60 protein-coding genes (2 of these 60 cut by a window edge) are annotated in these 57671 nt (G+C 51.2%); 13 read left to right on the forward strand and 47 right to left on the reverse strand.

The genetic code is table 11. From position 1 onward, the window contains the following. The 11 genes from murD to KNP92_RS08620 all read right to left on the reverse strand — a co-directional run. Window positions 1-1311, reverse strand: the 5' portion of a protein-coding gene (gene murD, locus KNP92_RS08570) for a UDP-N-acetylmuramoyl-L-alanine--D-glutamate ligase (RefSeq protein WP_214839477.1). 27 nt of this gene lie to the left of the window's left edge; only the first 1311 of its 1338 coding nucleotides appear in the window; its start codon is at window positions 1309-1311; the stop codon falls past the left edge of the window. A 15-nt stretch (window positions 1312-1326) separates the two neighbouring features. After that, window positions 1327-2286 carry a phospho-N-acetylmuramoyl-pentapeptide-transferase gene (mraY, locus tag KNP92_RS08575; RefSeq protein WP_214839479.1) on the reverse strand — a complete coding sequence of 320 codons (960 nt, stop codon included), beginning with the start codon at window positions 2284-2286 and terminating at the stop codon, window positions 1327-1329. A 22-nt stretch (window positions 2287-2308) separates the two neighbouring features. Then, entirely contained in the window at window positions 2309-3613 is a 1305-nt protein-coding gene (locus KNP92_RS08580; protein WP_214839481.1) for a UDP-N-acetylmuramoyl-tripeptide--D-alanyl-D-alanine ligase, read from the reverse strand. A gap of 58 nt (window positions 3614-3671) precedes the next feature. Next, window positions 3672-5780: a penicillin-binding transpeptidase domain-containing protein gene (locus tag KNP92_RS08585; protein WP_260564149.1), complete on the reverse strand. Its 2109-nt coding sequence runs from the start codon at window positions 5778-5780 to the stop codon at window positions 3672-3674. Between the two features lie 35 nt (window positions 5781-5815). After that, window positions 5816-6181: a cell division protein FtsL gene (gene ftsL, locus KNP92_RS08590; protein WP_214839485.1), complete on the reverse strand. Its 366-nt coding sequence runs from the start codon at window positions 6179-6181 to the stop codon at window positions 5816-5818. 23 nt (window positions 6182-6204) lie between these two features. Continuing rightward, on the reverse strand, window positions 6205-7137 hold the full coding sequence (gene rsmH / locus KNP92_RS08595) for a 16S rRNA (cytosine(1402)-N(4))-methyltransferase RsmH (RefSeq protein WP_214839487.1): 933 nt from the start codon (window positions 7135-7137) through the stop codon (window positions 6205-6207). A gap of 166 nt (window positions 7138-7303) precedes the next feature. Next, on the reverse strand, window positions 7304-8815 hold the full coding sequence (gene bshC, locus KNP92_RS08600) for a bacillithiol biosynthesis cysteine-adding enzyme BshC (protein ID WP_214839489.1): 1512 nt from the start codon (window positions 8813-8815) through the stop codon (window positions 7304-7306). Window positions 8816-8884: 69 nt separating this feature from the next. Beyond that, the gene (locus KNP92_RS08605; protein WP_260564167.1) at window positions 8885-9238 is read right to left on the reverse strand and encodes a DUF3397 domain-containing protein; all 354 of its coding nucleotides are present in this window, start codon (window positions 9236-9238) and stop codon (window positions 8885-8887) included. After that, complete coding sequence (locus KNP92_RS08610; protein WP_214839493.1) at window positions 9238-10077, reverse strand: ketopantoate reductase family protein; 840 nt, start codon at window positions 10075-10077, stop codon at window positions 9238-9240. Before KNP92_RS08610 ends, KNP92_RS08605 begins: the two co-directional genes overlap by 1 nt. Window positions 10078-10179: 102 nt before the next feature. Then, window positions 10180-10353 (reverse strand): 50S ribosomal protein L32, encoded by a 174-nt coding sequence (gene rpmF / locus KNP92_RS08615; protein WP_015881300.1) that lies wholly within the window; start codon window positions 10351-10353, stop codon window positions 10180-10182. A gap of 22 nt (window positions 10354-10375) precedes the next feature. Next, window positions 10376-10903: a YceD family protein gene (locus tag KNP92_RS08620; RefSeq protein WP_214839495.1), complete on the reverse strand. Its 528-nt coding sequence runs from the start codon at window positions 10901-10903 to the stop codon at window positions 10376-10378. Between the two features lie 157 nt (window positions 10904-11060). Here KNP92_RS08620 and KNP92_RS08625 point away from each other — a divergent pair, with 157 nt between their 5' ends. Further along, window positions 11061-12188: a tRNA(Met) cytidine acetate ligase gene (locus KNP92_RS08625; RefSeq protein WP_214839497.1), complete on the forward strand. Its 1128-nt coding sequence runs from the start codon at window positions 11061-11063 to the stop codon at window positions 12186-12188. On the opposite strand, the gene KNP92_RS08630 is transcribed toward KNP92_RS08625, so the two are convergent. The 5 genes from KNP92_RS08630 to KNP92_RS08650 are packed head-to-tail and all read right to left on the reverse strand — an operon-like array spanning window position 12167 to window position 14980. Continuing rightward, a complete protein-coding gene (locus tag KNP92_RS08630; protein WP_214839500.1) occupies window positions 12167-13159 on the reverse strand; it encodes a SepM family pheromone-processing serine protease in 993 nt (330 codons plus the stop codon). The genes KNP92_RS08625 and KNP92_RS08630 overlap by 22 nt on opposite strands. Then, window positions 13156-13653 (reverse strand): pantetheine-phosphate adenylyltransferase, encoded by a 498-nt coding sequence (gene coaD / locus KNP92_RS08635; protein ID WP_034805643.1) that lies wholly within the window; start codon window positions 13651-13653, stop codon window positions 13156-13158. Before coaD ends, KNP92_RS08630 begins: the two co-directional genes overlap by 4 nt. A gap of 4 nt (window positions 13654-13657) precedes the next feature. After that, window positions 13658-14224 (reverse strand): 16S rRNA (guanine(966)-N(2))-methyltransferase RsmD, encoded by a 567-nt coding sequence (gene rsmD, locus KNP92_RS08640; RefSeq protein WP_214840290.1) that lies wholly within the window; start codon window positions 14222-14224, stop codon window positions 13658-13660. Window positions 14225-14280: 56 nt separating this feature from the next. Continuing rightward, the gene (locus KNP92_RS08645) at window positions 14281-14544 is read right to left on the reverse strand and encodes a DUF2129 domain-containing protein (RefSeq protein ID WP_260564165.1); all 264 of its coding nucleotides are present in this window, start codon (window positions 14542-14544) and stop codon (window positions 14281-14283) included. Continuing rightward, window positions 14528-14980 (reverse strand): YlbF/YmcA family competence regulator, encoded by a 453-nt coding sequence (locus tag KNP92_RS08650; protein WP_214839504.1) that lies wholly within the window; start codon window positions 14978-14980, stop codon window positions 14528-14530. The genes KNP92_RS08645 and KNP92_RS08650 overlap by 17 nt, the downstream gene beginning before the upstream one ends. Window positions 14981-15109: 129 nt before the next feature. Between KNP92_RS08650 and KNP92_RS08655 the strand changes: the two genes are divergently transcribed. Next, window positions 15110-15865 carry an ATP-grasp domain-containing protein gene (locus tag KNP92_RS08655; protein WP_214839506.1) on the forward strand — a complete coding sequence of 252 codons (756 nt, stop codon included), beginning with the start codon at window positions 15110-15112 and terminating at the stop codon, window positions 15863-15865. 101 nt (window positions 15866-15966) lie between these two features. After that, entirely contained in the window at window positions 15967-16326 is a 360-nt protein-coding gene (locus tag KNP92_RS08660; RefSeq protein WP_214839508.1) for a YugN family protein, read from the forward strand. A 106-nt stretch (window positions 16327-16432) separates the two neighbouring features. On the opposite strand, the gene KNP92_RS08665 is transcribed toward KNP92_RS08660, so the two are convergent. The 10 genes from KNP92_RS08665 to cyoE form a co-directional block, all read right to left on the reverse strand. After that, entirely contained in the window at window positions 16433-16924 is a 492-nt protein-coding gene (locus KNP92_RS08665) for a cysteine hydrolase family protein (RefSeq protein ID WP_214839510.1), read from the reverse strand. A 426-nt stretch (window positions 16925-17350) separates the two neighbouring features. Next, window positions 17351-17623 (reverse strand): hypothetical protein, encoded by a 273-nt coding sequence (locus KNP92_RS08670; protein WP_214839512.1) that lies wholly within the window; start codon window positions 17621-17623, stop codon window positions 17351-17353. A gap of 5 nt (window positions 17624-17628) precedes the next feature. Beyond that, complete coding sequence (locus KNP92_RS08675; protein WP_214839514.1) at window positions 17629-18243, reverse strand: SCO family protein; 615 nt, start codon at window positions 18241-18243, stop codon at window positions 17629-17631. 20 nt (window positions 18244-18263) lie between these two features. Then, complete coding sequence (locus tag KNP92_RS08680) at window positions 18264-18725, reverse strand: DUF420 domain-containing protein (RefSeq protein WP_214839516.1); 462 nt, start codon at window positions 18723-18725, stop codon at window positions 18264-18266. A gap of 23 nt (window positions 18726-18748) precedes the next feature. After that, entirely contained in the window at window positions 18749-19672 is a 924-nt protein-coding gene (locus KNP92_RS08685; protein ID WP_214839518.1) for a cytochrome c oxidase assembly protein, read from the reverse strand. A 136-nt stretch (window positions 19673-19808) separates the two neighbouring features. Continuing rightward, window positions 19809-20138, reverse strand: a complete 330-nt coding sequence (locus KNP92_RS08690; RefSeq protein WP_214839520.1) for a cytochrome C oxidase subunit IV family protein — start codon at window positions 20136-20138, stop codon at window positions 19809-19811. A 1-nt stretch (window position 20139) separates the two neighbouring features. Next, window positions 20140-20766, reverse strand: a complete 627-nt coding sequence (locus KNP92_RS08695; RefSeq protein ID WP_214839522.1) for a cytochrome c oxidase subunit 3 — start codon at window positions 20764-20766, stop codon at window positions 20140-20142. After that, the gene (ctaD, locus tag KNP92_RS08700; protein WP_214840292.1) at window positions 20767-22605 is read right to left on the reverse strand and encodes a cytochrome c oxidase subunit I; all 1839 of its coding nucleotides are present in this window, start codon (window positions 22603-22605) and stop codon (window positions 20767-20769) included. Between the two features lie 68 nt (window positions 22606-22673). Further along, window positions 22674-23702 carry a cytochrome c oxidase subunit II gene (coxB, locus tag KNP92_RS08705; protein WP_376778122.1) on the reverse strand — a complete coding sequence of 343 codons (1029 nt, stop codon included), beginning with the start codon at window positions 23700-23702 and terminating at the stop codon, window positions 22674-22676. 58 nt (window positions 23703-23760) lie between these two features. After that, window positions 23761-24690: a heme o synthase gene (gene cyoE / locus KNP92_RS08710; protein WP_034815000.1), complete on the reverse strand. Its 930-nt coding sequence runs from the start codon at window positions 24688-24690 to the stop codon at window positions 23761-23763. A 332-nt stretch (window positions 24691-25022) separates the two neighbouring features. Here cyoE and KNP92_RS08715 point away from each other — a divergent pair, with 332 nt between their 5' ends. Beyond that, the gene (locus tag KNP92_RS08715) at window positions 25023-25922 is read left to right on the forward strand and encodes a COX15/CtaA family protein (protein WP_211779685.1); all 900 of its coding nucleotides are present in this window, start codon (window positions 25023-25025) and stop codon (window positions 25920-25922) included. Between the two features lie 71 nt (window positions 25923-25993). Here the strand turns inward: KNP92_RS08715 and KNP92_RS08720 are convergent, their stop codons facing one another. The 4 genes from KNP92_RS08720 to KNP92_RS08735 form a co-directional block, all read right to left on the reverse strand. Beyond that, complete coding sequence (locus tag KNP92_RS08720) at window positions 25994-27349, reverse strand: cryptochrome/photolyase family protein (RefSeq protein WP_214839524.1); 1356 nt, start codon at window positions 27347-27349, stop codon at window positions 25994-25996. Window positions 27350-27401: 52 nt separating this feature from the next. After that, complete coding sequence (locus KNP92_RS08725; RefSeq protein WP_483297945.1) at window positions 27402-30842, reverse strand: pyruvate carboxylase; 3441 nt, start codon at window positions 30840-30842, stop codon at window positions 27402-27404. Window positions 30843-30870: 28 nt separating this feature from the next. Then, a complete protein-coding gene (locus tag KNP92_RS08730) occupies window positions 30871-32106 on the reverse strand; it encodes an FtsW/RodA/SpoVE family cell cycle protein (protein ID WP_034805701.1) in 1236 nt (411 codons plus the stop codon). An 87-nt stretch (window positions 32107-32193) separates the two neighbouring features. Next, window positions 32194-32472, reverse strand: a complete 279-nt coding sequence (locus tag KNP92_RS08735; protein ID WP_034805704.1) for an Fpa/YlaN family protein — start codon at window positions 32470-32472, stop codon at window positions 32194-32196. A 172-nt stretch (window positions 32473-32644) separates the two neighbouring features. Here KNP92_RS08735 and KNP92_RS08740 point away from each other — a divergent pair, with 172 nt between their 5' ends. After that, the gene (locus KNP92_RS08740; RefSeq protein ID WP_034805706.1) at window positions 32645-33112 is read left to right on the forward strand and encodes a hypothetical protein; all 468 of its coding nucleotides are present in this window, start codon (window positions 32645-32647) and stop codon (window positions 33110-33112) included. A 94-nt stretch (window positions 33113-33206) separates the two neighbouring features. Beyond that, window positions 33207-34403: a multidrug efflux MFS transporter gene (locus tag KNP92_RS08745; protein WP_214839528.1), complete on the forward strand. Its 1197-nt coding sequence runs from the start codon at window positions 33207-33209 to the stop codon at window positions 34401-34403. Window positions 34404-34430: 27 nt separating this feature from the next. Here KNP92_RS08745 and KNP92_RS08750 read toward each other — a convergent pair whose 3' ends face one another. Together KNP92_RS08750 and KNP92_RS08755 are read right to left on the reverse strand one after the other, a co-directional pair. Further along, window positions 34431-35747 carry a PhoH family protein gene (locus KNP92_RS08750; protein ID WP_214839530.1) on the reverse strand — a complete coding sequence of 439 codons (1317 nt, stop codon included), beginning with the start codon at window positions 35745-35747 and terminating at the stop codon, window positions 34431-34433. Window positions 35748-35779: 32 nt separating this feature from the next. Further along, the gene (locus KNP92_RS08755) at window positions 35780-36229 is read right to left on the reverse strand and encodes a PNPOx family protein (protein ID WP_214839532.1); all 450 of its coding nucleotides are present in this window, start codon (window positions 36227-36229) and stop codon (window positions 35780-35782) included. A 109-nt stretch (window positions 36230-36338) separates the two neighbouring features. On the opposite strand from KNP92_RS08755, the gene KNP92_RS08760 reads away from it, so the two are divergent. After that, entirely contained in the window at window positions 36339-36539 is a 201-nt protein-coding gene (locus KNP92_RS08760; RefSeq protein ID WP_024369989.1) for a YlaI family protein, read from the forward strand. 39 nt (window positions 36540-36578) lie between these two features. On the opposite strand, the gene KNP92_RS08765 is transcribed toward KNP92_RS08760, so the two are convergent. Continuing rightward, window positions 36579-36923, reverse strand: coding sequence for a YlaH-like family protein (locus KNP92_RS08765; protein WP_214839534.1), 345 nt, complete (start codon window positions 36921-36923; stop codon window positions 36579-36581). 85 nt (window positions 36924-37008) lie between these two features. Further along, the gene (typA, locus tag KNP92_RS08770; RefSeq protein WP_034807539.1) at window positions 37009-38853 is read right to left on the reverse strand and encodes a translational GTPase TypA; all 1845 of its coding nucleotides are present in this window, start codon (window positions 38851-38853) and stop codon (window positions 37009-37011) included. Between the two features lie 162 nt (window positions 38854-39015). Here typA and KNP92_RS08775 point away from each other — a divergent pair, with 162 nt between their 5' ends. Continuing rightward, window positions 39016-39192 carry a DUF5325 family protein gene (locus tag KNP92_RS08775; protein WP_214839536.1) on the forward strand — a complete coding sequence of 59 codons (177 nt, stop codon included), beginning with the start codon at window positions 39016-39018 and terminating at the stop codon, window positions 39190-39192. Window positions 39193-39231: 39 nt separating this feature from the next. Here the strand turns inward: KNP92_RS08775 and KNP92_RS08780 are convergent, their stop codons facing one another. The 3 genes from KNP92_RS08780 to KNP92_RS08790 form a co-directional block, all read right to left on the reverse strand. After that, window positions 39232-40485 carry an inositol monophosphatase family protein gene (locus KNP92_RS08780; RefSeq protein ID WP_214840294.1) on the reverse strand — a complete coding sequence of 418 codons (1254 nt, stop codon included), beginning with the start codon at window positions 40483-40485 and terminating at the stop codon, window positions 39232-39234. Window positions 40486-40563: 78 nt separating this feature from the next. Further along, a complete protein-coding gene (locus KNP92_RS08785; protein ID WP_015881266.1) occupies window positions 40564-40752 on the reverse strand; it encodes a hypothetical protein in 189 nt (62 codons plus the stop codon). 245 nt (window positions 40753-40997) lie between these two features. Then, a complete protein-coding gene (locus tag KNP92_RS08790; RefSeq protein WP_214839538.1) occupies window positions 40998-41264 on the reverse strand; it encodes a UPF0223 family protein in 267 nt (88 codons plus the stop codon). 190 nt (window positions 41265-41454) lie between these two features. Between KNP92_RS08790 and KNP92_RS08795 the strand changes: the two genes are divergently transcribed. Further along, entirely contained in the window at window positions 41455-42936 is a 1482-nt protein-coding gene (locus KNP92_RS08795) for an aminotransferase class I/II-fold pyridoxal phosphate-dependent enzyme (protein WP_285801060.1), read from the forward strand. Between the two features lie 107 nt (window positions 42937-43043). Here KNP92_RS08795 and KNP92_RS08800 read toward each other — a convergent pair whose 3' ends face one another. Next, the gene (locus tag KNP92_RS08800; protein ID WP_214839540.1) at window positions 43044-43358 is read right to left on the reverse strand and encodes a DUF3055 domain-containing protein; all 315 of its coding nucleotides are present in this window, start codon (window positions 43356-43358) and stop codon (window positions 43044-43046) included. Window positions 43359-43437: 79 nt separating this feature from the next. Between KNP92_RS08800 and aac(6') the strand changes: the two genes are divergently transcribed. Further along, a complete protein-coding gene (gene aac(6') / locus KNP92_RS08805; RefSeq protein WP_214839541.1) occupies window positions 43438-43884 on the forward strand; it encodes an aminoglycoside 6'-N-acetyltransferase in 447 nt (148 codons plus the stop codon). Window positions 43885-43901: 17 nt separating this feature from the next. On the opposite strand, the gene lpdA is transcribed toward aac(6'), so the two are convergent. From lpdA to pdhA, 4 genes are all read right to left on the reverse strand, one after another. Then, window positions 43902-45314, reverse strand: a complete 1413-nt coding sequence (lpdA, locus tag KNP92_RS08810; protein WP_214839542.1) for a dihydrolipoyl dehydrogenase — start codon at window positions 45312-45314, stop codon at window positions 43902-43904. Window positions 45315-45318: 4 nt separating this feature from the next. Further along, the gene (locus tag KNP92_RS08815) at window positions 45319-46614 is read right to left on the reverse strand and encodes a dihydrolipoamide acetyltransferase family protein (RefSeq protein ID WP_214839543.1); all 1296 of its coding nucleotides are present in this window, start codon (window positions 46612-46614) and stop codon (window positions 45319-45321) included. Window positions 46615-46690: 76 nt separating this feature from the next. Continuing rightward, on the reverse strand, window positions 46691-47668 hold the full coding sequence (locus KNP92_RS08820; protein ID WP_034808639.1) for an alpha-ketoacid dehydrogenase subunit beta: 978 nt from the start codon (window positions 47666-47668) through the stop codon (window positions 46691-46693). 3 nt (window positions 47669-47671) lie between these two features. Further along, entirely contained in the window at window positions 47672-48757 is a 1086-nt protein-coding gene (gene pdhA / locus KNP92_RS08825; protein WP_214839544.1) for a pyruvate dehydrogenase (acetyl-transferring) E1 component subunit alpha, read from the reverse strand. A gap of 330 nt (window positions 48758-49087) precedes the next feature. Between pdhA and def the strand changes: the two genes are divergently transcribed. Then, complete coding sequence (def, locus tag KNP92_RS08830; RefSeq protein WP_214839545.1) at window positions 49088-49627, forward strand: peptide deformylase; 540 nt, start codon at window positions 49088-49090, stop codon at window positions 49625-49627. 1 nt (window position 49628) lies between these two features. Beyond that, a complete protein-coding gene (locus tag KNP92_RS08835; RefSeq protein ID WP_214840296.1) occupies window positions 49629-51254 on the forward strand; it encodes an alpha/beta hydrolase in 1626 nt (541 codons plus the stop codon). Window positions 51255-51291: 37 nt separating this feature from the next. Here KNP92_RS08835 and KNP92_RS08840 read toward each other — a convergent pair whose 3' ends face one another. Next, window positions 51292-52749, reverse strand: coding sequence for a phospholipase D family protein (locus KNP92_RS08840; protein ID WP_214839546.1), 1458 nt, complete (start codon window positions 52747-52749; stop codon window positions 51292-51294). A 62-nt stretch (window positions 52750-52811) separates the two neighbouring features. Further along, the gene (gene rnjA, locus KNP92_RS08845; protein WP_214839548.1) at window positions 52812-54479 is read right to left on the reverse strand and encodes a ribonuclease J1; all 1668 of its coding nucleotides are present in this window, start codon (window positions 54477-54479) and stop codon (window positions 52812-52814) included. A gap of 211 nt (window positions 54480-54690) precedes the next feature. On the opposite strand from rnjA, the gene KNP92_RS08850 reads away from it, so the two are divergent. Next, a complete protein-coding gene (locus tag KNP92_RS08850) occupies window positions 54691-55473 on the forward strand; it encodes a Cof-type HAD-IIB family hydrolase (RefSeq protein WP_214839550.1) in 783 nt (260 codons plus the stop codon). A gap of 29 nt (window positions 55474-55502) precedes the next feature. On the opposite strand, the gene KNP92_RS08855 is transcribed toward KNP92_RS08850, so the two are convergent. The 3 genes from KNP92_RS08855 to KNP92_RS08865 form a co-directional block, all read right to left on the reverse strand. Then, on the reverse strand, window positions 55503-56165 hold the full coding sequence (locus KNP92_RS08855) for a potassium channel family protein (protein WP_214839552.1): 663 nt from the start codon (window positions 56163-56165) through the stop codon (window positions 55503-55505). A gap of 106 nt (window positions 56166-56271) precedes the next feature. Next, window positions 56272-57303: a cytochrome d ubiquinol oxidase subunit II gene (locus KNP92_RS08860; RefSeq protein WP_214839554.1), complete on the reverse strand. Its 1032-nt coding sequence runs from the start codon at window positions 57301-57303 to the stop codon at window positions 56272-56274. A 14-nt stretch (window positions 57304-57317) separates the two neighbouring features. Continuing rightward, on the reverse strand, window positions 57318-57671 hold the 3' portion of the coding sequence (locus tag KNP92_RS08865) for a cytochrome ubiquinol oxidase subunit I (protein ID WP_214839556.1). It continues 1035 nt past the right edge of the window; only the last 354 of its 1389 coding nucleotides appear in the window; the start codon falls outside the window, past its right edge; the stop codon is at window positions 57318-57320.

The raw sequence follows: 57671 nt of genomic DNA on the forward strand, positions 1-57671 counted from the left end.
GACGAGGTCGACAAAATGGGTACCGCGTTCCTCGAACGTCTTATATTGATCCCAGCTTGCGCATGCCGGCGACAATAAGATGACATCTTCCTCTGCCGACTGTTCGAACGCGAGCGGGACGGCTTCTTCTAATGTTTCGACAGCAAAGGCTGGGAGTCCTTGGGATTCGCCGAGCGTCTTGAAACGTTCGGCCGTCTCCCCATATGCGATCACCGCTTTGACGCGCGACATCGCCGGGACGAGCGAAGACAAGTCAGCGCCTCGCTCAAGTCCGCCACAGAGCCAGACGATTGGCGAATCGAAACCGGCAAGCGCCGCTTCGGTCGCCACGTTGTTCGTTGCTTTCGAATCGTTATACACCCGGCGTCCAAGCACATGACCTACGTTCTCCGTCCGATGGGCGACGCCGCCGAACGTACGCAACACGTGCTCGATATGATCACGCGGGATGTTAAACGGTTCGATTAAAAGAAGTGCCGCTAACACGTTTTCCACGTTATGGGCCCCACCGAGCGCGAGATCGGCTACTGGAAGGACTTTGTCACCGTGCACGGTAATCCAACCATCTTGCACATAAGCATCGCCGGCGTCGTAACCGAACGTTGATGCTTGCAACGTGTCCGGCACACGCTTCATCACTTCAAGGTCGGCCCCTTTGACGACAACGCGGTCTGAAGGGGTCATGTTACGGAATAAGTTCGCTTTCGCATCGGCATACGAATCAAAGTCACCGTGGTAATCGAGATGCGCCTCAGATAGGTTTAAGAGCGCGGCTGCCTTCGGGTGGAACGTCTCAACGCCCATCAACTGAAAGCTAGATAGTTCGATGACGATAATATCATCCGGCATCGCACGTCCTGCCACCTCGATTGCAGGGAAACCGATGTTTCCTGCCACGTGTACGGGACGATCGCCACCTTGTAACAGTTCATGGACGAGCGTCGTCGTCGTCGTCTTGCCGTTCGAACCCGTGATGCCGACGAACGAGGCGTCTGTCGCCATATAGGCGAGTTCGACTTCCGTATAAATCGGGATGTCTCGTTCCATCGCCGCTTGAAGAAGCGGAATGTGGTACGGGATACCAGGGTTTTTGACGATGACGTCCGTATCATCCAATAAGTCGAGTGGATGGTCGCCAAATACCGATTTGATTCCCAATTGCTCGATTTTCGTCCGTTCTTCGCTCGACGGCTCCGTTCCTGCGTTCATTGTCACGACCGCGTCGACACCTGACAAATAGGTGGCAGCCGCGATGCCGCTACGGGCTGCGCCGAGAACGAGGACGCGCTTACCTTTCCACTGTGCTTTCATTTGTTCCACCATCCATTACATAAGAAGTAACGACAACACTGCCGTGATCAAGCTGATTCCACCGAATGTCAACACGATGCGCCATTCCGACCATCCGACCATCTCAAAATGGTGATGAATCGGGCTCATTTTAAAGATGCGCTTTCCGGTCGTCTTGAACGAGATGACTTGCAAGATAACGCTGAGCGTCTCGATGACGAAGATAATGCCGACGAAGACGAGCAACAACTCGAGCTTCAACATGAGGGCGAGGCCGGCGACCGCGCCGCCAAGTGCGAGCGATCCCGTGTCACCCATGAAGATTTTCGCTGGATATTTGTTAAAGACAAGAAAGCCGAGAAGAGCCCCGACCGCGCTGAACGCGAACCAAGCAATCCCCGCTTCATCTTGTCCGAGCGCATAAATCCCGAAAAAGGCGAACGTCGGGATGGCCGAGAACGAGACGAGGCCGTCGAGGCCGTCCGTCAAGTTGACCGCATTCGAGAAACCAACGAGCCAGAAAATGACGATGGCGACATACAACCAACCCGTATCAAACGCGATCGAAGTGAACGGGATTTGAATCGTCGTATCTAATGCGCCTCCGAGTGACAAGAACCAGACGAATAAGACCGAGACGACGATTTGACCAATTAATTTCTGAAGCGACGTCAAACCGAGATTCCGTTTGTTGACGACTTTAATATAGTCGTCGAGGAAGCCGATTACACCGAACGCGAGCGTGACGAATAAAAGCGTCCCGAAGCCTGCGACCGCATCTCCGAAAATGAGCGAGACGATGAATCCGATGATGAGCGCGAGCAAGATGACAATCCCGCCCATCGTCGGCGTCCCCGATTTCTTTTGATGCCAATCCGGACCTTCGTCACGGATTTCTTGGCCGAACTTCAATTGCCGTAGCGCAGGAATCGCACGTGGCATAACGACCAACACGGTCAATAATGAACTGATCAAGACGATTAAACTAATTAACATGTTCGTACCTCACTACTCTCTATTATTGAACTAGACGCTCGAGCGCCAGTCCTCGCGATGCCTTTAACAATATCACAGTCTGTGGTCGTTGATAACTGCTAAGGAGCGGTTTCGCTTCTTCGACCGTCCCGACGTGTGTCACGTTTATGTTTACGGCTGAAATCCCGTCTGCAATCCATTTCGCCTTGTCCCCAATCAAGAGGACGTCCGTCACTGGGGCTGTGATCACATGACCGACCTGAACATGTTGCGCTTGTTCATCAGCACCGAGCTCATACATATCACCGAGTACGAGGACGCGGCGCGAGAAGCCAACGAGTGACTTCACCGTTTCAATCGCCGCAATCATCGAAGTCGGGCTCGCATTATAAGCATCATTGATCAAGTGCGCATCGCCAAACATTTGTTTTTCCATACGCATCGTCGTCAACTTGACCCGATCGAGGCCGCGCTGAATCATCGCATGGTCGAGCCCAAACTGACGCCCGCACGCAATCGCATATGCCGCGTTTCGGATTTGATGGGCGCCGAGCACTTTCAATTCGAACAATTCACCGTCATAACGGAAGATAGACGCATCGAACGTCGTCTCAACGACCTCAATTTTCCCGTCAGCATCGTCCGCGTAACCGACACGGAACCCTTGACCAGAAAGAAGCGGCTCATCCGCATCGACAATCAAGACACCTTCGTCTTTCAAACCGGCCTTAATCTCAAGTTTCGCTTTCGCGATGCCTTCACGACCTCCGACCTGTTCCCCGTGCGACTCACCGATATTCGTAACGAAAGCGACATCCGGTTTTGCGATGTTCGACAACAGTTCGATTTGCCCAAATCCGTTCATACCCATCTCGAGTACGGCTACCTCGGTATCACGTGGCATCCGGAGAACGGTGAGCGGTAAGCCGACGTCTGAATTGAAGTTGCCTGCCGTCTTGTGCGTCTTGAACTTCTCTTCGAGCACGACGGCGACCATGTCTTTCGTTGAGGTCTTCCCGTTCGAGCCGGTGATGGCGACGACGAGCGGGTTGATTTCTGCTAAGTAGCGCGCCGCCGCTTCTTGGAGCGCTTTTAGTGGAGACGGGACCGGGATGACGACGATTCCTTCCGGTCGTTCGCGTCCTTCTTCCCAAAACGTGACGATGGCGCCTTGCTCGATTGCTTTGTCGATAAAATCGTGTCCGTCGACGCGTGCCCCGATAATCGGGACGAATAAACCTGCGCCGTTCTCGTCACGCGAGTCGGTCGCGACTTTCCGAACTTCTCGTGTGTCTTCAATCGTCATACCGAACCAACTAGCCAATGTTTGAATCGTTACTTGTTCCATCCGTATTTCCTCCTGTGACAAAGGAAAAGAGAGCCGAGGCCCTCTTGATCCTGTTCCATTAATTCGACGGGGATTGAAGCTTCACTTTCAGCGTCGCTCCCGTTTTGACAGGCTTGTCTTTCCCGATAGATTGGGAAGTGACGAAGCCGGTCCCCTCGATTTCTAAATTCAGTTGATACAACGTCGCCAATCGCTTCACATCTCGAAGCGACCACCCAGACAAGTTCGGCATCGCGAACGTATCACCGGTCTTGAGCAATAACCGCTCTCCTGTGACGTACGATTGGCCTTCGACTGGGCTTTGCGCCGCCACACTGCCGCCACTGCCGAGAAGTACCGGGGCGAACGCAGCTTCTCGCGCGTTGTTGACCGACTCTTCACGACTGAGGTCAATGTATGATGCCGTCGTCTTCGACGTGGCTTCAATCGCCTTCTCTTGCTTCTCCGGCTCGACGCTCCGATAGCGGAGCGCCACGTCCATGACGTCTTTGAACAACGGGGCCATGATTCGTGGGCCCGTCGTCGAGGAGTCACTGTTCGGCCGGTCGACGGCAATATACATAACGAGTTCCGGATTTTCCTCCGGGGCCATGCCGACGAACGAATGAATATACTGCCCGCTCAAATACTTCCCGTTCTCTGCAATCTGAGCCGTCCCTGTCTTTCCGATCACGCGATAGTTCTCAAGTGCATACAGTTGGCCGGTCCCGAGGTCGCTATTGACGACCCCATCGAGCGCTTCTCGCGTCTTTTCGGCAGCCTCAGCTGTAATCGGTTGACCGACGATTTTCGGATTCGTCGTCCGAATCGTCTCACCCGTCTCACGATTGACGACTTTTTTGATGACGTGAGGCTGTTTCATCGTCCCATCCGTCGCAATCGCTGACGTCGCCTGCAAGATTTGCATCGGTGTCACTGCCGTCGATTGTCCCCATGCGGTGATGAGCACGTTAAGCGGGCTATCGAAGTCATATTGACTATTGACCTCACCCGGTAGATCGACACCTGTCCGTTGATCGAACTTAAAGGCGTTGAAATAATCTTCATAGCGACCAAGTCCGAGCCGTTCATTCGCGAGAATCGAGAACGCGACGTTCGACGAGTGCCAGACGCCTTCTACCATAGGGATGGTACCCCATCCGGTAATGTTATAATCATTGAACGTCGTCCGCCCATACGTGTAAGAACCGGACTTGTATAGTTCGTTCGGATCGAACACGCCTTCATTGATCGCGGCAGCGAGCGTGAAAATCTTCATCGTCGACCCCGGCTCGAAACGTGACGAGACGGAGAAGTTGCTATACGACGTGATTTCACGTGTGTTCGGATCAAACGATGGCCGGTCGGACAACGCGACAATCTCCCCCGTCTTCGGGTCCATGATGATGGCTGTCGCATTTTTCGGTGCATACTCTTTATACAACTCATCCATCTTCGTATCGAGCAGTTGCTGAATCCGGTGGTCGATCGTCAACTGAACGTCGGCCCCGTCTTCTGGCTCGATTCGAAGCTGTTCATCGCTCGTGATGAGCGGACGGCCCGCTAAGTCCTTCTCGAATCGGTTTAACCCATACGACTCGCTCAAGATGTCGTTTAATGACTTCTCGATTCCGAGCTCACCGACGAGCTCGATACGCCCGTTCTGATCCATTTTTTGCGCATAGCCGATGACGCTTGATGCGAAGACCTTGTTCGGGTAATAGCGCTTCGGTTCTTCGACGAACGTGATGCCCGGAATCTCGAACGCTTCTAGCTCTTCTTTTTGCTCGACCGTCAAATCGCGTCCGGGAACACCGAACTCGATTTGCCCGCGGTCGACGTTTTGTTCAAGGCGCTTCAACACATCGGCCTCCGTCATCGGAATGACGGTCGCGAGTTCGCGTGCGGCTTCCGGGAACTCTTCCGGCATGAGCGTCTTTCCTTCGACGCGTTCGCCGCCGAGCTTCAAGACCGCTACGACGCGATACGACGGGATGTTGATCGCGATCGGCTGACCGAACCGGTCAAAGATTTCCCCACGTTCCGCTTTCAACGTGCTGACCGCTTTCCACCGTTCTTCCTCGGCGAACGCGAGCATGTTCTCACCTTTGTATGTTTGAAAGACAGACAAGTAGAAGAACCAACCGACAAAAAATAAAAAGAGCGGTGTGAAGCAAACAATCGCCACCCACGCCACTCTTTTTTTACTCTGTTGTAGAGAGTTCATCTGTCAATCACCTTGACGTTCTTTTCGTTGAACTGCATTCCGAGCTTTTCAGCTATCGCATAGATTCTCTCTGGCGAGCTTAATTGGGCGATCTCATATTTCAATTCTTCGTTTTCTTTAGCGAGCGCGTTCGTCTCTTGCGTGATTAACGCCGTATCGCGCATGATGTTGTACGCTTCGTTATGTTTCGACACCGTGATGCCACCGAACAAGACGACAGAACCAATCATGGTCGGATACAAAATAGCTTCGAACAAAGTTAACGTACGTCGTTTTGGAGCAGGTATCGGTCGTTCTTGCGGAATCGGATTTCGATTCGGTGAAATGTGAGGCTGCAGAGCCTCGCGGGCAGCTTCTGGCATCAGGTATCCCTCCTACGTACAGTCTATTTTTGTTTTTCAGCGACGCGCAGTTTCGCAGAGCGGGCGCGCCGATTGTCTTCGAGTTCCTCACCGCCGGCCGTAATCGGCTTTCGCGTGATGAGTTTAAGCTCAGGTTCAAACTCTTTCGGAATGACCGGCAACCCTGGTGGAAGCGGTGGATGCTGGCTCTTCTCTTTAAAGACTTGCTTGCAGATCCGATCTTCAAGCGAGTGGAACGTGATGACACAGATGCGACCGTTGATGGCGAGCATGTCAATCGCGTCTTGCACGGCGCGGTCGAACACGTTCAATTCATCGTTGACCGCGATTCGAATCGCTTGGAACGTCCGCTTGGCAGGATGACCGCCTTTACGTCGTGCCGGAGCTGGAATCGCGTCTTTAATCAAGTCGACGAGTTCGAACGTCGTCTCAATCGGTTTTTCAGCACGTGCCTGTTCAATCTTTCGGGCAATCTGTTTTGAGAACTTCTCTTCCCCATATGTAAAGAAGATGCGGGCAAGGTCCCCAAACGCCCATTCATTTACGACGTGATAAGCCGAAAATGGCTTCGAGCGATCCATTCGCATGTCGAGCGGCGCGTCAAAGTTATAACTAAAGCCACGTTCCGCCTCGTCCAGTTGGGGCGAGGAGACGCCGAGGTCGAATAAGACGCCGTCAACTTGTGTCACACCGCGACTGTGAAGCTCGTCTTTCAAATGGACAAAGTTGCTCTTTATAAAAGTAACCCGGTCTTCGTATGGAGCCAAACGCTCTTTCGCATGTGCGAGTGCGACGTCATCCTGGTCGAACGCGTATAGATGACCTGTCGTCAAGCGCTTCACGATCTCTTCGCTATGACCCGCGCCACCTAACGTACAGTCGACGTAAATGCCGTCTGCTTTAATGTTCAAACCTTCGATGGACTCCATTTTTAAAACCGTTTCATGCTCAAACATACAAAAACCCTCTCAACCTACAAATTTCAACTGTTTTATTACACTTACTTTATCATAAAAATGTCAAGCACCGCATTCGTTTTTAGCGAAAAGAGGAAACAAAAAGGTAACAAACGAAAAAAGATTCCCTGTTTTCAAGGGAATCTAATTTTAAACTTCCTTTTTTTCACAATTTAACTAAACATCGCTCGGTTTCAGCCGTTTCATATGCATGGAACAGACGCTTGAACACGTCAAGACCATGGCGGTTCAAAATCGGGATCATCGACCAAATCCGTTCTTGCGGTGCGTTCATCGGGATGAGCCGCGTCGACAGATGGATGCGACGATGATTCAATCGATACTGTTCACGTTTCGCCTCGGCCCGCATCTCGTCAGCAAGCCGCTCGAGCAACTGTTGCGCGCTCGTTTCAAAACGGTGACCGTGACGTCCTGCCTCTTTGCCAAGCGCTGCCGATAAAGCGCGGTAACTGTACAGCTGTTCATCGAAAGCCGCGTCGTCAAACGCATGGTCTGGGAGCGGGGTTGCCAAGTAGTCGACGAGGTCGATAGCCTCTTGGCGTAACTTCTTCTCGTCGTTCGACGACAAGAGGACCGCGCCAAGACGTGGAAGGAGAAGCGGCATCTTCCATTCGAAGACGTGGAACAACGGGCGCAACTGGAGCCAGTAGGCAATTTCGCCCGGCCCCGCGATGTAGGCGAGCGTCGGGAACAGATAGTCTTGCATGAGCGGACGCGAGACGACGTTATTCGAGAAACGTTCCGGGTGCGCGTCAAGCTCTGACAGCAAGTCCGTTTCCGTAAAGCGATGGCCGCGCTTCGTCGTGAAGACGTCCTGTTCTTTTGTCAGAAGCTCACGCGTCCCGTCATGATAGAACACATGGGCCGCGTCTCGGTTTAATTCCACTTCTGGCATCCCATTTTCGTATGCGTGCGCGAATGCGTGTTTGAGCGCATCGTGCCCAGTGATGAGTCGTTCAAACACCTCACGCCCAAGCATCCGCACTTCTTTTTGATGCGGATCGAAGAGCAGGAACTCCTGGCCGACGAAGCGCCGCATCACCTTCCCGAAAAATTGTGCGAACGAGTGCGACTTTTGCAAGACGTCCACGAGTTCTCGATAGAGTATCGGTGTATGGACCGTCTCCGTCTCGGCGAGGAGCATGTGCTGTAGCATTTGAACAAGTTCGATTTTTAACCGGTCAAACTCGAGCTCCCCGACCGATGCTTTCCCCGCAAGCGGGACACCCGACAGCGCCTCTTTTCGGAACTGACGCGACAGCGGTTGCGGAATGAAGACGTGATTAATTTCTGCATAGTCATGGTCCTCTGTCGCCATCCAGAAAATCGGCAAGACCGGTTTATTCAAGACGGCTTCCGCTTGTTTTGCCCGTTTGAGTACGGTCAACAGTTTATAGACCGCAAACAGTGGGCCGCCAAACACGCCGACTTGCTGCCCGGTCACCATCGTATACGCATCGCCGTTCGCGAACGCAGTTAATTTCCGCTCCATCGCTTCTGATAGCGGGCCGTATTCGGCTTGTTGGGTCCGTAAGATGGATGCGAGCGCTTCGCGATGTGGATACGTCCGTCCATCGAGTTCTTCCGCTCGCGCTTTCAATTCACCCATTCCTTTATAATCAAGCCAGTCTGCATATCCGTCCTCGATTTGAATCATCGGAGAAGACGAGGCATACATGGCATCAAGCGACTCTATCCTCACGTATAACGACTTCCTTTCAATCAATCAATACATCATGTGCTTGGCGATGCCGACAATGAATAGGACGGCATGCGTCGGAACGAGCAATAAAAAAAGCAAGCGCCAACCGTGGACAAACATCTTCGTGAACACGACTTCCTCATGCCGCACCCGTTGCCAAATCGCATTCACGGGGAAGATGGCGACACAAATGGCGAGCAATAACCAAAATAAATCATTCCCAACAATCGCCTCTAACAGCACGGCGCACGCATAGAACCAGAACATGACGCCAACGTCACACACCAACTTGAACGTATTGACCGATTTCGGCATAATTTTTCTAAGTACCATATACACCATAAACCAAATGATGAGTGGAAATGAAACGATATACACTAACAAGATGCGCTCGCCCCTATAATCAATTTTTGCATAAGCGGGATTACGGTCAATTCGACCCCTCTCGCCTCGGCCCGTTTCAAGAGTGGCGTTAAAATCGCGTGGACCTCAGTCGCCCGACCTGCCTCCACGTCTCGTAACATCGAGGAGCGATTGTTCGCCGTCTTCTCGATGATCGTCTCGATATATGTATACGGTACAGTCTCGTCAAACAACGTCGTCAACTCGGCATAGATTTGCTGCGCGACCTCGCGACACGGGGACTGACTGACAGCACCGTTAGGAACGCGACAAAGCGCGGTGATTGGATTGATGACGGCGTTCGCGAACAACTTTTCGATGACGACGTACCGGATATCGGACTCCCAGACGATTTGTAACGGCGATGTGCGAAAAACGTGTGGCTCCATGTCGGTTAGGCTTCCAATCCGGACGCGCCCGAGTCCACTATGCCGGATCGTCGTCCCGTCACGCGTTACACCATGTTCGATGACGCCGATATGAAACCCGCGCTGTTCTGCATAGTCGAGGTGGGCAATCCCATTCGAACAGATAAACACCGGCACGTCACCTGTCAGCCGTTCGGTCGCCGCTTCGACGTGGTGCGCTTTCGTCGTCACAAAAAAGACGTCCGCTTCCGTCTCCTCAAGAAACTGAATCGGCTTATACGCGACACGCGCCGTGCCGCTCGTCACCCCAACGCGTTCAATCGTGACGTCGCCACGTTCACCGCTTCGTCCGTATAACGTCACGGTATACTCTTCTGCGAGAAACGAGGCCATTAACATGCCGACGGCCCCGTTTCCGATGATGCCTATTCGTTTGATTGGTCGCATTGACACGCCTCCTTCTCGTCATACACAAAAAAAGTTTACCACAATCCGAATCGATGACCATAAAAAAAGAAGCGACCTCATCAGAGACCGCTTCTACAAGCATTATTTGCTTGTTACTTCTTTACCGTTGTAATGTCCGCAAGATTTGCAAACACGGTGTGAAAGTTTCATTTCGCCACAGTTCGGGCACTCGTTCATACCAGGTACGTTGAGTTTGAAGTGAGTACGACGAAGACGTTTGCGAGTTTTCGACGTTCTACGGAATGGTACTGCCATCGTTGTCCACCTCCTTGAAAAGTTAGCCTTTCTCGTCCTCTTTTTTCGAGAACAAGTCGGCAAGTCCCGCGAGGCGCGGGTCAATTTTTGGTTGGTCGTCCAGCTGATCCTCTACGAGGGCCCAGCCTTCCCCTTCAACCTGAGTTTTGTCTGTTTCGTTCCCAAAAACTTGCATCGGGACGTCTAACATGATGAGCTCACGTACGATTGGTCGCAGATCAATCGTATTCCCGTCTGGCAAATTGACGTCATCGAATTGCTCCGTGTAACGCCCGTTCTCCAAAAAGAAAGGCTCGAGTGATTCAATATCGAATTCATACATGACATCGTCTAACGTACGCGCATCTGGCAACGTCAGGTCACCTTGAATCTTCAAATTGAATGTAACTTGATTAGATGTGAACGACGCATCCCCGTGCACATGCACTGGGCGAATCGAACGGATATCCGGATGGAGCTGAGTCAGCTCCGGAAGTTCGACCGTCTCATCAACGGTAAAACTATCACCTTGGTTTCGAAGCTTAAGTAGCTGTGCAATAGACCATTTCATCCGAATCACCTCAATTGCAACAATATGAATTATAGATAGGCCAACTTGTTTTGTCAATGTTTTTTCTTTACACTAAAATCAGTTGACGACGGCGCTTTGTCAAAGCGTACTTATCCATCTTACACCAATCCAATCGACATTGCAAAGGAGTAATTTTATGCAAAAGACGGCCATCATCGCCGAGTATAATCCGTTTCATAACGGTCATCTGTACCAAGCCCAAACCGCTCGCCTCGAGACCGAGGCCGATGCCGTCATCGCCGTCATGAGCGGACAGTTTACCCAACGCGGTGAACCTGCTGCATTCGACAAATGGTCACGGGCGCGTGCGGCGGTCGAGACCGGGGCGATCGACCTCGTCGTCGAGCTCCCGACTCGTTATGGCGTTCAACGTGCCGACCGTTTCGCGAGCGCTGCCGTCCATCTCGCCGAGCAAATGAAGTGTCAAACTCTATCGTTCGGGAGTGAGAGCGGCGACGCGTCAGCGATTCGGCAAGCCGCCTTAGCCGACGTCGAGTCGACACCTGCCTATCGAGACGCTCTCCAATCCGCACTGAAAGATGGGGCCTCGCCAGCGAAGGCATCGAGTACGGCGTTCACTTCGCTATATCCCGACTTTGACTTGACGCTCCCGAATAACATCTTGGCCTACCATTACGCGAAAGCGGCCACCTCAATCCACCTCCATACCGTCCGTCGTCTCGGCGCCGGTTATCACGACACCGGCGTCTCGGATGTCATGTCGGCCACAGGGGTGCGCGCCCATTACCTCGAAGCCGGTAGCGTCCGGGCGGTTCCTGAGGCCACGCGGAGGCTGTTTGCACAACAGTCGATGGCCCATTGGTCGCTCTATTGGCCGATGCTTCAATACAAGCTACGCACGATGCCAAAAGACGTGCTCGAACACCTCGTCGGCATCGATGCCTCGCTTTCACCGCGTCTCATCGAAGCCGGTATGGAACCGACGTTTGAACAGGCCCTCTCTAAGATGCTGACGCGTCGGTACACCCGGACGGCCATTCAACGGGCGCTCGTCTCTGTGCTCGTTCACTTCGAACGGACAGAGTTGCCGACACGCTTTGATGACGTCCCTTATGTTCGCCCGCTCGCCTTCAACACGGTTGGTCGTAGCGTGTTGCACGAAATAAAAAAGACGGTACCGCTTCTCAGCAAGTACCATCCTGACCTCGCCTTTGAGGCGCGCGTAACGGAAGCGTATCGCCTCCCGCTCGGTCTGTCAGCCCCTGAGCATAGGCAGACGCCTCAATTCATCGACTCTAAATAACGAATCGCCTCTTCGACCGTCTTGACCGGTACGACTTCAATGTCGGATTCGAGCCGGTCGAGAGACGACCTCGCTTCTTCATAATTTGGCCCATCCGGTACGAAGAACACCGTCGCACCGGCACGGTCGGCAGCGACAATCTTCTGCCACGCCCCACCAATTGGCCCGACGTTGCCTTCCTCATCGACCGTACCGGTTCCGGCAATCTTCTCACCGTTTGCCAAATCGCCTTGCGTCAATTGATCATAGATTTCGAGTGTGAACATGAGACCGGCCGACGGTCCACCGACGTTTGTCAGTTCGAATGCGACGGCTGGATCTGTGACCACGTCTTGGACAGGTAACGGCTCATAGATACCGATGCCGACCCGGTCACCTGACCGATCAAGCGGTTGGACGAGCGTAGTCACGACCCGTTCTCGGCCGTCTCGCTCAATCGTAAGCTTGACCTCGTCACCTGCCTCAAACGTCGCCACTTGATCGAGAAAATCGAGCCGTGACATGAAGGCACGACCATCAATCGCCGTGATGACGTCACCCGGCTTTAAGACGTTCGAGGCGAGCGATCCGGTAATCGGGGCCGAGACGTACATGCCGTTGAAGTCGACATCCACGTCCGCATCAGCGAGCGCGTAAGCGTATTGAATGGCTGCTTGTTGTGACGACGCCATGAGAAGCTGCTGTCGCCGCTCGTAGTCCGCTTCGCCTTCCCCGTCATATAAATACCGGCTCGACGGACTCGCTTCTGTGAACGGGGTGAACCAGCTCCCGACGAGCCAGAGCGGGGTCGCTCGCCGCTGCGAGATGGTGACCATCATGAGTTCCCCCGGCTCCTTCTCTCCATCTTCGACCGTCATGAACCGTTCGATTGACGTCGCCTCGCCCGGATACGTGATGTAATACGGTAACGGGACGAACAAGAAGATGAGCACGGCAACGAGCAAGCCGAATCCGATTTTTAACGACCTCATGGTTGTCGGCTCGCTTCAAACTTTCTGCGTAGCGCCTCTTCGACTTGAACCGGAACGAGCTCATTGACGGAAGCCCCGTATTTCGCAACTTCTTTGACAATCGACGAACTGAGGAACGAGTATTGGCTGTTCGTCATCATGAAGAGCGTCTCAACGTCTTCGTTTAACTTCTTATTGATTGATGCGATTTGAAGCTCATATTCGAAGTCGGAGACGGCGCGCAGGCCGCGGACGATGGTGGCCGCTTCCCGCTCGGCGGCATATTCGACGAGCAAGCCACCGAATGCGTCAGCCGTCACGTTCGGCAAATGCGTCGTGACGTCACGGATGAGCGTGAGCCGCTCTTCGACGTCGAATAACGGTGCTTTGCTCGAGTTTTCGAGGACGGCGACAATCACTTCGTCAAAGATGGCGGCGGCGCGCTCGATAATATCTAAATGACCGTTCGTAATCGGGTCAAAGCTTCCTGGACAGATGGCGATGCGTTTGGACATGTTCTCACTCCTCCGTCAAAGCGTACTCATAAAAACTGATCGTGATGACGTCTGAGTAGCGCTGTACTTTAATTTTCTCGAGTCGTCCGACACGTTCAGGCAACTCGGTCTCACTTCCATGTTCACAGACGACGACCCCGTTGTCGGTCAGCAGATGATTCGCCTCGATTAACTGTAAAAACGTTTCATGCTCTTCGGCGTGATACGGAGGGTCCATGAAGATTAGTTTGAACGCTCTGCCGCTCGTGATCAGTTGATCGAGCACTTGACGCGCATCTTGACGGAGAATCGTCGCATTTGCCTCATAGCGTGTGATGCGTAGGTTTTCTTCAATCGTCTGAATCGCCTTCGTCTGCTTGTCGACGAATACAGCGTGGTCACAACCGCGCGAGAGCGCTTCGATTCCAAGCCCACCACTTCCGGCGTACAAATCGAGCGCCTCTCCTCCAGCAAAGTACGGACCGATGATATTAAAGAGTGATTCTTTCACTTTATCTGTCGTCGGACGTGTCGCCGACCCTGGGACAGCCTTCAACCGTGTCCCTTTACGTTCTCCTGAAATAACGCGCATTGTTCTCTCCCCCACCAGAAAAGATGAAGGTGTCGCCACCTTCATCTTGTTTCGTTTTACTTCTGTTTCGGTTCATACGTCTCGGCGATGAACGGTCGTTCGCTACGGATGACATTCTCGACGAACGGTAGTGCCTGCATTTGTTCAATGACCGTTTCGTGCCCTTCTAAATCTGTATACAAAAAGGCGTACTTCTCCCGCTTCGACACATAATACAAGTTCGCATATCGTCTGAGCACTTTCACTTGTTTTAGCGACTGGACGTAGACGACAAGGCCGATTCGTCCGTTCCGCTCAAACGAGTTAGACAGCACATCCACAGCTTCCGCCTCCTCCGCCACAACTTCCTCCGCCGGAGCAGCCGCCTTCATCAAAGAACGGGTTGCCCGTCGGGACTTTGATTTTCGGGGATACAGAGTGAGCCAACAAGCCGCTCACTTCCCCAAGCAATTTGTCCAGATTCCGCTCCGCTTTTTTAAACGCAGCCACTTCCGGTTGGACATCGAGTCGACGCTTAACAAGATGCATCTCTTTTTTGATGCGATCATGATCCGGGTGATGTTTACCGAATCGTTGCACGTACTCGTAATCTTCTTTCATGCGTAAAAATTCACGCTCGACGTCACGCGCCTCGACTGACGCCATGCGTGCCCGCTTTGTCGTGATATATGTTTGGAACGATTCGCTCGACTCAATCAGTTCGGCCAACGTTTCGGCCCGATCGAGAAGATCAATCGTCTGTTCAGTGATAATCATGGCTTTCACCCTTTCTGACATGATTTTACCACAATTGATTCCCTCTGTGAGCAATCGGCTTTATAATTGAACGTGACTCATGCGTTCTCAATAGAAAGGAAGTGAATCACCGTGCCTGCACGGTGTCCGATGAAAAAAGTCTCTTTCAATATGATTCGCTCGGCTGGCATAAAAACCGACTACGCGAAACCTGAATACTATTTTGACCAACTCGATAAAGTGCGAGCCGCCGATCTCGTCTTATTTCCGGAATATTGGATGGTAAATTCCATTATATACGGCTTGAATAAATCCATCTATCCCTCACCGGCGACCTATCATCTCGGCCACGATAAAATCGAGATGACACGAGCGTTTAAAGCGACGTTCCCGGACCGCATTCCGAAAACGCTCATTTACGGAAAAAACGCCTATACGATCGAGCGGGTGCTCGAGGAATTCACTTATCCGTTCGTCGCCAAAACAGCGAAGTCGTCGATGGGTCAAGGCGTCTGGCTCATCAAACACGAACAAGACTGGCTCGAGTACGTGGAGAAACACGACACGTTTTACGTACAAGAGTATATCCCGAACGACCGCGATCTTCGCATCATCATCATTGGCGAAGAAGTCGCCGGCGCTTACTGGCGGGTGAGTGAGGCGTTTCTAAATAACGTCGCCCAAGGTGCCACCTTCTCGTACGAGGAGATCCCACAAGACGTCGTCGAGGAAGTACTTGAAATCGCGAAGACGCTTCACATCAATCATGCGGCGTTCGACGTAATCGTCACACAAGAAGGGTTTTACATCCTTGAGTTCAACGTCTTCTTCGGTTCAGAAGGCCTCATGCCACTCGGTGTCCGCTTGCCTGAGAAGATTGAGTCCTACCTCGAGACGCTTCGCTGACCGTTCATCTTTTTTTCACAATTTGAACACACGTTATTCCAACAACGTTTTTGAATATGATATGATGACATATGAGGTTTATTGAAAAAAGGGGGATTATGATGAAATTTGAGCAGTTCCACATCGAGGGAAAAGAAATCCGCTTCGGTTTGCTCGAGACGATCATGGATCATCATCATTTCATCCGTGAAGGCGCTTGGGACTACGAGCGTGCGACGTATGATATGAAATACGAGAAGCAATCGACGGGCGAGACGTTTTACCTTCGCTTACCGGTCTACGCAATTGAGGGCCAAATCGAGGACCGTCACGCTGTCGTGAAAATGTTGACACCGATTCTCGGGAAACACTATTATCCACATGGCGTCGAGTATGACGAAGAGTTCCCAGAAGAAATCGTCCGCGACTGTGAGCGTCGCTTAACTGCTCTCGCTGAGACATTAGAAGTCAAACCCCTTTAATCGTAAAGGGGTTTTTCATTTGAAACCCTATGACTGTTCACCCATTCTTTGTTAACAAAAAAAGGACCCCTATAGAGTCCGGATCTCATCATGTTCAACCTCCAAGTCAAGCAGGTAAGTCCTCCACTCGAATAATCTTGCAGCCTTTCCCCTCGTAATATTGAATCATCTCAGCAATCTTCTTTTGATCATAACTTGTTATACAATCGGACAGGACTTGAACATCATAGTTTGCTTTTCGCATGTTGTAACACGTCGACTTCACGCAGGCGATGGCATCCGCACCGGTGATGTAGAACGTCTCGACTTCATACTGCTCGATGAAGGCCGAGAACGCTTCGCTCGTTAACGCGTTTCCTTTATATTTCGTGAAGACGTGGTCAGACGCCACCTTCAAGTCCGGGACGAGTTCTGCCCCGCGCGTACCCGTTTTAAACGTCCTTGTTCCTGCTGAGAGATTTTCATGACGGATGTAGACGACCGGCACGTCATGCTCGACGGCCCAATCAATCGAGTGATTGACGTTTTCAATCACGGTTTTGTAGTTTTTCGTAATATCATTTTGAAGATCAATGACGACTAACGCTTCTTTTCCCATCCTCTTTCCTCCTCATATCGAACAAATGGCTCGGTAGTCTTTTCTTTTCCTAATCATAACAGAGTTCACTTATGGAAAATATAGGAACAAATAAAAACGGACTGCGCTGCTACACTCGAACTGTAGATGAAACGAATCGTGCCATGCGATTTGGTTCGCCTTCTTTTCGGTTTAATAGTCCCGAGGCGCAATGCCCGACATAAAAGTGGAAGAAACGCAAAGACGAGTGGCCGCACAAGGGCGGCCTCTCGCGGCGCTCATCCGACGGCGTCGTAGACTCCTATGGGAATAGCGAGCGAAGGGAGACGTAGTAGCGTTTAACGATACGGCTCCCTGTTCGCCCTAAGAGCGGAGACGCCAAGAGGATGAGTGAAAACATTCTGTTCGTCAACAAACGGAGGACCGCAACGCGGCCCTCCGTTGTCGTTACGTCGCGATGACGTTCAACGTCACATCGACTTGCCCGAGCAACAAATCGAATTGATCTCGGATGTAACGGTACAACCGTTCCGCCTCAACGAGCGAGAGCGGTGCGATCACTTGATAATCGTAATGATTCTTTGATAAAGAAACGACTTTCACTTCCGGCAAGCCGAACTCGATTGCACTACACGCAATCAAATCCTCAATCGCCCGCTCCGCAATCGTGACATCTCCGTATGAATAATCATTTCCAATCACAGCCATCGTATCGTTCATCGTCTTCACTCCTTTTCAGCAACGAGCACGTTCACGTCCTCCATGATAGATTCGATATCGACCGGTTGATCTCCTGTCGTCGCCATCTGCGCGACTGCCCGTACATCATGATGCCGATCGACGATGTACATCGTCGTCGCATGCGTGACGAGCCCACTGTTCGCTTTTGAATAATAGAACTGAAGCTGACGCGTGATGCGGTCGATATCCGCTTTTTCTCCCGTCAACACTTTCCAACCCGTCGGTTCGGCTTGAAAAGCAGCACCGTAATTTTCAAGCACCGGTACCGTATCGGTTTCCGGATCGACGGTAATGGCAACGAGTTCGACGTCGGTGCCATATAGTCCTTCGGTCTTCAACTCTCGTTCGAGTTTCATGAAGTCTCGCAACGTGAGCGGACAGATATCAGGGCAGTTCGTGTAAAAGAACGTGACGACTTTGACTTTTCCGTTATCGGAATTGTACGTCTCTCCATCTAATGCGTTCGTGAGTGTGAACGGTGTCGGCTCTTGAATGACCGGCAAGTCGTCCTGTTTAAAGAATATGAAATACGAGGCGACGCCGATCGCGATCAGGACGGCAACCGTCAAACCGACCGTCGTGTAACTGTTCCGTTTCATCCTCATCCCCCTCTCTTGGGTCACCCTCCGATAATGGCGCGGAAGACGTTTGTCGTCTCACCAGGTTCAAACGCGACATAGAGGAGAACATACACGGTGACACCCGTGATGGCAGTGAAAAACCAGACGACCGATGCTTTCGGACCGATTTTGCGATGCTTCTCAATCTTATTTTTATAACCGAGGTAAAGCGTGATCAAGCCGAGCACGCCGCCCGTCGTGGCGAGTAAAATATGGAAAATCATAAACGCCAAATAATATGGTTTCACGCTGTCTGGCCCACCGAACGCGGTGTTCCCGACGAAAATGGTACGGGATACATATAGAATAAAGAATGTCGTAGCGGCGACAGCTGCAGCCGTCATGACTTTCTTATGTTTCTCGATATCACGGCGGTCCCGTGCGATGATGACCCAGCCGATGGCGACTAAAATCGCACTGAGCACAATGAATGAAACACTAATCAATGCAAGATAATTCATCGTTGTTTCCCCTTTGACTTAACTCATTTTTTCTCTTGTTGCTCTTGCGGTGAGAACGACATGCCTTCCTCAAGCGCGAGCGATTTCGTCCGACGCACCCAGCCGAAGAACGTCCAGCCGAAGAAGAAGCCGTACACGAGTTCTTGACCAAGCTTCATCAATACCCCGCCGAAGCGTTGATCTTCAAGCGCGCTATTCGTCGCACCCATGAGCGCATTCAAATCGAGACCCGATACATCTCCGTTCGGCATACAGTAGCCGAGCACCGTCGCGAACGTCTCGACGTCCGTGTATGCATCATAAAGGATGTTATGGCTAAAGATAATCAACGCACAAGCCGGCGTTAACAGGACGCCGTTCGCAATGATATAAACCATTCGTTTCAAGTCAGACATGCCTTCCTCGTCTTCCGAGATGAATGGCGCGATGACCGGATACCACATCGTCAAGCTGAAGACGACGAGCGCGCCGTGGAAGATGCGGTGGACACCATAGTTCGTCAACACGTAATCAAAGATGAATGGCATATGATACAACGTGAACAACGCATTGAACAAGATGAGCGCGATGAGTGGCTTCGTCATGAACCGTAACGTCGGCCCGATTACTTTATAGCTAAATAATTTTTCAAATACCCAATACGGCAACCCATAAACGACGAGTGCCGGTGCGAGCACGTAGACGAGTACCATCTGGAACATGTGTACCGAGAAGATAATGTGTGCAAATACGTCCACCGGGCTTCCAAATCCGATGTAATACAAAACGATGGCAAACAACATGCTGAACTTTTGCAGCAACGTCGTCGACTCATATCCCCGCTTCGCCATTTTCTCTGTAACGACAGCGTAGAGGACGTACAGCCCTACCATGAGCAATCCGAAGAATGGACTCCAAAGCGTCATCCAATCGAACTGCCTGAGTAGCTCTGATGTATTCCAGAGCATCCCTTCACCCCTTTTCTCTCTCTCCCAAAAACCAATGAAACCGTTCACTTCAAGATTACTATTCCTTTATTTTTGAAGTAAAGCAAAAAGGACCGAATCATCTGTGTTTCCACAGATGTTCAATCCTTTGTCACATTTACCAAATGAGCAGACGAAGTGCCGCTACCGTGATGATGGCGACAAAGATGCCAAGCCACATCATCCCGACGATCCATGTGTTGCCACGGTTGTTCATATGCATGAAGATGTATAGCTGCAAGAACACTTGAATGATGGCGAGAATGATTAAGAAACCACCCGCTGCCCACACTGGCATGAGTTCAGCATATACCGCGCCGAACGCTACGAATGTGAGCAAAATCATCATTGCGAAACTGATCAACTGAAGTTGATATTCACGTCTCGACTCTGCTTTGACTTCAAGCTCCAACTGCTTGTGCGATTCGTTCATTGTACGTTTTTCCATATTAGCTCACCATCCCTAGGAGATAGACGATCGAGAAGATGAAAACCCAGACGACATCGATGAAGTGCCAGTAAAGGCTCGACACATAAAACTTTGGAGCGTTATGCACATCGATCGGACGATTCCAGTTACGAATGAGAAGCGTCGTAATCCAAAGGAGACCGAACGTCACGTGCGCGCCGTGGAATCCGACGAGCGTGTAGAACGCTGAACCGAATGCACTTGACGTGAACGTGTGACCGATATGGTAGTAGTGGATGAACTCATAAATCTCAGCTGCAAGGAATCCTGCCCCGAGGACGAGCGTCACGATCAACCAGAACTTCATACGAGCTGGGTTGTTCGCTTTCATGTTCATCATCGCGAGTACACTCGTAAGTGAACTCGTGAGGAGGAGCATCGTCATCAAGAAGACGAGCCCCATCTCAAAAATATTGTACGACCGAAGTTCCTCTGGCGCACCAGAGTTCAAAAGACCGACATACGTTCCGAATAGCGAGGCGAAGAGAACCGTCTCTCCACCAAGGAAGAACCAGAAGGCCACATATTTATTTTTCCCTTCCAGTGTGGCTTTCTCTGGATTGACCGGAATCCCGGTTACTGGGTGTTTTTCAACTGCATGTGCCATTTATTGTTCTCCTTTCTCACGAATCGCTTTCAAATCCGCTTCGACTTGTGATTTTGGAATGTAGTATCCGTGATCGTCGATCCATGAACGGAGGAACATCGATACGAATGTCATGAGTAAACCAAATGCGATGAGCGACCAGCCGATGACCATGTTGTCTTTTTGGAAGATTGCGCCAAGGCCAGCGATGAATAATCCGAGCGACATGAAGAACGGAATCAACGAGTTGTTCGGCATATGGATGTCTGAGACCGGTTCAGCGACAGATACCCGTTTATTGCCCGCCATCTTCTCGAGCCAGAACGTATCGAGTCCTTTAACGAGCGGCGTTTGCGCGAAGTTATACTCAGGAGTCGGCACTGGAAGTGTCCACTCAAGCGTACGTCCGTCGCCCCAATGGTCTGGTTTGACAACGTGTTTCGACATGAATGCTTTCACGACTGCGACGAGCAAGATGATCGTCGATACACCCATGAAGAAGGCACCGATTGTCGAAAGTAAGTTCATCGTCTCAAACCCTTGGTTCGGAAGATACGTGAAGACGCGGCGTGGCATCCCGAACAATCCGAGGAAGTGTTGCGGGAAGAACGTCAAGTGGAAGCCAATAAAGAACAACCAGAACTGCCAATAGCCGAGCTTCTCAGAGAGTGCCTTCCCGAACATGAGCGGGAACCAGTAGTAAAGTCCAGCAAAGAGTCCGTATACAACCCCACCTACGATAACGTAGTGGAAGTGAGCGACAACGAAGTAGCTATCATGGTATTGATAATCCGCCGGTGCGACTGAAAGCATGACCCCTGTCATCCCTCCGACGAGGAACGATGGAATGAACGCTACCGAGTACAGCATTGCGACGTTGAATTTGATTTGACCGCCCCATAACGTGAACAGCCAGTTGAAAATCTTCACTCCGGTCGGGACAGCGATCGCCATCGTCGCTACCGCGAAGATTGAGTTGGCTACCGGTCCGAGACCGACTGTGAACATGTGGTGAACCCAAACCATGAATCCTAAGAACCCGATAAGCATCGTCGCGAATACCATCGTCGTGTAACCGAAGAGACGTTTACGCGCGAACGTCGGGATGATTTCCGAGAAGATACCGAAAGCCGGTAAAATCAAGATATATACTTCCGGGTGACCGAAGATCCAGAAGAGGTGTTCCCAAATGATGACGTTTCCGCCCATTGCTGGATCGAAGTACACGGCTCCAAAGAGTCGTTCAAACATCAACATGAACAATCCGACCGTAAGTGGTGGGAACGCGAAGACGATCAAAGCCGAAGCGACGAACGTCGTCCACGTGAAGAGCGGCATCCGCATGAGTTTCATGCCTGGTGCGCGCATGTTCAAAATCGTGACGAGAAAGTTAATCCCGGCCATAAGTGAACCGAAACCTGAGATTTGAAGACCGAGCGCATAGAAGTCAACGCCGGTCGCTTCCGGTTGCGTCGAGAGCGGCGCATACGCCGTCCAACCTGCGTTCGGTGCAGCGCCGAAGAACCAGCTCAAGTTGAGCATGACGCCACCGAAGAAGAACAACCAGAAACCAAGTGAGTTAATGAACGGGAACGCAACGTCGCGTGCCCCGATTTGAAGCGGTACGACCGCGTTCATGAAGCCGAAAAGCATCGGCATCGCCGCTAGGAAGATCATCGTCGTCCCGTGCATCGTAATCAACTGGTTAAATGTTTCCCCGCTGACGAAGTCGTTCATCGGACGAACGAGTTGCCACCGAATAAGTAACGCTTCAATTCCACCGAGAAGGAGGAAGAAAATCCCTGAGAACAAATACAAAATACCGATCTTTTTGTGGTCAACCGTCGTAATCCAGTCCATAAGGCCATTGTATTTACGCGATTGCTGCAGTGCAGTGGTCTGTGCCACGTGAAATCCCCCTTTTCCCGTTAGTCAATCTTCTGATCGTACAAGAAGTCAACGAGTGCGTCTAACTCTTCATCACTGATTTGGCCTTCCGAGAAGCCAGGCATGAGCGCGCCTTGTTTCTTTTCTTGTGGGTCACGAATCCATTCCTTCAACTCTTCCTCGTTATTTTCGAGGTATCCAGCCAACCATTCGCGATCCCCAAAGTTTGTTAAGCTCGGTGCGACTTTCCCGCCACCGTGACAGCTCAAGCAGCTCTCCACGTATACGGCTTCGCCGACTGTGAGATTTTGGTTATCCGCAGTGAGTGTTTCTGCATTCTCGTCTTGCTTCGCTTTCATGTCTTCGAGCCACTGATCGTAATCCTCTTGGTCGAGGGCGATGACTTTAAAGTCCATGAGTGCGTGTGACGGACCGCAAAGCTCGGCACACTTCCCGTAAAACGTACCTGGTTCGTTTGCATGGAGCCACATTTCGTTGTCGAGTCCAGGGTTCGTATCCGTTTTACCAGACAATGCCGGAACCCAGAACGAGTGAATGACATCTTTTGACGTCAAGTTGATGCCGACACGCTTGCCTGTCGGGATGACGAGTTCTTGACCAGTGACGACGCCCGCGTTCGGGTACTCGAATTCCCACCAGTAAAGGTTCGCCGTGACGTTGATTTCTTCTTCTTTTTTCGCTTCTTTCGCTTTCGCGAGTTCGACGGTCGTCGTGATCGTCGGGACAGCGAGAATGATAAGCAAGATGATTGGAACGACTGTCCAAATCAATTCGAGTGTACTGCTTCCTTCTACCTGTTTCGGAATCGAATCATCTTTCCGACGGAATTTCATAAGGACGTACACGTAAATAACCGTAACGATGACGAGTACGAAGAGCATGATTGCCAAACTGATGAGAATGATTCGAAGCTGAATCTCAGCCCCTTCTCCCATCGGCCGCAATGCAGACAATCCCTCAACGCCACACCCTGATAACAGGAGTGCAAACATCATCATCGGGACGATGCCAAACAGAAGCTTCTTAAATGATTTCACAACAATCCCCACTTTCTCCCAAAATGATGTGCAAAAGTATCTATATAGTGAGTGCGATTAAAACTTACCGTCACGATGAAGGCAATGCCGTCAACATGAGGGCGACAATCCACACGACTAAATAAATTAATGAATAAAAGAACATTTTATTGGCCCACTTGATTTCGTCATCGGCTTTAAACCCTTTCAAACCGAGATACAACCAGTACCCCCCGAGTACGGCCGCGATAATCACGTAGACTGTACCGTAGTGCATGAAGAGAAGCGATGCCGGAATGAGCGTTGCGATCCACCAAATGATTTGGCGTTTCGTAATGGCGAATCCGTTCACGACAGGTAGCATCGGGATGCCAGCTGCGCGATATTCCTCGACGCGACGCATCGCGAGCGCGAGGAAGTGCGGCGGTTGCCACAAGAACATGACGAGGAACATAAGCCACGCATCGATATGAAGCGCCGGGTCGATTGCTGCCCATCCGATAAGCGGTGGGACCGCTCCCGAAATGCTACCAACGACCGTGTTCAACGTGTGCGTCCGTTTCAGCCACATCGTATAGATGACGACATAAAAAAATGCCCCGATTAAACCGAATACTGCTGCCACATACGACACAATCAAAAGCATGAATGTCCCGACCGCAAGTTGCGTCAATCCGAGGAGTAAAATGCGTTCTCCTGAAATTTTTCCGGTGACACTCGGTCGATTGTCTGTACGTCCCATCAAGTAATCGATATCTCGGTCCACGAAGTTGTTTAGGTAACAACTCCCGGAGATGACGAGTGCGCTGCCTAACATGGTTAATAAGAGCTGTGGCCATACTTCAAATAAATAAAGCACAGGCGTGTCGCTCTGATATGTTGCTGCTACAAAGAAACCGGCAAACACTAACAATAAGTTAGCGCGGACGATTCCCATTTTTGCGAGAGCAACATAGTCACGGAATGAGGCGGATTCTGTATATTCTACTTCTGCCATCATTCCTGGGTTGACTTTTGTCATACTGACCCCCCCACATAATCACGAAATCCTCGTATTCTTTTCACAAAAAAAACACAATATAAGCAAAGTACACCTAACTCATAACAAAGATACCATATTTTTAAAAAGAATACGTCGTTTATGCTTGTAAAATAGCGAGTTTTTTGTGACGAACGTGTGATAATTGTCACACCAAAAACGCATTACTAATACTAGAATAGCGATTTTGATAGCGATTGCAAGCTTTTCCGTTTCGTTTTTTGGATCGAAACCCGTATAATAAGTATGGCGAAAAAAATAACAACTTACAAGGCGCAATTGTCGTGATTTTTCTCAAAAGCAGGTGGTAACGAATGCATAAAAAACTCGCACTCTTCTCTGGGTTTGTCACCCTCGGGATGATGCTCGTCCTCATCATGGGTGGAACCGTGACGAAGACAGACTCGGGTGACGGCTGCGGCACAGACTGGCCGCTCTGTCACGGAAAACTGATTCCGACGAACCCGAGCATCGAGACGATGATTGAATACAGTCACCGGGTCGTCTCCGGGATTGAAGGGCTTCTCATCATCGCCTTGACGATTTGGACGTTCGCGGTCGTGAAAAACCGCTTCGACGTCAAAGTATTCGCGTTCCTCGCGTTCATCTTCATGTTGATTCAGTCGATCATCGGAGCCGGTGCCGTCATCTGGCAACAGTCGGATGCAATTCTCGCCCTCCATTTCGGCATCTCGCTCGTCTCGTTCGCATCCTTACTCATCTTGACGATTCTTTTATTTGAGGGTGAGCGGGTTCATAAGACCGTGTCCGAAAAATTAAAGATCCATCTGTACGGCTTGACGATTTACACGATGGTCGTCGTCTACACCGGCGCTTACGTCCGTCACCTCGGCGCCACGTACTCATGCGTCGGCTGGCCGATTTGCGCACAAGAAGTGTGGACGTTCGAATCCTGGGTCCAAATGGGCCACCGTGCCATGGCCGCGTTGCTCGTTTTCTATACGCTATACGTCCTGTACTTGGCACGCCGGGAGACGAACCGTCTCGTTGAACGTGGCATGTGGGCCTCGCTCTTCTTCATCATGCTGCAAGTCGGCACTGGCGCTTGGATCGTCCTCGGGGGGCACGCGACATACGTTCCACTCCTTCACGCTTTCTTGATCACGTGCTATTTCGGGATTATCTCGTACTTGGCGTATCATGCGTACCGAGCCCAAGCACGTAACGACGCCTCGAAACAACAGATCAGTTAATACGAAAACGAACCAAGCCGCTTTCGCGACCTGGTTCGTATCTCGCCTTCCGACACGTCGGAAGGCCTGTTTTATTGGGCGTCTTTAAAACGTTCGAGCGCTCGAGCTCGTGCTTCTTTATGGTCGACAATCGGGTCGACGTATCCGTCCCGGTCGTCTGCCTCCGGGAAATGAATCGTCTTCGCGTCGAGATGGTCCAACTCGGGCACAAATTTTCGGATGAACGTGCCGTCTTTGTCGAACTTCTCTGACTGTGTCGTCGGATTAAAGATGCGGAAGTATGGAACCGCATCCGTTCCGACCGACGCGGCCCATTGCCAGCCCCCGATATTTGAGGCGGCCTCATAATCAATCAACTTCCGTTCGAAATACCGCTCCCCTTTGCGCCAATCGATGAGCAGATGTTTCGATAAGAACGAGGCGACAATCATCCGTAATCGATTGTGCATCCATCCCGTCTCGTTCATTTGGCGCATGGCGGCATCGACAATCGGATAACCTGTTTCACCGCGGCACCATCTGTCGAAATGTTCATCATTGTTTTCCCAATCGAGATGCTTATATTTGTCGTTGAACGGCCGATCTTTCAAGCCCGGAAATTGCACCATGATCATATAGTAAAACTCCCGCCATAACAACTCGTCATAGTACGTGTCTCGTCCTTTCGATTTCGGGGCGGCCAACACGGCTTCCGCAACGGTTCGAATCGACAACACACCCGTCCTAAGATAAGGGGATAATCGGCTCGTCCCGGCGATGGCCGGAAGGTCACGGTCCTCGTCATACAGTTTGATTCGGTCGTTCACGAAATCGGTCAATCGGCGTTTTGCAGCCTTCTCCCCGAGCGCCTTCCACTCCCGAACACATCGGTCAAACTGCTTCTTTAGTTCGGACGGAACTTCATTCTTCGTCGTGACACGTCGCTTCAACTCATCGACGCGGACATCGAACGGTTTCGGAGGCTGTTCTTCATACGCCGCCTTTTTGAACGGGGTATACACTTTATACGGCTCCCCGTCTTTTTTCGTGAAGGCGTTCGGTGCGAATAAATGCCGATCGAGCAGGCGAACGACGAGTACGCCGTCCCCGAGCAACTTGATGACGTTGTCGTCTCGCTGTTTGAACGGCTCGACATATTCTGCATTAAAATAAAGTGCCCCCATTTCTCCGAGCTGGTCAACAAACTCTTCTTCCGTCTCAGCCACGATTACGTGAAGGCCGAGGCCGTGTTCGTCGAGGTCATCCATGAAATGGCGCATCGTTGAGAAGTAATAATCGTGTCGCGTGTCGAACGGGTCGCAATATTTCGGGTTCAGCCAAAACACAAACGCTACCTCGTCCCCTTCTTCCGCGTCTTTCAAAGCGCGATGCAGCATATGGTTGTCATGCAATCGAAAATCGGACCGGAACCAACAAACTCGTCTCATCTTTCCCTCTCCCATCTAAAAAAGAAGCATAGCTATGCTATGCTTCTTCCCATTATACGAACTCGATTAACAAGTCGTCACTTTGTATTGTGTCGCCTTCCTTGATGTGGATGGCTTTAATCTCTCCGTCCTGAGCAGCTTGGACGGTCGTTTCCATCTTCATCGCTTCCGTGACGAGCAGCTGCTCGCCCCGGTGGACGCGACTTCCTGGCTCGACGAGCACTTTCAACACCGAGCCTGGCATCGAGGCCCCGACTTGTTTCGGGTTCGAGCGGTCGACTTTCGGCCGGCTCGTCGTCGCCGTCTTCACGTTTACGTCTTTAATCTCGATCTCACGCGGCACGCCGTTCATCTCATACGAGACAAGACGAATTCCATCCTCATTCGGCGCGCTCACTTGAACCAGCTTGATGATGAGTGTTTTCCCTGTCTCAATCTCGACTTGAATCGTCTCCCCGACGTTCAATCCGTAGAAGAACGTCAACGTGTCGAGAACTGAGACGTCACCGTACGTGTTCGTATGTTTGACATAGTCATCATAAACTTTCGGATAGAGCGCATGGGCGAGTAGTTCGAAATCGGTTACCGGACGTTCGAACTTCTCGAACAACTCCGTGCGCGCCTTCTCAAAATCATACGGTTCAATCAACTTCCCAGGACGCACCTCAAGCGGTTGCTCCCCTTTTAAGATGGCTGCTTGAACATCCGTCGGGAAGCCACCTGGTGGCGTGCCGAGCTCCCCGCGCATCATCTCGACGACTGAATCCGGGAAATCAAGCTGATGGCCACGCGTCAAGACGTCTTCTTCACTCAAGTCGTGTTGCACCATGAAGAGCGCCATGTCCCCGACGACTTTCGAAGACGGTGTCACTTTCACGATATCCCCGAACAACATGTTCACCCGGGCGTACATCGCCTTCACTTCACCCCAACGGTCTCCGAGACCGACGGCTTTCGCTTGCTGTTGCAAGTTCGAATACTGACCGCCTGGCATTTCATGCTCATACACCGATGGATGCGGTGCACGCATATCGCTCTCGAACGGCTCATAGTTATGACGGACGTCTTGCCAGTAGTCGCTGATGATCTCGTAATGTTTCACATCAACTTTCGGCTGGCGTTCGTGATGGTCGAGCGCATAAATCAAACTTCCACCCGAAGGTTGTGACGTCATGCCCGATAACGAACTTGCGGCGACGTCGACGATATCCACGCCTGCGTCCGTCGCTCGCGCATACGTGAAGATTCCGTTCCCAGAAGCGTCATGCGTGTGCAAGTGAATCGGTAAATCGACGGCGTCTTTCAATGCCGAGACGAGCGCGTAAGCCGACTCCGGCTTCAACAAGCCAGCCATGTCTTTAATCGCTAAAATATGGGCGCCGCTCGCCTCAAGTTGCTTCGCGAGCTCGACGTAATACGGCAAGTGATATTTCGGACGGTTGCCGTCATATAATTCACCTGTATAACAGATTGCCGCCTCGGCGACTTTCCCTGTCGGAAGCGTAGCATCGATTGCCAATTGAATCGATTCGACGTTGTTCAAACTATCAAAGATTCGGAAGACGTCGACACCGGCATACGCCGCCTCGTGGACGAACTTCTCGATGACGTTATCGGCATAGTTTTTGTATCCGACGGCGTTCGCACCGCGGAGGAGCATTTGGATCAAGACGTTTGGCATCCGTTCGCGTAGACGCATGAGTCGGACCCAAGGGTCTTCTGACAAGAAGCGATACGCCACGTCAAACGTCGCACCACCCCATGCCTCGACCGAGAACAACTCTGGCATGAGCTTGCTTGTCGGTTCGGCGATATTTAAGATGTCTTGCGTGCGCATCCGCGTCGCGAGAAGCGACTGATGGGCGTCGCGCATCGTCGTATCGGTCAATAACAGTTCCGGCTGACGTTTGACCCAATCGGCCAGACCGGTCGGCCCTAGCTCCGTCAAGATTTGTTTCGAGCCCGGTTTCGCTTCGGCCGGGAGGTCGTGTGGAATCCGGACCGAGCGGCTAATCGGCTTGTCTTTCAACCCGACGCCCGGGAACCCGTTCACGGTGACGTCGCCGATGTAGTTGAGTAACTTCGTCCCGCGGTCTTTCCGTTTCGGGAAGACGAACAGCTCCGGCGTCTCGTCGATAAACGACGTGTTATAGTCGCCGCTAATGAAGTTTTGATGCTTCATCACGTTAATCAAGAACGGAATGTTCGTCTTGATTCCGCGAATCCGGAACTCGTTCAAGTTACGGACCATCTTCGAGGCGGCCTGCTTGAACGTCATCCCGTGCGTCGAAAGTTTAACGAGGAGCGAATCATAGTATGGCGAAATTTCAGCACCGACATAGGCGTTCCCACCGTCAAGACGAACCCCGAAGCCGCCCGGCGAACGGTACGCCATAATCTTTCCAGTGTCCGGCATGAAGTTATTGCCCGGGTCTTCAGAGGTGACGCGCGATTGAATCGCGAAACCGAGCAGTTTGATGTCTTCTTGTTTCGGCATATGGATGACGTCACCGTGGAGCGACTCGCCTTGTGCAATCATGAGCTGCGTTTGCACGATGTCGAACCCTGTGACCATCTCGGTGATCGTATGTTCGACTTGGATGCGCGGGTTGACCTCGATGAAGTAAAACGACTCGTCTTCCGTGACGAGGAACTCGACCGTACCGGCGTTCACGTACCCGACGTGGCGCATCAGTTTGACGGCCGCGTCACAAATCGCTTGGCGCGACTCGTCCGAGAGCGTCACACACGGTGCGACTTCAACGACTTTTTGGTGACGACGCTGGACCGAGCAGTCACGCTCGAACAAGTGGATGATGTTGCCATGGTCATCACCGAGGATTTGCACCTCGATATGTTTTGGTCGTTCGACTAATTTTTCTATGTACACTTCGTCCGAACCGAACGCTTGCTTCGCTTCTGACTTGGCACGTTCAATCAAATCTTTCATCTCGGCTTCTGAACGGATGACGCGCATGCCGCGTCCGCCGCCGCCCATCGCGGCTTTGACCATGAGCGGGAATCCGTGCTCGTTTGAGAACGCCAATGCGTCTTCATACGATGTGAGCGGACCGTCTGAACCCGGGATGACCGGTAGGCCGGCCGCAATCGCGTTTTGACGGGCCCGAACCTTGTCCCCGAACGCATGCAAGTGGGATTCGTTCGGCCCGACAAAGATGATGCCTTCTTCGCGGCAACGACGTGCTAGTTCGATGTTCTCTGACAAGAAACCGTAGCCCGGGTGAATCGCGTCAGCTCCCGATTGCTTCGCGATTCGAATGACGTCCTCGATATCGAGATACGCATCGATTGGCTTTTTATCCAAGCCGACTAAATACGCTTCGTCGGCTTTGAAGCGGTGTAACGATCCGCTATCTTCTTGTGAATAGATGGCGACGGTGCGCATGCCGAGCTCTGTGGCGGCACGAAATACACGAATGGCAATCTCACCACGGTTGGCTACTAGTAATTTGCTAATTGGTTTCAAATGAATTCCCCCCATAAAAGTAGTCCTTTCAGTCTTACCTTACTACATGCAATGACGAGCTTTGAACGTTTTCTGCTGACTTTTCTCGAATTTCAGCCCGTCTTGTCGCTTCCCGATGTCGATTCCGCATCGAGATGCTACTCAGTACACCGAGAATACCCATCGTCATGATGAGCGACGTCCCCCCGTAACTGACGAGCGGAAGCGTGACGCCGGTACCCGGGAACCAACCCGACATCGCCCCGATGTTGATGGCCGTTTGGACCATCAACTGCGCCGCGATCCCGAAGGAGACGAACATGGCGAAGTGGTTGTCCGTATGATTGGCGATGTTGATGGCGCGGAACGCGATGAAAAACAGTAACGTCAAGACGGTCACGACGCCGATGAAGCCGAGCTCTTCCGCGATGATGGACATGATATAGTCCGTCTCCGGCTCCGGCAAGTATCCATACTTTTGATAACTGTTCCCGAGTCCGACGCCCGTCAGTCCGCCATGGACGATGGAGATAATCGACATGAGCAACTGGTGCCCGTAACCTTCCGGGTCCATAAACGGATTGAACACGACGTCGACACGACTCACCTGATTATCGGTGAAGACGAACGTATACATCGCATAGACGAAGCCGACCCCTGCCAAAATTGCCGGGATGATGATGCGAAGTGGTGACCCGACCGCGAGCCACATCATGAACATGATGGCGCCAAGGACGAACAGTCCCCCGTGGTCCGGTTGCCCGTTGATGGCGATGGCATACGGGAGGAAATAATAAATGATTGGAATCAGGAAGAACGCCCCGATTTGAGCGCGCCATCCTTTCTTGACGATGGCGGCCCGTCCGATTCGGCCCGGTAGCCCTTTTAGCTCATGGTTCCAGAGCCGGTGATAGTAGTTCGCGAGCAATAAGATCAGCGCGAACTTCGCGATCTCAACCGGTTGCATCGTGAAACCACCGACGACGAGCCATGCCCGGGCACCGTTCAACGGTGGCATCGCCCATGTGACGAACAACAGGATGACCGTCAACGCATAAAGACCATACAAGATGTGTGTCTTCCGAAAGTTCTCATAACGGAAGAGCGTCGCCACTAAATAAACGAATACGCCGATTCCGGCATAGATGAGCTGCCGATAAAATAGGCCACTATTCGCATAATCCCCTCGGTTCCACACACTCGCACTGTAAATCATGACCGAGCTGATGCCGACGAGCATGAGCACGGCGATAAACAACGTAAAATCAAAATACTGAAATCTCGTTTTCATCTGTTCACTTCCTTATGTACAGCAATCCGATTGACCATTATAAAAAAATACTCAAACAGCGCCGCTTGCACAGTTTGAGTATAAGGTTCATAGTTCTGAAGCTTCCGCGAGCGCGGATAACTTTTGTTCCAATGAATCGAGCAGTCCTTTACCTTCAATGTCTGAAATGAGTCCAAGACGGACCGCAAAATCAATTTGGCGTGATAGACCGAACATATGTGTATCAAGCACCTCTTCATAAAGCGGGCACTTCGGCATTTTTAGGTTTTCTAACTGTACTTCAATCAAACAACGGATTTTCTCCGCATCGGCTTCAAGTAATTGAAGCGCTTGCTCCCGTTGGACTGCAGCCAAATTTGTCGCCACTACGACCCCTCCTCCGTACAATGACAGACTGTTTGTCATAACTCAACTGTACATTATAATTCATCATAATTCAATGTACAGTCGCGATTCAAGGCGAGTTTCTGTCTTGTTCACAAATTGATGCCAAACCTTGTATAATGAACAGTGTACCGTGAATAAAGGGGGACTACCAATGATTTTTCCGTTAGACGGGGCTGTACGTCACGCGTTGACGATCGACCCGACCGTATGGATTTTTGACGAGCGCAAGCGAAATGTCGAGGCACTTGATTCCGAACTCGAAAGCGATCAGGACGCTTATTATGCCAAAATGGGGAAGGCATGGGATGAGGGGCTGACACAAGGCGCTCGAATCGACCATAACAAACCGATGTCACGTGCCGATAAAGATGCGGCACTCCGCGATTCGTTCGCCATGCCGTTCGCACCGTTTTTACAAAACGCCGAACCGCTCGCGACCGCGACTCACGTTAGCTTTTACGGGGAAACGACGTTGACGCTCTCGCTCGCTGAAGCGAGCAGTGTCTATCTTCAATTCTCAAAGGACGGCAAAGTGCTCACAGACGGGCCTGTATATGTGCTCTATGACAATCAGTGCATTCGCTCGGTCGACCATATCGTCGTCCGCAGCAACGGATGAGGAGGCTTTTGCCTTCTCTTTTTTTAGACTTTTTACTTCATAAAGTGTAAGATATATCCTATGTAGATTCATTCGAAAGGAAGTGACGCTCACGGTGCCACTATGGAAAAAGAATTTAATCATCGTTTGGCTCGGAAGTTTCTTGACGGCCGCCTCGATGAGTCTCGTGTTGCCGTTCCTTCCGCTCTTTATTGAAGAGCTGGGTGTGCACGACCCGGACGATGTCGTCATATGGTCGGCCATCGCGTTCGGTGCCACGTTCCTCGTCGCCGCCTTCGTCTCCCCGCTATGGGGAAGGCTCGCGGACCAAAAAGGGCGTAAATTGATGCTTATCCGAGCGAGTCTTGGGATGGCGACGGTCATGACGCTCATCAGTTTCGTCCAAGACATTTATCAACTCGTCGGGCTTCGGCTCTTAATGGGTGCCGTCTCCGGATTTATCTCGGCCGGCATCACGCTTGTCGCTTCACAAACACCAAAAGAGAAAAGTGGCTGGGCGCTCGGTACGTTGTCGACCGGTGGCATCACCGGTGGTCTCCTCGGTCCGTTAATTGGCGGACTGCTCGCTGACTGGGTTGGGCTTCGATCCGTTTTTCTCTTTACAGGAAGTGCGCTCTTCTTGACGTTTCTCATCACACTCGTATTCGTCAAAGAAGACTTCGTACCCGTGGCGCGTGAAAAACTCGATTCGACGAAATCGATTATTCGCTCGCTTCGCCATCCGCAACTGATACTCAGCTTGTTTGTCACGACATTCTTAATCACGTTCTCGACGCAGTCGATCGGCCCGTTATTGACGCTTTACGTCCGGGAGTTAAATCCGTATACGACGTCGCTTGCGTTTCTCGCTGGAATCGTCGCTTCGGCCCCAGGGGTCGCCGCCTTGATTTCGGCCCCACGGCTCGGCCAATGGTCGGACCGGTTCGGCGCGGAGCGCATCTTGTTTTGGGCGCTCATCGTCTATAGCGCGCTCCTCATCCCGCAGGCGTTCGTCACGTCGACGACACAGCTCGTCTTATTGCGCTTTGGACTTGGTTTTGCGACCGCGGCGCTCCTGCCGTCCGTCCAGTCCCTGTTGCGGCAACATACGCCAAGTTCCGCCACAGGTCGAATCTTCTCGTACAATCAATCCGCTCAGTTCATGGGGAACTTACTCGGTCCGTTGTTCGGGTCTCAAATCGTCGTCCATTTCGGATTTTCGGCTTTGTTTGTCATCACCGGCCTCATCATGTTGACGAACGCATTTTTAGAGAAAGCCAACGTGCGTACGCTCGTTGCGAAACCAAAATAAACGCCGAGCGCGCGCTCGGCGTTTTTGTTATAGCAGGTCAGCGGCCAACCGGGCGAGCGATGAACGCTCCCCTTTCACGAGTTGGACGTGACCGAACACGTTTTGTCCTTTGAATCGTTCGACCGCATACGTCAACCCGTTCGAATACTCATCCAAGTACGGATGGTCAATTTGATACGGGTCACCAACGAGGACGATTTTCGAGTTTTCCCCGACACGAGTCAAAATCGTCTTAATCTCATGCTTCGTCAAGTTCTGCGCCTCATCGATGATGATGAATTGGTCCGGCATGCTGCGTCCGCGAATATACGTGAGCGCCTCGAGTTGAATCGATTTGATGCCGGCTAAAATGTTACCGAGCTCGTCTTTTGAATTGGCGTTGAATAAAAATTCCAAGTTATCATAAATCGGTTGCATCCACGGACGGAGTTTCTCTTCCATCTCGCCCGGTAGATAGCCGATGTCATTCCCCATCGGGACGACCGGCCGCGCGACGACGAGTTTATTGAAGCGATGTTCGTCTTCGACGAGCGAGAGGCCTGCGGCGAGCGCAAGCAACGTTTTCCCGGTACCCGCTTTACCGAGTAGCGTGACGAACGGGATGTCATCACGGAGCAGTAAATCGAGCGCCATCCGTTGTTGGACGTTCCGAGGATGGATCCCCCAAATATGGTCGGCATCGAGCGACAACGGTCGGATGATCGGCTGCAGCGCATCGACGACGGCGAGTGCACTCGCCTTTGAGACGTTACTCTTCAACACAACGAACGCGTTCGGGTACAGCTGATTTTTTGAAATGGCTGACACAGGTAACTGGCGCACTTGATAAAATTCGTCGATCAGCGCTTGGTCCACCTCAATCTCCCGATATCCGGCATATAAGTTCGTCGTATCGACGATATGGTCCGTTAAATAGTCCTCGGCTTCGATGCCGATGGCGTCTGCCTTGACGCGGACGAGTATATCTTTTGACACGACCACGACTTTTCGATTCGGGTCATGTTCATGTTGTTTCATAAGTCCTAACGCGACGGTCAAGATGCGGTTGTCGTTCGTCATCACATCGAACGGAAAATCGACGGAATGCTCGTGACCGATTTCGACGAATAACCGGCCCCCATTTTCAAGCGGCACCCCATCATGAAGTTTAGCGGTCGTTCGAAGTTGATCGAGAACGCGTGCCGTCTCTCTGGCGTTGCGACCGACCTCATCCATGTTTCGTTTTTTGCCGTCTAATTCTTCTAAGACGATCGCCGGGATGACGACATCGTGCTCATCAAATTGAAATAAAGAGAGTGGATCGTGTAAGAGTACGTTCGTATCGAGCACATAGGTTTTTTTCATAGACTTTGCCGCCCCTCGCAAATTGTTGGTGATCAAGAGTTCAAGCTTTCCTTGACTTCACGGTCCAACTTTTCTGCTGCTTCTGGATCGTACGTTTTGACGATTTCTGGTTGTCCAAACATCGCGCCATAAAACGAGATGTTCCGGACTTCCTCGACACGCCCTTCAAAAAAACGAAGGTGAAGCACCGGCACAACACCGGGTTCAAATTCCACGACTGGAGATAGCGTCGCATTGTATGCCGAGCCGTCTTCGATAAAAACAAGACTCGCTGTTCTCTCTTGCTGTAAAAGCGTGATTAAATGTGAATTTTTCGTCAGGGCGAACCGAATCGTTTGTCGCGTCGGGGCTTGCACCCAACTGATGGCATGTGTCGTCGGCCATCGTTTCGCTTCATCGAACGCGACTAAAATCGATAACGGCATATCGTTTAAGGCATCTTGTTGCGCGTCAGATAACTCAAACATCGCTTTACTTGCCATACACTCCCCTCCTCCACGGGTATATGAATTGCTTTCGCCCTTACCTCATTCATTCCCTGCTTTTCTATTGTGAAATCATGCTATAATCAAGAAAGAGGAAGGTGAGACCATGCGCGTAAAGTGCTCTCTTTGTGATAAAGTCGAAACGATTGATTCGTGGTCGTTCGAAGCGAAACGGCTTCGCAACAAACCCGCTAAAACGTATATGTGCCAAACGTGCCAAGAACGCATCTCTGAACGAACGGCAGAGCGGAATGCGACCGGTCACTTCAACTTATATCCATCGTTCCGCCAAAAGCGGAGATGGTAATCAAAAATGACGCCCCGCATAACGCGAGACGTCATTTTTTTAGTGGGATTCGATCCCTTGGCGGCGGTTCCACCAGAGGCGTCCTCGATAAATGGCCAAGACGATCGCCATGACGAGAAGGACTTCTGGAATCGGCCACGTGAAGAAGACGAGTGCCATCGTTCCCGCACCGAGTGACAATAGAATGTAGACGATGAGTGATTTCCACCACGTCAACTGTTTAGCAAAGCCTAATTTGAACACGAGAATCGTAAGTAAGATGACCGTGATAATCAACGCGTTGAATCCGACCGAGAAGTCGTTCGCGTCACTGCCGACCCCAAGAAGCGAGGCAATCCACGGTACATCGATTTGTGTGATGTCAATCGTTTGAGAAGCTTTCAAGCTGAGAATCCCCCTTTATTTCATACACATCCATTCTACACTATCCAAAAGAAAAGGGAACGCCGAGGCGCTCCCTTTTTCGCACTTATTCTTTACCAAGTTTACGACGCTTGTCAGCTTTCTCGCGTTCGTTCTTGTTCAAGACTTTCTTACGGAGACGAATTGACTCCGGCGTGATTTCGCAGTACTCGTCGTCATTCAAGAATGTGAGCGACTCTTCGAGTGAGAAGACGCGTGGACGTTTCAAGACTTGTGTCGAGTCTTTTGATGATGCACGCATGTTCGTCAACTGCTTTCCTTTCACGGCGTTGATCGCGAGATCGACGTCACGGTTACACTCACCGATGATCATCCCCTCGTATACATCTGTACCCGGCTCGATGAAGATCGTTCCACGGTCTTCAAGCGCACCAATCGAGTAAGCCGTCGACTTACCAGGTTCGATACAAACCATAACACCGCTACGGCGGCCGCCGATATCAGCAGAGATGAACGGACGGTATTCTTCGAACGTGTGGTTCAAGATTCCGTATCCGCGTGTCGCTGACAAGAACTCGTTACGGTAACCAATGAGCCCACGTGAAGGAACGATGAATTCCATACGCGTCTGACCGTTGTCGTTCGTGTTCATGTTCGCCAGTTCACCTTTACGGAGACCGATCGACTCCATGACTGAACCTGTGTACTCTTCCGGCACGTCGATGATGACGCGCTCGAACGGCTCGATTTTCGTACCATCTTCGTCTTCACGAATGATAACTTGTGGCTTCGAAACTTGAAGCTCATACCCTTCACGACGCATGTTCTCAATCAAGATTCCGAGGTGAAGTTCACCACGGCCTGAAACGATCCATTGGTCAGGTGAGTCTGTGTTTTCGACACGGAGCGAAACGTCCGTCTCGAGTTGTTTCATCAAACGCTCTTCGATTTTACGTGCTGTCACGAAATCGCCTTCGCGTCCTGCGAAAGGTGAGTTGTTTGTCATGAAACGCATTTGAAGCGTCGGCTCATCGATGCGGAGGAGCGGAAGTGGTTCTTCTTTTCCGACTGGCGTGACCGTCTCCCCGACGTTGATGTCTTCCATCCCCGCGATGGCAATCAAGTCACCGGCTTTCGCTTCGTCGATTTCAACGCGCTTGAGTCCAAAGTAACCAAACAATTTCGTAACACGAAGTTGCTTGATTGAACCGTCTGTTTTGCAAAGTGACACGGACTCGCCAACTTTGATTTTCCCACGGAAGACGCGACCGACACCGATCCGGCCAAGGTAGTTATCGTAGTCGAGCATCGTGACTTGGAACTGGAGCGGCTCATCTGAGTTATCGATTGGCGCTGGCGTGTTCTCAAGGATTGTGTCGAGCACGTACGTGATTGTATCTTCTTGCTTCTCTGGATCAGGATCGAACGAACTTGAACCGCTGACTGCAGACGTATAGACGACAGGGAATTCAAGTTGATCTTCATCTGCTCCAAGGTCAATCAACAAGTCAACAACTTCGTCGACGACGTCGAGTGGGCGGACCATCGGCTTGTCGATTTTGTTGACGACAACGATTGGACGGAGACCTTGGTCGAGTGCTTTCTTCAATACGAAACGTGTCTGTGGCATACAACCTTCACGCGCGTCGACGACGAGGATAACGCCGTCAACCATACGCATGATTCGCTCAACTTCTCCACCGAAATCGGCGTGACCTGGCGTATCTACGATGTTGATGCGTGTGTCTTTATAATCGATTGCCGTGTTTTTCGCGAGAATCGTGATTCCGCGCTCACGTTCGATATCGTTCGAGTCCATGGCGCGCTCAGCGACCATTTCATTTGTCCGGAATGTCCCAGACTGTTTTAACAATTCATCGACTAGCGTTGTTTTACCATGGTCAACGTGGGCGATGATGGCTACGTTCCGAAGGTTTGTTCTTACGTTCATGTAGTTAGTCCTCTCTTATTTAAAAAAGTTTCATCTTTTATTCAACTTTAAGAGTATAGCACACGTTCTACCACCTTTGTCGAGTGTTATCGACTGTTACCGTTTCCATTTGGCTTCTTTTTTGCATACAATAGAGGAGATTAGAGAAAAGGGGGAATCTCCATGCAAAAGCTGTTCGTGCTCATCGCCATCGCCGTCGTAGCCGGTTTTGTCGGGATTGGGGTCGGCGTTGCCGAAGGAAGCGCCGCCATTATCATCGGTAGCCTTGCCTTAAGTGCGGTCGCCACATTCTTTGGAATCAACTTACGCCGTCGCGTCCTCTCGAACCGTCGACCATGATGAAAGCCCGGGCCACTTTTATGCCCGGGCTTTTCTGCTTTATAAGTCACGCGTCAAACAGATTCGGTCGAGGAGCGGAAGACCATCTTCCTCGATTGCTGCGTACCCATGGTTCGGGAAGTAGTCGCGTTCGACCGACTCGAAACGAAACCCGGCTTGTTGATAAAAGCGAAGCTGGACGATACTCGAGTTACCCGTACAGACGAGCATTCGCTTTGCACCGTTCTCTTTCGCCCGACGAATCGCGTCTTGTAAGAGACGCTGTCCGATCGTCTGGTTTTGTCGTTCCGGTTTGACGGCGATGTTGACAAGTTCGATTAACTCCTCACTACGCCGAACGAGCATATAAGCCCCGACGAGCTCACCCCCGAGTATCGCGACGAACGTCTCCCCCGTTTTGAACTGCTCTTGAATCATCGCTTCCTGCGGGTTTGCCAAAAGAAGGAGCGCCTGAACGTCTGCATAGGACGGTTCGGACTTAATCTCTAAGTCAGGTCGCACTTCCGGCGTCGCGCCTTTGGCGATGACGTAATGCTTGACGACATCGTTGACGAACGTCTCGCTTCCGGCGAGGACCGACGTTTTGCCGTCATACTGAATAGGCTCTCCATATAAGGAAGCGACGCGACCGCCTACTTCTTCGACGAGCAACTTCCCTGCTGCATAGTCCCAAGGCATATTACGCATCGTAATGTAGCCATCCACACGACCGGCCGCGAGCCATGCGAGTTCAAGCGACGCGGCCCCGTGCGCACGTGTCCCGACGGAGTCTTTGACGATTGGCGCCAACACTTCCGGTGCGATTTGTCGGTTCGGCGTCACCCATGTCGCGTTCATGCTGAGGAACGCGTCACGCACGTAATGTTCTGTGATGGACGGAAGAATCCTTCCGTTCAGCGTTGCGCCGTGGCCCCGCCGCGCGACGAACAGTTCGTCTGCCATGACGTCGTAGACGAACCCATACTCGACGACCTCGTCGACCATGATGGCGACCGAGATGGCAAACATTCGTTTTTGATGGATAAAGTTTAGCGTGCCGTCGATCGGGTCGACGAACCAAACCGTCCCTTTCAAGTCGGCCGGTCCCGTTGAGATCCCTTCTTCGCCGACGATGTGATGGTCTGGATAGGCATCTTGGATTCGGTCGACAATCAGCTGTTCCACTGCCCGGTCGATTTCCGTCACCAAGTCCCCTTTCCCGGTCTTTCGCTCAATCTCATACTGTTCATCAATCTGTTGCCGAATATATTCTCCTGCTTGTTTAATTAAGTCAATTGCGAACCATTCTAACATCGTAATCACCTCTAGTTGCATTGTACCAAACAAAAACCAGTATTCGCATGGAATACTGGTTGAATGGATGGTTGTGGGTCAGGCTTCGAGACGCAAAAGTTCTTGGCGGTATTTCTCTAACCGATGCTTGCTAGCCTGGACAGTGGCATCATCTTGTGACGCCATTGCATCGAAGAGCGTTGCCAATTCATAATCAATCTCTAAGCGCAGCACCGGAATCCGTTTTTCTGCGTCTTTTCTTTTGAATGCCTCGATCACTTGTTTCATGAGATGCCACACTCCTTTAGTTGGGCTACAAGTTACGGTTTAGTGAGTTGAATTGAGTATATCAGATGAAATTCAAAAAGGAAAGAGAATTGTCTGACTATTTTGAATTTTTTATCTTAGTGAGTATATTCCCACTTCAACCGGTCCTAAACCTGAATGAACTGTTAGTGATATGTACCCTATTTCTGCAGGAATTAACAAAAAAAGCATGAGAAAACGGTCGCGTCTTCTCATGCTCTGGCTACTCACACTTTTAAAATCTTTGTATTTGATTTTAAGGCCGCTTGGACCGTACGATAGGTAGAGTATCCAGTCTGTTCGTCGTGCACGGCGCTCAATTGTTTTTCCTCGGACTTCGAGGTCACGATTTGCTTGAACGTGCGATATGCATCTAGAAACGCTTCACGTTCGACGCCGCCTTCGTTCGCGAGCGCGACTTGATTATAGAACTCGACGACGTCGATTAATTCTTCTGTCGTCCAGTCCGGGTTGATTGGATAGTTGATTTGCATATTGTTCACCTCGACACTCATTGTATCAACAAAAAAAACTATTGCAAGTTGAGTAGGAAATCTCTATAGTTTTTTTGTTGCATCATTTTCTATTGCTAGTTCCTATAAAATAAAACCAATTGGGGAAAGACATATAACTTACATTATTGACCGACCTCACCTACACACTGATTCCAAGGAGGGCTCACTATTGAAATTGAAAGCTGCCACACAGCTCGAGACACCGCTTTTTGATACGTTACTCAAACACGTCGACACGAATCCAATCGCATTCCACATTCCTGGCCATAAAGGCGGAAAAGGGATGGATCCGGAGTTTCGTGACTTCATCGGCGAGAACGCACTCAAAATCGACTTAATCAACATCGCGCCACTCGATGACTTGCACCATCCGAAGGCAGCCATCGCTGAAGCGGAACGTCTCGCAGCTGACGCGTTCCGTGCCGACGAGACGTTCTTCTCGGTTCAAGGGACGTCAAGTGCCATCATGGCGATGATCATGGGCGTCGTCGGGCCGAACGAGAAAATCATCGTTCCCCGTAACGTCCATAAATCGGTCATGTCAGCGCTCGTTTTGACAGGAGCCCACCCGGTATTCATTCACCCGGAATTTGATGAGACGTATGGCATCGCGCACGGGATCACGGCGAGCGCCGTCGAACGTGCCCTCGAGTTGCACCCGGACACGAAAGCCGTCCTCGTCATCAATCCGACGTACTTTGGCGTTGCCGGTGACCTTGAGCGCATCGTCGCTGTCGCACACGCTCAAGACGTGCCTGTCCTCGTCGATGAGGCGCACGGTGTCCACTTGCCGTTCCATGACGAGTTGCCGCTGTCGGCTATGCAAGCCGGGGCGGACGTCGCCGCGACGAGCGTGCACAAACTAGGCGGCTCGATGACGGGGAGTTCGATTTTGAACGTCCGCCGCGGTCTTGTATCGCCAGAACGCATCCACGCGATGCTCTCGATGATCACGACGACCTCGACGTCTTACTTGTTGCTCACCTCGCTCGACGCGGCCCGTCGTCAACTCGCGACAAAAGGGGAAGCAATGAACGATCGCGCCCTCTCCCTCGCGCGGACGGCGCGTGCGGCCATCAACAACATGCCGCACCTATCCGTATATGGCCACGCCGAACTTCATTCGGAGTCAACGTATGCCCTTGACGAGACGAAAGTGCTCGTCTCTGTTCGTGAACTTGGCATTACAGGCTTTGAAATCGAGAAGTATTTGCGGGAGAACCACCAAATCGAAGTCGAGATGTCTGATTTATTGAACGTCCTCTTCATCGTGACGAGCGCGGACGACGAATCAACGATCCAAGCTTTGATTGACGCGATGCGCGACGTCGTTTCCGTTTATAACACGTCCGGGAACGATTCGTTATCCATCATGCTCCCGGAGATTCCGCCGCTCGCACTCAGCCCGCGTGATGCGTTCTACGAAGAGACGGAGACGATCCCACTCGAGAACGCGGTAGGTCGCATCTCGGCCGAATTCATCATGGTGTATCCGCCGGGAATTCCGATTATCATTCCAGGCGAACTCATCACAGCGTCGACGCTTGAATATATCATGGCGAATATCGAGGCAGGTCTGCCAGTCCAAGGACTTGAAGATGAGTCGCTTCAAATGATTAAAGTGATTCAACAGACGAAAGCCATCCGTTAACACGAAAGCGCACCGGTCGATTGACCGGTGCGCTTTGTTGTCATCAAAAGAAAAGGTGGCTTATGATGATCGAATTGCTTCCCCTATTTCTCATTATAAGAAAACGCTTACATTTTTTCAAGAGAAGATTCTTCGGTTTCCCGATCTTTTTCTTCCAAACAGATTCGTAAAAATTCGGCGACGTGCTCGGTATCGGTCAACGCGATCCCAAGCATCGGATACAGTTGTCTCGGTTCCTCTAACGCATGCATATCGAGAAGAGCGGACTGGCCGGTCTGCATGCAGACAACGAGTACCTTTCCCATGAATTGATGCGTATAGACAAAACCGAAATCATAGCGGGCCCGTTCCGTCTCGATCCCTGTGAAACGGACACGACTCGTTTCAGAAACCGTATAGAGAAGTTCTTCATCGAACGCCATCACGTAGTCCCTCCTTTCTAGCCTCTTTATGTTTTTTTCCTTTATACTTGATGTACGAAACCTAAAAGGAGGTCGCACGATGCAAATCAAAAAGGCGACGTCACGTGACGTCCAACATTTGGTCCAGTTGATGCATCGGCTTTGGCCGGACGCGCCAATGACCGAGCTGTCCGCCGAAGTCCGACTCGGCCTTCGCTCTGACAAGATGCATTACTTCCTCGCGGTTGCCGATGAACCGATTGGCTTTTGCCAACTGAGCTTTCGGTATGACTACGTTCCCGGGGCCACAGGCGAGCCGACAGCGTTCATCGAAGGGATCTATGTCGTCGATTCCGAACGAGGAAACGCAGTGGCAACGAACCTTGTCGAGACGGCAACGAGGTTCGCACGCTCGAACGGGTGCACCGAGCTCGCGTCAGACACTGAGCTCGAGAACACGGGTAGCCAACAATTTCATGAGCGGATTGGTTTTAAAGAAGTCGAGCGCACAGTCCATTACATTAAAAAAATCTCTCGCTACGAATAGCGAGAGATTTTTTGTCGTTACTTGACGACGTGGATTGGCATACCGATTGCGATTTCTGCCGCTTCCATTGCCATCTCACCGAGTGAAGGGTGAGCGTGGATTGTAAGGGCGATATCTTCAGCCGTCATTCCAGCTTCGATTGCGAGTCCGAGCTCGGCGATCATATCAGATGCGCCTGTACCCGCGATTTGAGCACCGATCAAAAGACCGTCCTCTTTACGCGTGATGAGCTTCATGAAGCCATCTGGCTCGTCGAGTGCGAGGGCACGACCGTTCGCAGCGAATGGGAATTTCGAAACGGTGATTTCGAGTCCTTCTTCTTTTGCGAGCGGCTCTGTGTAACCGACTGTCGCAAGCTCAGGGTCTGTGAAGACGACCGCTGGGATTGCTGAGTAGTCGAGGTACGCAGGCTTGCCTGCAGCTGCTTCTGCCGCGATTTTTGCTTCGTACGAAGCTTTGTGCGCGAGCGGTGGTCCAGGAACGATGTCACCGATTGCGTAGATGTTTTCGTTCGACGTCTTGCACTGGTCATCGATTTCGATGATGCCACGGTCGCTAACTTTTACTTCCGCGTTCTCAAGACCGATGTCGCCCGTGTTTGGACGGCGGCCGACTGTGACGAGGACATAGTCCGCTTCAACAGACTGCTCTTCGCCGTTGACTTCAAACTTAACCGTTACGCCGTCTTCTGTTTCTTCGACGCCTTTCGCAAGCGCGTTCGTGTGAATCGTGACGTTGCCTTTTTGTTTGAGCTTCTTCTTGACGATTTGCGTCATTTGCGGCTCGAAACCAGACAAGATGTCGCTTGCGCCTTCAACGACGACAACTTCAGTATCGAAGTTTGCATACGCTGTACCAAGCTCCATCCCGATGTAACCGCCGCCGATGACGACGAGTTTCTTCGGTACTTCAGGAAGCGCCAATGCGCCCGTTGAAGAAAGGACACGCTTCGACCATTTGAACGATGGAATCTCGATTGGTGTCGAACCAGTCGCGATGATCGCTTTTTTGAACTTGTAAGGAGTTGAGCTATCTTCTGTGATGACACGGACAGTGTCTTCAGATGCGAAGAATGCTTCACCTTGAACGATTTCAATCTTGTTTCCTTTCAAAAGGCCTTTCACGCCGCCAGTCAATTTGTTGACGACCGACTGTTTCCAGTCTTGGACTTTTGTGAAGTCGACTGACACGTTGTCAGACGTGATCCCCATTGATGAGTGACCTTTTGCGTGTTGGAAGTTGTGACCCGCCGTGATTAACGCTTTTGATGGGATACATCCGACGTTCAAGCAAACACCGCCGAAGTTCCCTTTCTCAACGATTGTCACTTTAAGGCCGAGTTGTGCGCCACGGATGGCTGCAACGTATCCACCAGGACCGGCGCCGATAACGATTAAATCAGTTTCTTGTGCGAATTCTCCTACTACCATGTTCTTATCCCTCCATCATTAGAAGTGCTGGATCTTGAAGCAAACGTTTCACCATGTTGAGTGCGTTTTGAGCAGTCGCACCATCGATGAGGCGGTGGTCAAAGCTGAACGAAAGCGCGAGCACTGGGGCTGCAACGATTTCGCCGTCTTTCACGACAGCTTTCTCAGCGATGCGGCCGATACCGAGAATCGCAACTTCTGGGTGGTTGATGACAGGTGTGAACCATTGTCCACCAGCAGAACCGATGTTCGTGATTGTGATCGATCCGCCTTTCATGTCGTCCCCAGCGAGTTTACCTTCACGTGCTTTACCGGCAAGCTCATTGATGTTTGTAGCGAGTGCATAGATTGATTTACGGTCTGCTTCTTTGACGACAGGAACGACGAGGCCGTTATCTGTGTCTGCAGCGATACCGATGTTGTAGTAGTTTTTGTACACGATTTCTTCGTTCACATCGTCGATTGACGCGTTGATTGCAGGGTAAGCTTTCGCTGCTGCAGTCAATGCTTTCACGACGAACGGCAAGTACGTGAGTTTCACGCCTTGGTCAGCGGCAACTTGTTTGAACTCTTTACGGAGTGCGACAAGTTTCGTGACGTCGACTTCGTCCATGAGTGTAACGTGTGGCGCTGTGTGTTTCGAGTTAACCATTGCTTTCGAGATTGCTTTACGGATTCCACGGATTTTCTCGCGCGTTTCGAGTTCAGGTGTAGCTGACTCGTAAGGCTTGATTTCCGTTTTCGCTGCTGCTGCTGGCGCTACAGATTCTGTTTTCTCTGTTGTAGCTTCAGCTGCTGGCGCTTCACCGTTTGCAAATGCATCGATGTCTTCTTTCAAGACACGTCCGTTGTCACCAGAACCTTTGACTTCACGGATATCGACGCCTTTTTCCCGAGCGTATTTACGGATTGATGGCATCGCGATGACGCGTTCTGACTTGTGAAGTTGAACGTCGCGTGGCTTGTCTGCTTCAACCGCTTTCTCGATTGTGCCTTCTGGCTCTTCTTCAGCTTTTGGCTGTTCAGGAGTTGCTTCCTCTTCGCCTGCTGGCGCGTCACCTTCGATATCGAACGTGATGAGGACGTCACCGACGACGGCAACTGTTCCTTCAGAGACTTTCACTTCTTTAACTGTTCCATCGACTGGAGCTGGAATTTCAACGACAGCTTTGTCGTTTTGTACTTCAAGGAGGATGTCATCCTCTTTTACTGTATCCCCATCTTTTACGAACCACTTGACGATTTCACCTTCGTGAATTCCTTCACCGATGTCTGGTAATTTAAATTCAAATACTGCCACTGGTTTTTCCTCCCATCAAATAATCATGTAAACACGACGAGGGAGACAATTCTCCCTCATCGCCAAATGAACACGATCAGAAGTTGATAACTTCCTTAACTTTTGCAACGACATCTTTATGGTCAGGCAACCATGCGTCTTCACCTTGTGCGAAGGCGAAAACTGTGTCAGGTGCAGTCACACGAAGCACTGGTGCTTCGAGGTGAAGAATTGCGCGTTCTTGAATTTCAGTTACAACGTTTGCCGCGATTCCTGCTTGACGCTGTGCTTCTTGAACGACGATCGCACGGCCAGTCTTTTTAACAGACTCGACGATTGTATCGATATCAAGCGGGCTCACTGTCATGAGGTCGATGACTTCAACGTTGATGTTTTCTTTTTCGAGTTCTTCCGCTGCTTTAAGTGACGTGTGGACCATCGCACCGTATGTGATGATTGAAACGTCAGTTCCTTCACGCTTCACGTCTGCTTTTCCAAGCTCGATCGTGTATTCGCCTTCAGGTACTTCGCCACGGAATGAACGGTAAAGTTTCATGTGCTCGAGGAAGACGACTGGGTCGTTGTCGCGGATTGACGCGATCAAAAGTCCTTTTGCATCGTATGGCGTCGACGGGATGACGACTTTAAGACCAGGTGTCTGAGCCATCAAGCCTTCGAGGCTATCCGCATGAAGTTCAGGTGTTTTTACGCCGCCACCGAATGGTGAACGGATTGTGATTGGCTGGCTGTAAGCGCCGCCTGAACGGTAACGCATACGTGCCATTTGAGCTGCGATTGAGTCAAATACTTCGAATACGAATCCGAAGAATTGAACTTCCATGATTGGACGGAAACCAGTAAGACCGAGACCGATGGCAAGACCACCGATACCAGACTCAGCAAGCGGCGTGTCGAAGACGCGGTCTTCGCCGAGCTCGTCTTGGAGACCTTCTGTTGCACGGAATACCCCACCGTTTTTACCAACGTCTTCTCCGAAAAGAAGTACTTTCTCGTCGCGCTTCATTTCAACGCGCATCGCATCAGTAATCGCTTGGATCATTGTCATTTGAGCCATAACTTACTTCGACTCCTTTGCAGTATATTCTTCGAGCTGCTCTTTCAAGTTAGCAGGAAGTTCTTCGAACATGTTGTTGATGAAGTCCGAAACTTTTTGTTTTGGTTCTTTATCAGCAAGGCTAATCGCTTCTTTAACATCCGCTTTTGCTTGCTCGATCACTTCGTTCTCCATGTCTTCGTTCCAAAGCTTTTTGCCTTCGAGGAAGAGACGGAAGCGTACGAGTGGATCTTTTTCTTGATACTCCGTGTCGAGTTCTTTTGTACGGTAACGCGTTGGGTCATCCCCAGCAAGCGTATGTGGTCCGTAACGGTATGTGAGTGCTTCGATGAGCGTCGGTGTTCCTTCAAGTGCGTCTTTACGCGCTTGTTGTGTCGCGGCGAGGACAGCGAGAACGTCCATTCCGTCGACTTGGATTCCGTTGATGCCCGCTGCGACAGCTTTTTGCGCGATCGTTTTAGCTGCAGTTTGTTTCTCAACAGGTGTCGAGATTGCAAAGCGGTTGTTTTGAACGACGAAGATGGCTGGTGATTTGAATGCACCTGCAAAGTTCAATCCTTCATAGAAGTCACCTTGTGATGAACCACCGTCACCTGTATAAGTAATGGCGACGTTTGTGTTGCCGTTGCGTTTGAGGCCCATTGCCACGCCCGCTGCTTGGATGATTTGTGCACCGATGATGATTTGTGGCATCAAGACGTTGACGTCTTCAGGGATGCGGTTACCTGCCACGTGTCCACGTGAGAATAAGAACGCTTGATAAAGCGGAAGTCCGTGGAATACGAGTTGCGGGATATCACGGTAGCCTGGAAGAATCCAGTCTTGTTTGTCGAGCGCGTATTGCGTCCCGATCATTGTCGCTTCTTGACCAGCCACTGGCGCATAGAAACCTAAGCGACCTTGACGGTTAAGTGAGATTGCACGTTGGTCCCAGATTCGAGTATAGACCATGCGGCGCATAAGCTCCTGAAGTTGCTCGTCCGTTACGTCGGGCATCGCGTCTTGGTTGACGACTTCGCCCTTCTCATCGAGAATACGGAACGTTTGGAAGTTTTCTTCCACGTTTTGAAGTACCTGAACGTTGTTCATTCGTTTCACCTCATCCTTTCAACTATGAGACAATTGTCTTTTTTGTGATCAAACACTACCTCAAATCTTAAGTGTATCTGTCCAAAAAAGCAATCTGTATTAACGTGATACAGGAAAGTAATTCTACTCCTGCCGTTTCTTAGACAGTATAAAACGGGTTGTTATATTAACGCAAAAAATATGCTCACCCTATAAAAACGCTTACATGAACACATCTTTTCAGTGATTTCGTCTCTGTATCATTTTCATTTCACCTTCTGTACCATCTCATCGATTTCAACATTAAATATGATATAATGAGGCATAACGCATTTGGAAAGGAAGTTGTACATGTTAACGATGAAAGACGTGATTCGTGAAGGCGACGACCGGCTTCGCCTTCGCTCAACAGAAGTTTCAATCCCACCTACAGCTGAAGATTTGACATTGCTTGACGAGATGGAGACGTTCCTCGTCAATAGCCAAGACCCAGAAATCAGTGAAAAATATGAACTTCGCGGCGGTGTCGGCATCGCCGCACCACAACTTGGGGTCAACCGGCGTTTTTTCACCGTCCTCTTGCATGAAGAAGAAGAGACGTTTCAATTGTCCATCTTCAACCCTAAGATCACGAGCCACTCGGTCGAGCAGACGTTTTTAAACGGCGGTGAAGGATGTCTATCCGTCGACCGTGTCGTGAAAGGTAACGTGCCGCGTTATCGCCGCATCACCCTTGAAGGGTTCGACCGCGACGGGAATCCAATTAAACTTCGTCTTCGCGGCATGCGAGCCATCGTCTGCCAACACGAACTCGATCATTTAGACGGTGTCATGTTCTATGACCGCATCAATCCGACCAATCCGCTAGAGACTTATGGTGAGCCGATCTGAGGTGACGAACGTGAGAAAAAAGGCACTGTTGTTAGTATTCCCATTTTTATTTCTTTTAATCGGGGGATGTGTCCGGATCGAGTATGACGCTACTGTCCATTACGATCAATCGGTCACGCTCGAGACGACGTACGCATTTCGCGATCACCCCGTCATGAGACTGCTCAATTTGCGCCTAGATTGGGATACGTGGAAACAACAGGCCCGTGACAACGGCTATGCGACACGTGACTACTCGAGTGAAGATGATTATGAAGGCATGGTGCTCAAGAAGACGTTTGATAACGTCGACGAGTTACAGAACATCAAAGAAGAATGGAAGACCGGACCAGCCGGCATCCTTGTCCCGCCGGATATGGAGTTCGATGTGCAAAAGGAAGACGGCATCTGGTTCGACTCCTATGTACTCAATACGAACCTCGATTTACGGCTCGACCGAATCGAACTGCCGGGACTCAACTTGAGCGGCTCCCCGAAACAGCTTGCCGAACGCTATGTCCGTCAAGCCGATATCCGTTTCAACTTGACCGTGCCGACTGGTGTGTTCATCGAGGACGGGACCGGCCTTGACCTTCGCTCGATGAAACACGTCGAATGGCAAGTGTACGGGGGCCGGCAAAACAATTTGACGCTCGTCGCGCACGTCCCGAACGTGAAGGCGTGGATTATCACGATCGTCGCTTTCGTCGTCGTCAGCCTCGCAAGTTTCTTCATTTGGCGAAAATACCGGAAGAACGCCGGCGACCCGAACAAGACGTCCATCCGTTCGCGCCTACTCGGTGTGCTCATCGTCGTCTTGGCGCTCTCGATCATTATCGTGACCATTCGGGAAGAGTTGACGACGGAACGGAAGGCCGAGGCCGTGCGTCAAGCGGCCCAGACCGACGAGTTCATCCCCACGTTCGCCGTGCATGGCCTCCTCGGGACGGACCGGACGTTCTTGCGCTTCTCTCAGTTCATGGAGCAACGCGGACTCGCTAAAGACGGCGCCCTCTGCACCGTCTCGACAGAAAGCGAGGTCGACTGCGTCATCAACGACTATAGCTCGAACCGCCCCATCGTCCGAATCGAATACGAGGACGCTGAGGCGTCGCTGAACAATCAGACGAAATGGTTGAACGCGGCAATCGAGACGTATAAGGCAGAACGAAACAAGTCGTTCGACCGAATGTATTTGATTGGCCACAGCATGGGCGGCGTCGCCGCTGCGAACTATATTTTGAATCAAGACGACTACCTCATCGATAAGTTCGTCTCTTTCGACAGTCCGTTCGCCGGTACTCGTCTCGCCAACTTCGGTTTGTCGGCGAGTAATTTCGGAGTAAACACCGGAAGTGCCGCCATCCGCGACTTGTCCCCGACGTCAGACGGGCTACAGGCGTTCCAGGCAAAACTTGAGACGTGGCCACGTTCCGTTCAAGTGTTGTCGTTCGCCGGGCGCGGCGGGGAGTTCAATTTGATTGAGCCCTCGAGCTCATTGCTCCTCGAAGACTATACGAATAACATTACGACGGAGACTGTCCCGTACGATCACTTCTCGCTCCATCGGAAGACGGACGTGCTTCGTGACACAGGACGATTCCTGTACGAGTATACGAACGAGTTCAACCCAGTCGAAACGAACTGACGAAAACCCGCCTTCGTGAAGAGGGCGGGTTTCTTTGTTAGTACGTCATCGTCCACGTCAGTTTTTGGAACCAATAAATCAAATATTTGCCGATCGGCAAATCGGTCTGAATCTCTTCGTACGCAAGAGTGTACGTCCCTTCTTCGTTGTTCCATAACCTTTTGAAATACCCGTCGACCTCGTTCATAAACTCTGTCTCGGTCGTCGCCACGACTTCGACATCGGCCTCTAGATTGTAGTCGTTCATATTGCGTGCCGTATAGTTCCCGGAGCCGATGACGACGACTTGACGCTCGCCTTCTACATACAAAAGTTTCGGATGGTACTGTTCGTCGCCGACTTCATACCAACGAATCTCGATTTGGTCCGGGTTGACCGTGTTCAGTTCGGCCGTCACCGGTAAGTTCGGTAAGCCCGACTTGTCCCGCCCAAACGCGTTCGTATTCGGATCGAGGATGAGTTTGACGAAGACACCCCGCTCTGCCGCCCGGTGAATGGCATGGATGATGTCTCGATCAGCCAAATAGAACATGCCGATCCAAATCGTCTCCCCCGCTTTCGCTTGATCCATCCCGTCGATGACCGCATCTTCAATCTTCGACTCGGTCACGTATCGGATTTCCATCGGGCCGTCCGAGTCTTCTTCCCGCAGGTTCGCTAGCTTCTCTTCATCCGGGAATCTCGCCTCGTCGCCTTTCGAGAATCGGGCAATGGCCTCTTCCCCTTCTAAAATATCAGCGAGGATCGGACCGTCAAGGCGGACCCCGACGTTCGAATGATACCCGCTCGCGTCATGCGGATTCGCCGACAAGACAAACCCTTCGTTCTCGGTCACCATGACTTTCCGATGGTTCGCTTTCACGTTCAACAGTCGTAAATAGGACCGTATGGTGATGTCCGGTGCCGACTTTGCCATCGGGTTCGGGAGCCAGCCGTTCTGGCTATCCCCAAACCATTGGAAAGCCATCCGATACACAGTGGAATACAGGATATTTGGATCGCGAAGGGCATCTAAATTTGTATAGACGATTTCAGCGCCCGCCTCCTCCAATAAGTCGAGATGATCGGCAGGATGCCCGTTATACGTCGTGTTGATTTCATCGGTGATGACGACGACGTTCAAATCCGGATACGCCTCCATCTGCTCGAGGAGCGCCGCCGTCAAACGAGCCGTGATCGTCGGATATTGTCGATCTTCATTTGAATAAGGATTAAATAAGAAAAAGTCCATGACGACATACTCGCGCGCCTCACGAATCGATCGTTCGACGTCTTGAAAAATCTCCATTTCGTTCACTTCCGTGTCCTCGCCTTGGTACGTCAAGTCAATAAGGAAATCGATTTGGTCGTCTGAAATCGCGACCGGTTCTGACGCCCGTGATACGCCTTCTGGTAACGGCTTGACTTGGTGATAAATCATCGTAATAAGGAAGAGGACGAGTAGCACGGCAACGCCCCACTTCACCCATCCACGTCTCCTCTTTTTCTCTGCCATCTGCACCCGCTCCTTATTGTTCGGTTCAAAAAACGGGCCGTAGTCGCCTACAGCCCGTTCGATCATACTTCCATAATAATCGGAAGAACCATTGGGTGTCTTCTCGTTTTTTGTGCCAAATATGGTGTAAGCGTATCGGAAACGAGTTGTTTCAACTCTGACCATTTCATCTGCTTGTTCGAGAGGCCTTGTTCGACCGTCTTCTTCAATAGACGTTCGCCGTCACGAATTAAGCTACCAGATTCACGCATATAGACGAAACCGCGTGAGATGATGTCCGGCCCAGAGACGAGTTTACGCGTCTTGCCATCGATGCTGATGACGACGACGACGAGTCCGTCCTCTGAGAGGATGCGACGATCGCGCAAGACGATGTTCCCGATATCCCCGATTCCGTTCCCATCGATATAAACGGCGTTCGCGGAAATCTTGCCGGTTACGGCTGCCGAATCGGCGTCGACCGCGAGCACTTCCCCGTTATCCATGACGAAACTATTCTCTTTCGAAATCCCGACCGATTCAGCGAGTTCGGCATGTTTTTTCAACATTCGATACTCGCCGTGAATCGGCATAAAGAATTTCGGGTTGAGCAATCGAATCATGAGCAGTTGTTCTTGTTGCGAACCGTGACCTGACGTGTGGATGTTCGTCAACTTGCCATACACGACGTCCGCGCCGGCTTTATAGAGCTGGTCAATCGTCTTCCCGACCGAGATGGCGTTCCCCGGAATCGGTGAAGAAGAGAAGATGACCGTGTCACCCGGGATAATCGACACTTGGCGGTGTGTCCCGTTCGCGATTCGACTGAGTGCTGCCATCGGCTCCCCTTGTGAACCGGTACAAAGAATCGCGATTTCATTCGGGTTGTAGTTACGCATTTGGTTCGTTTCGATGATCATGCCTTTCGGTACGTTAATGAAGCCGAGCTCTTGCCCGATCGTCATGACCTTCTCCATCGAGCGACCGAAGATGAGCAAGTGACGGCCCGTCTCGGCACACGCATCGATGACTTGTTGTAGACGATAAATGTTCGAAGCGAACGTCGCAAAAATGATCCGTCCTTCCGCTTTTCGGAACGTCTCGCTGATCGTGCCACCGACGACGCGTTCACTCATCGTGAATCCTTCGACTTCGGCGTTCGTCGAGTCGGACAAGAGACAGAGCACCCCTTCTTTCCCGATTTCAGCCATCTTGGCAAGGTCAGCCGGCTCGCCGACCGGTGTGAAGTCAAACTTGAAGTCGCCCGTGTGGACGATGTTCCCCTGTGGTGTCTTGACGACGACACCGAGTGAGTTCGGAATCGAGTGAGTCGTCCGGAAGAACGAAATACTCGTTTTTCTAAACTTGACGATTGCGTCCTCGTCAATCTCATGCAGTTCTGCTTCACGGAGCAAACCATGCTCTTCAAGCTTCACTTTGATGAGTCCGAGAGCAAGTTTCGTCGCATAAATTGGCAATTTCACTTGCTTCAAAAGGAACGGGATGCCCCCGATATGGTCTTCATGACCGTGGGTGATGAATACCCCTTTGACTTTCTCTTTATTTTTAATCAGATAAGTATAATCCGGAATAACGTAGTCGATTCCAAGCAAATCGTCCTCCGGGAACATGATACCGGCATCGATGACGATAATCTCATCTTGGAATTGAACGACGTACGTGTTCTTCCCGATTTCACCGAGTCCGCCTAGTGCGAACACGGCCGTTTGGTGGTTCTTTACAAACTTCATTTAATCGCTCCTTACTAAAAATAGTTGATTTCATCTATGTGAAACATAAGTGATTCTCGCAGTATGGTTACGTTCCGTAAGATTCTTTCTTCATTATAGCTCATATTGTGTCAATATTTCACTATTGACGTCAGATTGCGGGGTGTTTCACGATTTCATGTTATGCTTTTAAGTATAGAAAGACCATTATCAGACAGAGAAAGCATGGTGAATGAATTTGGAAGATCAAAAAGTTGTATTTTTCGATATTGACGGGACCCTTCTCCACGACGGGACGTACATCCCGCCTTCGACCATCCAAGCGATTAAACAGTTGCACGCAAACGGAGTTGAGACGTTTATCGCGACAGGACGCGGTCCGGCGATGTTATCAAACATCCCGGAACAAGTCGGAATCAATAGCTTCGTCTGCTACAACGGACAAATCGTCGTGCATGTGGGAGAAGTCGTCTATCGTAACACGTTGCCGACAGAAGCGTTGACGCGCCTGACGCGTCACGCAGAGACGAACGATCATACACTCGTCTACCTCGGTCAGCATCGAGGCGGGGCGACACGACGAGATGACGCCCTCGTCGAGCAATCACTCGGCGAGCTCGACATGCCGATTCCGACGTTCGAGCCGGATTTCCATCTCGCACAAGACGTCTATCAGACGCTCCTATACTGCACTCCGGAAGAAGAGCACCATTACTTGAGCGCCTATAACGAGTTCGACTTCATCCGCTGGCATCCGCACGCGATGGACGTGATCAATCGCGGGGCGAGCAAGGCCGATGGCATTCGCCACTTTATCGAGGCGAACGGCTATCGTTTGGAGAACACGTATGCGTTCGGCGATGCGTTGAACGATTTGGCGATGCTCCAATACGTCGGAACGGGCATTGCGATGGGCAACGGCCGTGTCGAGGCGAAGGAAGCCGCCGACTATGTGACGAAATCCATCCTCGACGACGGGATCGAATATGGCTTAAAGAAAATGAATTTGATTTAACAAAAACGAGAGGCGGGCGCCTCTCGTTTTTATCTCGACCGAAGCGTACGTTCGAGTCGGTCGAGGTCGGTATCTTTTCCGATGATGATGAGAATGTCCTCCGGCAAAATCATCTCGTCCGCTTGCGGCGAAATGAGGATGTCATCCACACGGCGAATCGCCACGATATTGACGCCGTATTTAGCACGAAGGTCCAAGTCGATGAGCGATTTATTCGATAGCTTATCGCCCGCCTTGATTTCCACAATGGAATGTTCATTCGAGAGTTCTAAATAATCCAAAATGCTTTGACTCATCAAACCGTTCGCAATCCGGACGCCCATGTCTCGCTCTGGGTGGACGATGTTATCGGCCCCGATGCGACGTAATACTTTCTCATGGTAATCGTTCGTCGCTTTGACCGTGATGATTTGAACACCGAGCTCTTTTAAGATGAGCGTCGTCAAAATCGAGGCTTGGATGTTTTCTCCAATCGCGACGATCACGTGCTCGAAGTTCCGAATGCCGAGGCTTTTCAACACGTTCTCATCTGTCGTATCGGCGATGACCGCGTGTGTCGCGAGGCCCATAAATTCGTTGACGCGTTCTTCATCCACGTCGATGGCGAGGACGTCGTATCCGTTCGCTGACAATTCCCGTACAATCGAACCACCGAAACGTCCCAATCCAATGACTGCAAATTCCCCTGTCATAATTTCTACATCCCTTTCCGACTACGCATTCTGTTCTCAATTCTTCGTTCAGTGTAACCGATTCCCTTGAAAAAAACTATAGAAAAAAGACCGGGAAGACCCGGTCTTACGCTTTACCGCTCGAACGCTTGCCGCGCACGTAATCATTGTCGAACAAGAACAGTCGAAGTAACAAATAAAGTGCTGGAACGAGAAGCAAGAGCCCTAGAATGAAGACGACGACGAGTGCGACCGCCATCGACTCGTTGACGACGCTTCCGTTGATGTCGATATACGGATACAAGATATACGGCAAGTGCGTATAGCCGTAGCCGAACCAAGCCATGAAAAATTGACCCATGACCATCAGGAACGCGATGCCGTAGTTCCGTTTCAAATAGACGAGCGCGACCGCTGCGACGAAGAAGATGAAACTAGCCGCGAACCACCACCAGTTGCCGGCCAAAATCCGCTCATAGTGCCATGCCGCTTGAGACTTCAAGCCAAAGAAGACGAGGCCAGACGCGATGATGGTCGGAACGCTCCAAAAGAGCGCCCACTTCCGAACGAGTCCCATCGCCGTCTTGTCCCCGGCTTTATCCGCATAGAACAAGAGGAACATCGCACTAATATAGAGCACTGAGACGATGGCGAGTGTGACGACGGTCCATGAGTAGAAGTTCGTGAACAACTTCATGCCGTCAAAGAATACACTTGACTCAGTCTCGTTAATGAAGCCACCTTGACTGACTGTCAAGACTGTCGACATCGAGGCGGGAATGAGAAGACCCGTCGCTCCGTATAAGAACATATAGAGCGTGCTCTCTTTTGAACCATAGTTCGCAAACGCATAGAAGCTCCCGCGAATCGCAAGAAGGATTAACACGACCGAGGCCGGGATCAAGAGCGCTGTCCCGTAATAATAAGCCGTATCCGGGAAAAATCCGACAATCCCGACGAAGAAGAAGACGAAGAAGACGTTCGTCACTTCCCACGTCGGCGATAAATACCGTGCAATCAGACGGTTGACCATATGGTCTCGCTTCGTGTACTTACTATAGAAAGCGAAGAAACCAGCACCGAAATCAATCGATGCGACGATGAGATAGCCGTATAAGAACGTCCATAAGACGGCAATCCCTAATTCTTGAATCTGCATGCCATACCCTCCGATCACACTTCATCGGCAAACATCGCTTCACCGCGATGTTCCGATTGTTTTAGTTCTTTCCCGACTGGGTTGTCCTTGAACAGACGTGTCAAGACGAGCACTGTGACCACGCCGAGAACCGCATAGAGGATCGCGAAAGCGACAAGCATCCAACCAACGTTTGCCGACGTCGTCGCCGCCTCACTCGTGCGCATGAGTTCATAGAGCGCCCAAGGCTGACGGCCAAACTCGGCGAAGAACCAGCCAAACTCGATGGCCATCATCGAGAGCGGGCCACCGGCCGCGATGGCAATGAGCATCGGCTTACTAAATTGGTTCAACCGTTTGATATAGCGTCCGAGCACGAATAAGAACGA

Source organism: Exiguobacterium sp. s122 (genome assembly GCF_018618475.1).
Lineage (GTDB): Bacteria > Bacillota > Bacilli > Exiguobacteriales > Exiguobacteriaceae > Exiguobacterium > Exiguobacterium himgiriensis.

What these genes read in the sequence shown, in the direction of transcription:
- mraY (WP_214839479.1), bottom strand. Translation starts at nt 2,286, where the DNA reads ATGTTAATTAGTTTAATCGTCTTGATCAGTTCATTATTGACCGTGTTG.
- KNP92_RS08580 (WP_214839481.1), bottom strand. Translation starts at nt 3,613, where the DNA reads ATGGAACAAGTAACGATTCAAACATTGGCTAGTTGGTTCGGTATGACG.
- ftsL (WP_214839485.1), bottom strand. Translation starts at nt 6,181, where the DNA reads ATGCCAGAAGCTGCCCGCGAGGCTCTGCAGCCTCACATTTCACCGAAT.
- rsmH (WP_214839487.1), bottom strand. Translation starts at nt 7,137, where the DNA reads ATGTTTGAGCATGAAACGGTTTTAAAAATGGAGTCCATCGAAGGTTTG.
- bshC (WP_214839489.1), bottom strand. Translation starts at nt 8,815, where the DNA reads ATGATTCAAATCGAGGACGGATATGCAGACTGGCTTGATTATAAAGGA.
- KNP92_RS08610 (WP_214839493.1), bottom strand. Translation starts at nt 10,077, where the DNA reads ATGCGACCAATCAAACGAATAGGCATCATCGGAAACGGGGCCGTCGGC.
- rpmF (WP_015881300.1), bottom strand. Translation starts at nt 10,353, where the DNA reads ATGGCAGTACCATTCCGTAGAACGTCGAAAACTCGCAAACGTCTTCGT.
- KNP92_RS08620 (WP_214839495.1), bottom strand. Translation starts at nt 10,903, where the DNA reads ATGAAATGGTCTATTGCACAGCTACTTAAGCTTCGAAACCAAGGTGAT.
- KNP92_RS08625 (WP_214839497.1), top strand. Translation starts at nt 11,061, where the DNA reads ATGCAAAAGACGGCCATCATCGCCGAGTATAATCCGTTTCATAACGGT.
- KNP92_RS08630 (WP_214839500.1), bottom strand. Translation starts at nt 13,159, where the DNA reads ATGAGGTCGTTAAAAATCGGATTCGGCTTGCTCGTTGCCGTGCTCATC.
- coaD (WP_034805643.1), bottom strand. Translation starts at nt 13,653, where the DNA reads ATGTCCAAACGCATCGCCATCTGTCCAGGAAGCTTTGACCCGATTACG.
- rsmD (WP_214840290.1), bottom strand. Translation starts at nt 14,224, where the DNA reads ATGCGCGTTATTTCAGGAGAACGTAAAGGGACACGGTTGAAGGCTGTC.
- KNP92_RS08650 (WP_214839504.1), bottom strand. Translation starts at nt 14,980, where the DNA reads ATGATTATCACTGAACAGACGATTGATCTTCTCGATCGGGCCGAAACG.
- KNP92_RS08655 (WP_214839506.1), top strand. Translation starts at nt 15,110, where the DNA reads ATGAAAAAAGTCTCTTTCAATATGATTCGCTCGGCTGGCATAAAAACC.
- KNP92_RS08660 (WP_214839508.1), top strand. Translation starts at nt 15,967, where the DNA reads ATGAAATTTGAGCAGTTCCACATCGAGGGAAAAGAAATCCGCTTCGGT.
- KNP92_RS08665 (WP_214839510.1), bottom strand. Translation starts at nt 16,924, where the DNA reads ATGGGAAAAGAAGCGTTAGTCGTCATTGATCTTCAAAATGATATTACG.
- KNP92_RS08670 (WP_214839512.1), bottom strand. Translation starts at nt 17,623, where the DNA reads ATGAACGATACGATGGCTGTGATTGGAAATGATTATTCATACGGAGAT.
- KNP92_RS08675 (WP_214839514.1), bottom strand. Translation starts at nt 18,243, where the DNA reads ATGAAACGGAACAGTTACACGACGGTCGGTTTGACGGTTGCCGTCCTG.
- KNP92_RS08680 (WP_214839516.1), bottom strand. Translation starts at nt 18,725, where the DNA reads ATGAATTATCTTGCATTGATTAGTGTTTCATTCATTGTGCTCAGTGCG.
- KNP92_RS08685 (WP_214839518.1), bottom strand. Translation starts at nt 19,672, where the DNA reads ATGCTCTGGAATACATCAGAGCTACTCAGGCAGTTCGATTGGATGACG.
- KNP92_RS08690 (WP_214839520.1), bottom strand. Translation starts at nt 20,138, where the DNA reads ATGGAAAAACGTACAATGAACGAATCGCACAAGCAGTTGGAGCTTGAA.
- KNP92_RS08695 (WP_214839522.1), bottom strand. Translation starts at nt 20,766, where the DNA reads ATGGCACATGCAGTTGAAAAACACCCAGTAACCGGGATTCCGGTCAAT.
- ctaD (WP_214840292.1), bottom strand. Translation starts at nt 22,605, where the DNA reads ATGGACTGGATTACGACGGTTGACCACAAAAAGATCGGTATTTTGTAT.
- cyoE (WP_034815000.1), bottom strand. Translation starts at nt 24,690, where the DNA reads ATGACAAAAGTCAACCCAGGAATGATGGCAGAAGTAGAATATACAGAA.
- KNP92_RS08715 (WP_211779685.1), top strand. Translation starts at nt 25,023, where the DNA reads ATGCATAAAAAACTCGCACTCTTCTCTGGGTTTGTCACCCTCGGGATG.
- KNP92_RS08720 (WP_214839524.1), bottom strand. Translation starts at nt 27,349, where the DNA reads ATGAGACGAGTTTGTTGGTTCCGGTCCGATTTTCGATTGCATGACAAC.
- KNP92_RS08730 (WP_034805701.1), bottom strand. Translation starts at nt 32,106, where the DNA reads ATGAAAACGAGATTTCAGTATTTTGATTTTACGTTGTTTATCGCCGTG.
- KNP92_RS08740 (WP_034805706.1), top strand. Translation starts at nt 32,645, where the DNA reads ATGATTTTTCCGTTAGACGGGGCTGTACGTCACGCGTTGACGATCGAC.
- KNP92_RS08750 (WP_214839530.1), bottom strand. Translation starts at nt 35,747, where the DNA reads ATGAAAAAAACCTATGTGCTCGATACGAACGTACTCTTACACGATCCA.
- KNP92_RS08755 (WP_214839532.1), bottom strand. Translation starts at nt 36,229, where the DNA reads ATGGCAAGTAAAGCGATGTTTGAGTTATCTGACGCGCAACAAGATGCC.
- KNP92_RS08760 (WP_024369989.1), top strand. Translation starts at nt 36,339, where the DNA reads ATGCGCGTAAAGTGCTCTCTTTGTGATAAAGTCGAAACGATTGATTCG.
- typA (WP_034807539.1), bottom strand. Translation starts at nt 38,853, where the DNA reads ATGAACGTAAGAACAAACCTTCGGAACGTAGCCATCATCGCCCACGTT.
- KNP92_RS08775 (WP_214839536.1), top strand. Translation starts at nt 39,016, where the DNA reads ATGCAAAAGCTGTTCGTGCTCATCGCCATCGCCGTCGTAGCCGGTTTT.
- KNP92_RS08780 (WP_214840294.1), bottom strand. Translation starts at nt 40,485, where the DNA reads ATGTTAGAATGGTTCGCAATTGACTTAATTAAACAAGCAGGAGAATAT.
- KNP92_RS08785 (WP_015881266.1), bottom strand. Translation starts at nt 40,752, where the DNA reads ATGAAACAAGTGATCGAGGCATTCAAAAGAAAAGACGCAGAAAAACGG.
- KNP92_RS08790 (WP_214839538.1), bottom strand. Translation starts at nt 41,264, where the DNA reads ATGCAAATCAACTATCCAATCAACCCGGACTGGACGACAGAAGAATTA.
- KNP92_RS08800 (WP_214839540.1), bottom strand. Translation starts at nt 43,358, where the DNA reads ATGGCGTTCGATGAAGAACTTCTCTATACGGTTTCTGAAACGAGTCGT.
- lpdA (WP_214839542.1), bottom strand. Translation starts at nt 45,314, where the DNA reads ATGGTAGTAGGAGAATTCGCACAAGAAACTGATTTAATCGTTATCGGC.
- KNP92_RS08820 (WP_034808639.1), bottom strand. Translation starts at nt 47,668, where the DNA reads ATGGCTCAAATGACAATGATCCAAGCGATTACTGATGCGATGCGCGTT.
- pdhA (WP_214839544.1), bottom strand. Translation starts at nt 48,757, where the DNA reads ATGAACAACGTTCAGGTACTTCAAAACGTGGAAGAAAACTTCCAAACG.
- def (WP_214839545.1), top strand. Translation starts at nt 49,088, where the DNA reads ATGTTAACGATGAAAGACGTGATTCGTGAAGGCGACGACCGGCTTCGC.
- KNP92_RS08840 (WP_214839546.1), bottom strand. Translation starts at nt 52,749, where the DNA reads ATGGCAGAGAAAAAGAGGAGACGTGGATGGGTGAAGTGGGGCGTTGCC.
- rnjA (WP_214839548.1), bottom strand. Translation starts at nt 54,479, where the DNA reads ATGAAGTTTGTAAAGAACCACCAAACGGCCGTGTTCGCACTAGGCGGA.
- KNP92_RS08850 (WP_214839550.1), top strand. Translation starts at nt 54,691, where the DNA reads ATGAATTTGGAAGATCAAAAAGTTGTATTTTTCGATATTGACGGGACC.
- KNP92_RS08855 (WP_214839552.1), bottom strand. Translation starts at nt 56,165, where the DNA reads ATGACAGGGGAATTTGCAGTCATTGGATTGGGACGTTTCGGTGGTTCG.
- KNP92_RS08860 (WP_214839554.1), bottom strand. Translation starts at nt 57,303, where the DNA reads ATGCAGATTCAAGAATTAGGGATTGCCGTCTTATGGACGTTCTTATAC.